This is a genomic window from Gemmatimonadota bacterium, assembly GCA_016719105.1.
Classification (GTDB): Bacteria; Gemmatimonadota; Gemmatimonadetes; order Gemmatimonadales; family Gemmatimonadaceae; genus SCN-70-22.
The window spans coordinates 1-57671 of sequence record JADKAQ010000022.1 but is presented as its reverse complement, the minus strand read 5'-3'; the positions used below and the strand labels follow the sequence as shown (position 1 = coordinate 57671).

Sequence of the window (57671 nt, the reverse complement as noted above, 5' to 3'; positions counted from 1 at the left end):
GTGAGGGGGGTGATCTCCGGAGTACAGTCGCTCGTTTCACAGCTCCCGGTGATCTCGCAGCAGGCGGCGAGCGCAAAGGGGAACAAGAGGAAACGAGCACGACGCACCAGCGCGTGGCACTGCATGACACTGCTCCGCAATGGGTCTCGCGCCGTGTCGGAGGTGCAGCACCGGGCGCGATCAGCGTTGCACCGCGAGCGAAGAGTCGCTGCGAGGCGTTGCGTGAGCGTGGCGAACGGCGGGCGTCAGCGTGTCAGGAGCGTTCCGTTCTCGTTCCGCGGTGGGGACGCGACCGCGGACGGCTATCGCTGTCGCAGGCGCGCAATGAGGGCGCGCGTATCGGCGGCGGGGCTGGCCTGGAAATCGCGCGCGAGTCGACGCTCGAATCGATCGTACAGGCGGAGCGCGCCGGCCGTATCCCCGATGCGCTCGAGCAACTCCATCACGCGACGCAGGCGGCGTTCGTCCTCGGGGGCGAAGTCGGCGGCACGACGTGCCCATCGTCCAGCGTCGGTGAGATCGTCGCCCGACTCCGAGAGTTGCGCCAGGGTCCAGGCGGCGGCGGATGCCATGTCGGCAATCCTCGTGCGGGTGGCGCTTGCCCAGTCTTCCAGTGCGGATGCGCCGGTGACCGCGATCCAGTCCGTCGGTTGGGTCTTGCCGAGCATTTCCAGCGCCTTGGCGAAGCGCTTGGCGTGGTAGTCCTCTTCGAATTCTACCGCGTCGCAGCGCACGCATCCGGGGGTGAGCCGGACCTCTTCATCGCCGCGCGCTTCGATGCTATCGTCGCCAAGCGCGCGGCGAATGACGTGTAGCAGCTTTCGGAGGTTTGTGCGGGCCTGTTCCTGGCCGGATTCTGGCCAGAACAGGGAGACGAGGTGATCGCGTCGGAGGAAGGCGCCGGGGTGTGCGGCGGCGAGGTAGATGAGCAGCGATGCGGGGCGCGGCTGCGCCAGGAGGTCGGACGCAGCCGCGGGGTCCATGTGGGTGAGGGTGGTGGGGCGGAGGATGGAGAGGTGGGGCATGGGACAGCGGTCAGAATCCGACCTCGCAACAACCAACACCACATGTGAGCCACGCGGGTTGGTAGTAAGGGTGACTCTTCCGAGCTCGCACTTGCTGATACGCCTGTGCGTACTGCGCATCACGGTGGCTGCCGCGGAAGGTCGCGAGGACCTCCCTCTGTCCCTCACAGTCGAGGAAATCAGCGTACGAGATGTTGTCGAACGTGTGGGCCTTCCCGAGACAGCGATGGAAGTTGCTGCCGTATGGGCCGCGTTCACTTCGGTAGCTCACGGTGCCGTTCGTCCGCGAAACCTTGGTGATTCGCCACACCTCCCACCTCGACTCCTCCTGCACTTTCGTCCCCCTAACTGTGAGCAAGTGGACATGCCTGAGGGTATCGCCTCGCCCACCCTGCAACACCTCATTGCTGAGGATACCGTACATCTGTTCTTCGAGGCGCGGCACAGGGAATTCATCTGCCATCGCGAGGTCGAGGCGCGCAACAATCACCCGCTGTTCGAGGTGATCTGGCACGATCTTGATGGCGTCCTTCACCGGCCGGATAGTGATCTGCGCCAAGGTTTGGCTTTGGCTGCCTAGTGCTTCACATCGTGCCTTGGTGCGTTCAGCACACCGCGACACTGTGTCCGTTGCGTTCTCGAAGACACCTGCCAAACCGGCAAACTGCCAGAACTGCTTCGCTTCGGACTCGCGCGCGATGTCGTGCCTTCCCACCGAACCCACACACGGCTCGGCGGCGTCGTTGCCCTGCACAATGCTGTCTCGACAAAATCGGGTGGCGAGAGACGGCTCGACGGCGACCTTCGCTCCGCTCAACCGCGCTGTTGTCGAGACGCCAGCACTGTCCGCTCGCGACTGCTCGGGCACCGAACCACCGCAACTCCAAGTGACGGTGAGCACGATGACTGCCAACGGCCCCACATTCCATCGTGATCTCGCGATCTGTTCCATGATCCCCCCTCTCTGTAGGTTTCTAGCCGCTGACGAGCAAAGCGCGCGCAGTCGAGTCGCCTCCTCGCCACCGCTGTCCGTACATGAGCACACCGGAAGGAGAGTTACGCCCTGCCGGAAGCCGAGACTACACCTCAGGTTGCGAGCGCTCTCGTCAGATCCGTGCAAGTCCGGATGACGTCCTCTCCTCCGATAGACCGCGGCATTTCTAGTCGCAACCGACAGGCTCGTACCAGCGCGGCGGCGTGGGTGAACTCGCTCGTCACATATCGTGGGGCGCGTGCCAGTGCGCGGAACGCGTTGTCAAGATGCATGGCAGCCGAGACACCATCGTCCGACCGAAGAAGCAACCACGCCTCCTGAAACACCGCGTCCCAAGAGATGTCGGACGCGCGAGCACCGCGCCTGGTCCCTTGGTTCTCCTGAAACAGACTTCTCACTTGCCGAAAGTCCCGTTTCATATAGGCCGAGTACATCCTCGAGAGGTGATCCCCTCCGTTGAGATTGGTCGACCAAGCGCTCGGAGGCTCGCACACGCGCCTTAGCCACTCAACGCGGTGAGCGATGAGCGCACGCAAGGCCGCGACTCTTCTAGGTTCAACCTGCGCGTCTAGATATTGCTCGATAGTGCGCCTCAGGTTGGCAGCGCTGTCGTCGCACCTTCCTATGGCGAGGGCGCTCCAGTATGCGGCAAGCGCTTTGCGAAGGGGTGCACCCAACTCGGCGCCGAATTCGCGCTGCTCGACCTCCGCATCACCCCAATACGCCTGCAGGTGGCGCGAGAGCCGAGCCTCGTCCCCGCGCAGAGCCGCAACTCCCACGAGCCAACGAGCTTCTCGCGCAGTGGGTGAGATGGCGGAACTGAGCACTGAGTCCGCCAGATGTCGCACCACAGCGAACTCGTGTCGCTTGAGACGAAGTCGCACTTCAGTGGCGGCGAGTTCCGCTGCCATTGCCGGTTCCCTAACCATCAAGCGCGCCGCCTGAATCTCAGTCAGCGCATTGGGGGTGCCGTTCTCGTTCTGTGCACCACCAATGTCGCCGCGCGACTCCAGTGCGGTCGCGAACATCATGCGGGCATCCAGCGAGTGCGGCGCTTGAACCGCCCACGCTCTTGCGAGGTCGAACCGAGTCGCGCGCTGGTGCTGCAGGGCCTCCGCGATGGTCGACGGCATCGTTCCGCGAGATCCTCGCCGATGCTGAGCGAAAGGGTATGGGATGAACAGAACGGTACCGCCGCCCAGCGATGGTAGCGCGAAGAGCGAATCGCGTCGAGCAGCGTCGCTAAATCCCAAGCGCCCCCGCCCTGCGTCCGCCGGTACTATGGCGATCATCCGGCGAAACAGCACTGGCGCAACTGACGCGGGCGCATGCGCGAGCGCATCGCGATACGCATCGATCGCCTGCGTCCAGTCCGTACGAAACCGCCAACCCGAAGTGGTAGATGGATCGGACACCACCACGGAGTCGCGCGAGAGGGCATCGCCTATCCCAACAATCGCTGCCAAGTGGGTCGAATCGATCTGCCGTAACCGCTGGAAGGAAGTCAGGGCCTCGGGATAGCGATTCTTGATCAAGTGAGCGAGTCCCTCGGCGTGGACAGACTCTCGCGAAAGATCGGGGCGGGTCGCCAGGCGCTGCAGGGCGACGTCGCTCCACCTCCTTGCCTCGGGTAGCGCTAACGCGTCGTCGGACCAGATGCTCACTTGCGCCGCCCAGAGGGCGGCTAGTCCGAATAGGGTATCGGTCGACGCCGCACGTGCGAATGCCGCGAGCGCGCCATCGGCATCGCCCCGCTGCAACAGGTGCACGCCGGACTGATAGCGTCGGAGCGCCGCAAGACTCGACGTCGCCAACGGCTCGTCAGGTGCGATTGCCGTTGGATGGCGACGCAGTACTGCAGCAGAGATTCGACGGGCGACTCCCACGACCTCCGACGGTGTTGCGTCGCCAATCGGCTCGATCACCCGCACGACGGACGAGTCGCCCGTCCGATCGAACAGCTCGCCAATGACCTCTCGCCCACTCGGCGTTCGCTTCAGGCGCAATTGAAGAAGAAACCTCGGCGTCGCGACGGCTACCCGCGGCAGAGATCGGAGTCTCTGATCGTTCCGAAGTCCGCAACGAAGGGGACGCTTCGAGCACCTCCACGCCATCCCAAGCTCTGAGTGACATTGCCACTCCATTGGCGAGACGATGCAGGAGCGAGTCGCGCGTCTCTTGCGCATTCTCCGCACGATCTCCGAGCGCGACCACCAGAGACAGTTGTTCGTCCGATTCATGTTCGGCAACGGAACCTGTGACACCCTCAGTTCGTCCGATGACCCGCCCTTGCCAACGGGAGGAGATCGCCAGACCCAACGCGAGAACGAGAACAAAGGCCAGCATCAGCCTCGTCCGGTGGTATGGAAGACTTGTGATCGCGATCGGATGCGCGACGGCTGGCGCCTCCGCTCCCAACGCCCCCCCCATCTCCCCCACACCCTGCCACCGATCTGCCGGCTCCTTCGCCAACGCCTTCATCACCGCCGCCTCCAACCCTGCGGGCACACCGTCACAATGCCGCGACAACGGATCCGGCGCATCCGTCACTCGCCGCATCAGCATCCGTGCTTCGTCAGCACTGTGAAACGGGTTCTGCCCGGCAATCATCTCATACAGCACGCACCCCAAGCTGAAGACGTCGCTCCGGTGATCCAGATCCCGGTCGGCCATCGCCTGCTCGGGACTCATGTACGCCCGCGTTCCGCGCGCGACGCCGGTGGTGCTGTGCAGCTGCCCCGCGATCGGCTCCAGCGCTTTGGCGATCCCGAAGTCCGTCAGGTACACGGCGTCGCCAGCCACCATGACGTTGGCGGGCTTCACGTCCCGATGCACCACCTTGCGTTCGTGTGCATACGCCAAGGCATCGCACAAACGACGACCGATGCGCACCACCTCGTCGAACGGCAGCCGTCGCTCCCGCCTGAGCCGCTCCTGCAGCGACTCCCCCTCCACATACCGCATGACGTAGAACGGGCGACCCTTCCACTCCCCGGAATCGAGCACCGGCAGGATGTTGGGGTGCGAGAACTCCCGTAGCAGGCGGATCTCGAGCGAGAAACGGTCGGCCGCGCGCGATCCCGAGAACTCCTCGTGGAGAACCTTGAGCGCCACCCGCGCATCGTCGCGCACATCACGGGCAAGGTAGACGGTCGCCGAACCGCCGCGCCCGAGCTCGCGCTCGATCGCGTACCGCTCCGCCACAGTCACGTCCCCTGTGCCCTCGTCCAACACGCGTCGCTGCTGCCGTTGAATGTGGACCTAAGCTTGCGCCGAGGCGCTCCCGGCCGCTAGCGGTCCGCGGAGACAATTGATCCCTTGCATCCGGCCTCATTGACCCGCAGAAGGAACGAGGAGCACGCGTGGCTGCCGCGACGGCGCGTGTCGCGCCTGCCGCCGTTGTCGCCTAATCCCGGAACACGCCAATCGCGCCGTTGACGAACTCGGCCGTCCCCTGCCGCTCGCGATTGACCACCAACTGCAGCACGTCCGGCCGTCCATAGTGCCCCACGGCGTCGAAGTTCTGCCGTTCTTCGCGCACGCGCGCGTGGTCGAGCGTCGCCACGATCACGCGCTCCTCCTCCGGCAGCGGCGCAGCGACCCAGCTCCCATCGGGCGCGGCGATGCACGAGCCGCCGTTGGCGATCACGTCGGGCAGCGACTCGCGCAGCAGGTCGACCTGCGGGAGCCCATCCGGGATGTCGCTCCTCCGGAGTACGCCACACACCGAGATCACGTACGACCGGCTCTCGCGGGCGATGAAGCGCGTGATGTCCGGGGTGTTGTGCATCCCGCCGGGCCAGATGGCCACGTGCAGGTCCTCGCCCTGTGCGTAGAGCGCAGTCCGGGCGAGCGGCATCCAGTTCTCCCAGCAGTTGAGCCCTCCGACAGTGAAGGGACCAACCGGATGCGTGCGCAGTCCATGCCCGTCGCCGGGGGACCAGCTCAGCCGCTCCTCGTACGTCGGCATGAGCTTGCGATGCACCGACCGGATGCTGCCGGTCGCGTCGATGTACACGAGCGACGCGTACACGCTGTGCCCGCCGCGGTCACTGGGGCGCTCGATGCAGCCGAGGACGACCGCCGTGCCTAACGCCGCAGCCGCATCGCAGACCGGGCGCAGGTGCCCCGCCTCGACCTGCACCGCCTGGTCGAGGTAGTGCGCGTGAAAGACCTTCTGCACCCGGGACTCGAAGCGCGCACCGTCCGTGCGCTCGATCCAGAACGGATAGCCGGGGATGAGCGCCTCGCCGAAGGTGACGAGCGTCGCGCCAGCGGCCGCCGCGTCATGCAACCGCGCGACCACCTTGGCGATCGTGCGCTCACGGTCGAGCCAGACGGGGGCCATCTGGACCGCAGCGACGGTGAGTGAATCGGCGGGGCGTGTGGTCATCGGTGCCCGTGGTAGGGAAGGTGAGGGGGTGCGGTGACGACGACCGCGTCAGGCGTGCGACTGGCGGCGTGCGTGGCGCGTGCGGCCACCGGCGACGGTCACCCGCGCCCCACGAGGGGGATCACCGCCGTGACGAGGCCGACCGCCAGCATGAGGAGCGAGGTGAGGAGCGACCACTTGATAGTGAAGCGCTGGTGATCGCCGAACTCGACCCCGGCGAGCCCCACGAGCAGGTACGTCGACGGCACCAGGGGGCTCAGCAGGTGCACTGGCTGCCCGATCACCGAGGCGCGCCCCATCTCGGCGGCTGATATCCCGTACGCCTGGGCTGCCTTGGCGAGGATCGGGAGGACGCCGTAGTAGAAGGCGTCGTTCGAGATGAAGAAGGTGAACGGAATGCTGAGGATCCCGGTCACGACGGCCAGGTAGGGCCCTAACGACGGCGGGACGATGGCGATCACGCTGGACGCCATCGCGTCGACCATCTTGGTCCCCGCGAGGATCCCGGTGAAGATGCCGGCAGCGAAGATCAGCCCCGAGACGGCCAGCACGTTGCCGGCGTGCCGTGACAGGAAGGCCTTCTGCTCACCCACCGAGGGATGGTTGATCATGATCGCCACGGCAAAGCCGATCATGAAGAGGATCGGGAGGGGCATGAGGCCGGCGACGAGCGCCGCCATCAAGCTCACCGTGAGCACCGCGTTGATGGTGAATCGCCCCGAACGGCGCTGGGCGTCGTCGGTGCGGAAGTCGGGGTCCGCGGGCGTCTCGTCGAAGGCAACCGCGTCGGGGAGTCCGGGCGCGGGAGTGGCCGCCAGCCGCACGCGCTCGTGCACGCCGAGGCGATACGCCGCATACAGGACCCACAGGGAGCAGACGAGCATGGCCGGGATCATGGGGCGGAAGATCTCCGACGAGTCGATGCTGAGCGCGCTCGCCGCGCGCGCGGTGGGCCCTCCCCACGGGATGACGTTCATGACCCCGCCCGCCATCATCGTCACGCAGGCCAGGATGAGCGGACGGATGCCGAGCTTGCGATAGAGCGGGAGCATCGCCGCGGTGGTGATCATGTAGGTCGTCGAGCCGTCGCCGTCGAGCGAGACGAGCAGGGCCAGAAGCGCGGTCCCCACCACGACCTTCATCGGATCGCCGTGCACGCGGCGCACGATCAGCTGCACGAACGGCTCGAACAGCCCCGCATCGATCATGATCGCGAAGAAGAGGATCGCGAAGGTGAGCATGATCCCCGTGGGCGCGAGCTTCGTGACGCCGTCGAGCATCATCGCCCCCAACTCCCCGGTGTATCCCGCCAACAGCCCGAAGGCGAGCGGGACGAGGATGAGCGCGGTGAGCGGCGCCATCCGCTTGGTCATGATCAGGGTCATGAAGACCACGACCATGCCGTAGGCGAGGAGTGTGAGCATGCAGGCGAGGCAGGGGGTGGCGGGGCGCGGCAAACCTATCGCGCCCCACCGCCCGCGGCCAGCACGCGCGCCTCAGTTGGTGACAGCAGCGCGCGACGACGGCGTGGACGGCCGCAGGTGTTGCACGAACCAGCGCGACGCGAGGGCCTCCACCTCGGCCAGTGCCCCCGGCTCCTCGAAGAGGTGCGTGGCGCCAGCGACGATCGCGATCTCGTGAGGCACGCGTAGCGCACCTGCCGCCACGCGATTCACCTCGAGCACCGGGATGTCGCGACTCCCGACGATCAGCAGCGTCGGTGCCTGGACCATCGGGAGCGCACTCCCGGCAAGATCGGGGCGCCCGCCGCGCGACACGATGGCCTGCACCTGGGCCGGGCGCTCGGCCGCCGCCACGAGCGCGGCCGCCGCCCCCGTGGACGCGCCAAAGACACCGATCGGCAACCCGCGGGACAGCGGCTCATGCTCCGCCCAGTCGATGGCGGCCGCGAGGCGACGCGCAAGCAGCGGGATATCGAAGCGCAGATGCGCCGTTAGGCGATCGACCTGCTCCTCGGCGGGCGTGAGCAGGTCGAGCAGCAGCGTGCCGAAACCCGCCAGTTGCAACGTTGTCGCGACCTGGCGATTGCACGGGCTGTGGCGGCTGCTCCCACTCCCATGCGCGAAGAGTACGAGCCCCTGCGCCCCGACTGGGATCACGAGGTCACCGTGGAGCACGGTGTGGTCGGCAGGGATGCGCACGGGTGTGAGGCGCGCAGGCACGGTGGTCGTCATGTGACCCTCCGGTGCGGCGTGGCGGTGCCGGAACAACAATGCCGTGGGGGCGCGATGACGCGCTCCCCAAACGGGAGAATGCGTGACGGACCACGCGCGCGCAGCCGGGCGAGTGGGCGAGGCACGTCAGCCGCATGCCGACAGCCCGGCATTCCCCGACAGATTCCCCGTCCTCCGCCCCGCACCTTGGACTCGCGGTGCCGCGTGTGGCGACGCCCCAACACGGAGGCGATCCGTGGCCGACAAGACCCGCCGTGACCAGGGTGAGCAGGGCAAGCGCCCATCCCCGACCGGCTTCCCGACCTGGATCATCGTCCTGATGATCCTCTTCCCCCTGCTGTTGATCCCGCTGTGGGGAGCGCAGCAGGGAGAAGCCGTCACCTACAGCGAATTCAAGACGCTGCTCGCCGCGCACAAGGTGGACAGCCTGCTCGTGAGCCCACGTCGCATCACCGGGCGGCTCACCGTCGCCGGGCTCGATTCGCTGTTGGGTCCGGCGCGTGCCGGCGCGCTCGCCAAGGCATCCCGCGGCGAGAAGTCGGTGTCGTTCACCAGCACGCGCGTCGACGACGACACGCTGGTCGAGCAGCTTCAGGCGGCGAAGGTGTCGTATGCCGGCGACGTCGACAGCAGCGTCCTTCCGTCGCTCCTCGGCTGGCTGCTGCCGATCGGGCTCCTGCTCTTCCTCTGGCGCAACCTGATGAGAGGTGGTGGAGGCCCCACCGGGGTGATGGCGATCGGGAAGAGCCAGGCCAAGCTCTTCGTGGAGAAGTCGATCGACGTCACCTTCAACGACGTCGCCGGGATCGATGAGGCGCGCGCCGACCTCATGGAGATCGTCGACTTTCTCAAGAACCCAGAACGCTACCGGCGGCTCGGCGGCAAGATCCCCAAAGGCGTGTTGCTGGTGGGGGCGCCGGGAACCGGAAAGACGCTCCTGGCCAAGGCGCTCGCCGGCGAGGCACAGGTCCCGTTCCTCAGCCTCAGCGGGTCGGACTTCGTGGAGATGTTCGTCGGCGTCGGGGCTGCCCGTGTGCGCGACCTCTTCGTGCAGGCGCAGTCGCAGGCGCCGAGCATCATCTTCATCGACGAGCTCGATGCGCTTGGCCGTGCGCGCTCTGCCGCCTCGACCATCGGCGGGCACGAAGAGCGCGAGCAGACGCTCAATCAGCTGCTGGCCGAGATGGACGGCTTCGACTCGCGCAGCGGGGTGATCATCCTCGCGGCGACCAACCGCCCGGAGATTCTCGACCCTGCCCTCCTGCGCCCGGGGCGCTTCGATCGCAAGGTGGCGCTCGACCGCCCCGACGTGCGAGGACGCGAGCAGATCCTGCGCGTCCACACGCGCAAGGTGAAGCTCGCCCCCGAGGTCGACCTGCCGGGGATCGCGGCCCGCACGCCGGGCTTTGTCGGTGCCGACCTTGCCAACCTGGTGAACGAGGCCGCGCTCGCGGCGGCACGCCTGGACAAGGCCGCGGTGGAGCCGGTGGACTTCGAGAACGCGATCGATCGCGTGATCGCCGGACTGGAGCGTCGGTCGCGCGTGATCTCGGAGAAGGAAAAGACGATCGTGGCCTATCACGAGGCCGGCCACGCGATCGTCGCCGAGCGACGCCCGACGGCCGATCGCGTGTCGCGCATCTCGGTGATTCCGCGAGGGATCGGTGCGCTGGGCTACACGCGGCAGCAACCGACCGAGGATCGTTACCTCCTCACGCACACCGAGCTGCTCGAACGACTCGACGTGTTGCTGGGCGGCCGTGTCGCCGAAGAAGTCGTCTTTGGCGACGTGTCCACCGGGGCGCACGACGACCTCCAGCGCGCCACGGACCTGGCCCGCGAGATGGTGACGCGATACGGGATGAGCGATGCGTTAGGGTTGGCCGCCTTCGAGCGCCCGTCGCGCGCGCTTTACCTCGACGTCCGGACCGCCGGCGCCACGGAGTACTCGGAGGAGACGGCGCGTACGATCGACGCCGAGATCCGGCGCCTGCTCGCCGAATCGCATGACCGCGTGCTCGCGACGCTCGCGGGAGAGCGTGATCCGCTGGAGCGTGTGGCGCGCATCCTCATGTCGCGCGAGGTGATCGACCGACAGGAGTTCGTGGCCGTACTCGCCGGAGATTCGATGCCGCAACCACCGGCGTCGGCCCCGGCCCCGACGTCCACTCCAGCACCGCCTCTCCCTGCCAGGGCTGCACCGGTCACCGCGGGCGTGGGCTAGGCTCTTCCCCTCAATGCAGCGGGCGGCGCGCAGTGACTGCGCGCCGCCCGCTCTTTTCTGCCGCGACCCGGGCACGGCCCGGACCAACGAGAGGCTATGCGCTGCCCGCCGCGACGGCGTAGCGCAGCCGCGCCACCACCCCCTCCGCCCTCTGGTCGATCTCCTCGGCCGCCGCACCATGCACCTCGCGCACGAGGGCACCCTGATGGAACGCGTGGCGTACCATGTCGTCGGTGTCGACCGGGAAGAGCTCGACGAAGCGCTCGCTCAGGATCAGGTCGGCCACCCCCTCACGATCGAGCATCGCCTTGGTTGCCCGGATCCCCGTCACGGCGCGACCGCGCGAGCCGTGTTCGTCGATGATGCCGCGCACCAACTCGGTGTCCATCTGCTCGGCACGCGCCTGGGTGACCTTGGCCACTTCGCGCGCGATCGTGTACGGGGTCGAGTGCATGTCCAGCCCTACGAGCGTAAGCGTGCGCGCGTCCAGGGCGTGCGGAACCGCGGCTCGGGCCGCCGCGACCGCGCGCGCATTTCCGGCCAGGCAGAGCCACCCATCACGCCCCGCCAGCTCGACGGCGCGCACCATCACGTCGGCGTACAACCGGTCGCGGGCCACCATCTGCTGGCGATCGATCTCGTCGGCGGCCGTCCCACCGCGCGTGCCTTGGTGGAATGTCGCGTTCCCCCCGCCCAGGTGATGTTCAACATCGAAGTCGACGTCGGCGGTCATCGACTCGACGCGCTCGACGTGCTGCGGCGGCGTGAACTGATAGAGGTGTGCGTGGCGCGCGTCGAGGACGAGGACCGCCGCCGAGGCACCTAACGAAACAGCCTTGAGCAGCGGGGCCACGTGGATCCCCATCTTCCAGGTGGCCACGTTGGGAACGGCGGTGTCGATCGGCGTGGAGAACAGCACCTCGCCCGGGGCCACGATGACGAGGACGCCGGGGGCGCGCAGCGTCCCCTTCTGGGCGAGCAGCCACTCGCGCAGCGTCGCGACGGCGGCGTCGAGGGCGGCGCGGTCGCTGTGACTCGCCCCGGCCTCCCGTTCACGGAGGGCGTGCAGCGTCTGTGCGAGTTCGGCGTGCCACCGGTTGCGGTCGGCCGGGTTTTCGACGGTCGCGCGCAGGTACACGGTCAGTACGTGGCGGTCCATGTAGGTCGCCGCCAATTGCGTCAAGTCGCGATGGCTGAGCATACGGCACCACGGTGAGTTGCTGGTGAATGCTGCGAACTGCGTGTGGCGCGTGGCAGCGGCGGGTGAGGAAGAGGAGATCGCTGCGGGGGCACGCGCCCGTGCATGTGAATCCGCCGACTCACGGCGGGTGGATCCGGCGCATCGCGATGATCGGGAGGCGTTTGAGGGCGTGGAGCCCACAGGCCTGGCAGTGTCGGGCCAGTTCGGCGAGGCGTTCCGCTCTCGAGCGGTCTCTCATCGCGCGCCGTCCCCTTCTGCCTTCAACTTGTAGGGGTGCACACACCGTGCGCCATCCGAGAACCCCTGTCGGGACGGTTGGAAGTTGCCGATGGCGCGCCGCATTTCCGCGCGTGGTGAGCACCAGCCGCGGTGTCTGGCGCCCACAAGGAGCACCTCCCCGACGCCTTCCCTGCATTCCCCTGCTGGATGCGACGGGGGAAATCCCCCAGCGTATCACCGTCCCGCGGCGCGTTCGCGACACGCATGCCGGCGTGCCACGCTGGAGCAGGCACCGCTGACGGTCTCGGGTGGCGCCCCGCGCCGCAGGAAGGAGGGACCATGTCACGTTATGCCGATCGCGAGCAGGCCGGGCGTCGCCTCGCCCACGCCCTCGGGCACTACGCCGGGCGCCCCGACGTGATCGTCCTTGGGCTGCCACGTGGTGGCGTGCTCGTAGCCGCCGAGGTGGCGACGTCGCTGCAGGCTCCGCTCGACGTCTTCACGGTGCGCAAGCTCGGCGTCCCATGGAACCGCGAGCTCGCCGTTGGGGCGATCGCCAGCGGCGAGGTCGCGGTCTTCGATCGCGACGCCATGCAGCAACTCGGGATCACGATGGCGGACATGGCCGACGTGATCGCTCACGAGGAGCGCGAACTCGCCCGGCGCGACGCGCTCTTTCGTGGCGGACGTGGCCCGCTGGCGCTCAGCGAACGGACGGTGATCGTCGTCGACGACGGCCTGGCGACCGGCGCGACGATGACCGCGGCCGTCGACGCCATTCGCACGCTCGGCGCTACGCGCATCGTCGCCGCCGTCCCCGTCGCCTCAGAGAGCGCGTGCGACGCCATGCGAGCGCGTGCCGATGAGTGCGTGTGCCTCGAGGTCCCGGCGCCGTTCTACGGCGTCGGCTACTGGTACGATGACTTCCATGACGTGAGCGACGCGGAGGTGCTGGCGATACTCGCCGAGCATCCCCCCACGCCGCACCCAGCCTGACGAGCCGCCGGAGCGCATCCGACCCGATGCGCCGGCGAGGAGGTGGACCGATGTCGAGCATCACGGCGATCAGCGACGCGTCCTCCGCGGCGCGCACGGTGGCGAAGGAGGCGCGCCACCTCGAAGGTGGCCCGCGCGACTTCGACCCGATCCTCGAGCTGGCCGCAGGAACGCGCTTCGTTCTCATTGGTGAGGCCTCGCACGGGACGCACGACTTCTATCGCGTGCGAGCCGAGATCACCAAGCGGCTCATCCGCGAGTTCGGTTTCACGGCGCTCGCCGTGGAGGCCGACTGGCCCGACGCCTTTCGCGTCAACCGGTACGTGCGCGCACAATCCGACGACCCGAACGCCGACGAGGCGCTGGGGGGCTTCACCCGCTTCCCGCAGTGGATGTGGCGCAATGCCGACGTCCTGGACTTCGTGGGGTGGCTGCGGGCGCATAACGACACGCGTCCGCAGGGAGCACCGCGCGTCGGATTCTATGGACTCGACCTGTACAGCATGCACGCCTCGATGGCGCACGTGCTGTCGTACCTCGACGTGGTCGACGCCGAGGCCGCCACGCGAGCACGGCACCGGTACGCGTGCTTCGATCATTTTGGCGAAGACCCGCAGGAATACGGCTTCGCCGTCTCGCGCGGAATGTCGGAGTCGTGTGAACACGAAGTGGTCGAGCAACTCGTGGACATGCAGCGTGCCGCGTCGGGGTGGGTGTCGCGCGACGGGCGGCTGGGTGCCGACGCACACTTCTTCGCACAGCAGAACGCTCGCCTGGTACGCAACGCCGAGGCGTACTACCGGGCGATGTTCCGCGGCGGCGCCGCCTCGTGGAACGTGCGCGACCGGCACATGGCCGAGACGTTGCGCACCCTCGCCGATCACCTGCGCGCCACGGAGCACAAGCCGGCGCGATTGGTCGTTTGGGCGCACAACTCCCATCTGGGGAACGCGGCCGCGACAGAGATGTCGCGGCACGGGGAGGTGAACCTGGGCCAGCTCGTGCGTCACGACTACGGCAGCGACGCCTTGCTTGTGGGCTTCTCCACCTATGATGGTACGGTCACCGCCGCCTCGGACTGGGGCGCCCCCGCGCAACGCATGGCCGTACGCCCCGCACTGCCGGGATCGTACGAGGCCGTGCTGCACGACGCCGGGGCGCAGCTGCTGCTCGACTTGCGTCGGTCGGCCGAACTGCGGCGCGTCCTCGATGCGCCGCGCCTGCAGCGGGCCATTGGGGTGATCTACCGCCCGCAGACGGAACGCATCAGCCACTACTTCGAGACGCGCCTCCCCGAACAGTTCGACGTGCTGCTGCACTACGATTCCACGCGCGCCCTCGAGCCACTCGAGCGAACCGGGCTGTGGGAGCATGGTGAACTGCCCGCCACCTATCCTACAGCGCTGTAGCCGCGCAGCGCTCCCGGCCGTGGTGATCCTGCGAGGATGCTGGTCGCACGCCTCGGGTCGTGTGCCATCGCCGACCTGAGCGGCGACGCCGTGGTGCGCACGATCGTGGGCACAATCGATGGACCGGTCGCAGGTCCTGTCAAACGACCTGCTGCGGCTGTCATCCCCCGTGCACGCTCCGGGGATTCCCGGATTGCGCCCCACAGCGGGACGTGACACTGTGTGTGCCCCGCTCGGCGCGGCTGCCCCCGTCGCGTGCCCCAGCCGTGCCGCAGTTGTTTCCCCGTTAGGGCAGGACGGAGGAGTGGACCATGTCAGGCATTCGCATCCAGCGCGCGAACGATGACGAGCGCGCCCTCCCGGTCTTCAGCGAACTCGCCCAACGCCTGGACGCCGTGCGACAGCGCGCCTTCGAGCTGTTCGCCACGCGTGGCGGAACCGCGGGACACGAGCTGGACGACTGGATCGCGGCCGAGCACGAGGTGCTGGGGCGGCCCGCCGCAGAGCTCACGGAGGCCAACGGCGATTTCCGTGTGGACGTCACGCTTCCCGGCTTTGCCGCCAACGACATCGAGGTCACCGCGACACCGACCGAGCTGATCGTGCACGCCACCTCCACGCGCGAAAAGCAGGGCGAGGACGAGAGCATCGTGTGGAGCGAGTTCCGATCGAGCGATGTGTACCGTCGCTTCGGCTTCCCCAAGACGGTCGACGCCGAGAAGATCACCGCGGCGCTCGCAGACGGGATCCTCACGGTGCGCGCGCCCAAGATGGAACCGGTCATTGCGGCGCCGGCCCCGACGTCTGCGCCGGCCATCGTGAAACCGGCAACGGAGATCCCGGTCGACCAGTTGTGACTTGCCGTAGGGTGCAGTGATGCGACAGACGGTGCGGCGTAGGGGATGACTCGCTTGCGGTGCCTGTGCAATACGTCCAGCTTGCCCCGCATCCGTTAGGCACCCCGCCGCCGCACCCCGAGGGTCACTTGGCGTTTCAGATTGCCCGTCACTCCGAGCAACATCGCGCCGGCCGCATCGGTTGGCTGCGCGCCGCGGTGCTGGGCGCAAACGACGGATTGGTCTCGACCGCCTCGCTCGTCGTCGGCGTCGCAGCGGCCGAGGGTTCGGCGCGCGCCATCCTGGTGGCGGGTGTCGCCGGGCTCGTGGCCGGGGCGATGTCGATGGCAGCGGGAGAGTACGTGTCGGTCTCGTCGCAGGCCGACACGGAATCTGCCGACCTCGCGCGCGAACGGCGCGAGCTGGCGACGGAGCCCGAAGCCGAACTCGAGGAACTCACCGGCATCTACGTGAAGCGCGGCGTCTCCCCCGCGCTCGCCAGGCAGATCGCGGTGGAACTCACGGCCAAGGACGCACTCGCGGCACACGCACACGACGAGTTGGGCTTCACCGAGACATCGGCGGCGCGCCCGCTGCAGGCGGCGCTCGCATCGGCGGGGACCTTCGCCGTGGGAGCGATCGTCCCGCTGGTCATTACCGTCGTCGCACCAGAGGCTGCCGTTACCTACTGGGTGGCCGGCGGCTCGATCCTGGGACTCATGCTGCTCGGCGGGCTCGCCGCGCAGACGGGTGGCGCCCCACTCATGAAGGGCATCGTGCGCGTCACCTTCTGGGGGGCGCTGGCCATGGCCGCCACCGCGGGGGCCGGACTGCTCTTCGGCGCGACGGGCTAGGAGCCGTCGTCCTCGCGCAACGTCCCGGCCAGCACCGCGGTCAGCAGGCAGGCCATCCCCACGGCGGCCATCCCCCCTCGCAGGTTCGTCATCTGCGCCACGAAGCCGATGAGCGGAGGCCCCGCGAGCAGCCCTGTGTAGCCTAACGTGGCGACCGCGGCGATCCCCGCCCCGGCCTTCATTCCAGGCACCCGGCTCGCCGCCGTGAGCACCGACGGGAAGGCGGTCGCGAGCCCGGCCCCTACCGCGCCAAAGCCGATGGCGATGGCGCGCGTGCTGGGATCGAAGAGGGCGAGGGCGATCCCGGCGGTGGCGAGGAAGGCGCCGAACCCCACCATGCGCGTCGCCCCCAAGCGCGCGGTGAGGTGGTCCCCGACCACACGCCCCAGCGCCATGGCGATGGAGAAGGCCGCGTACCCCGACGCCGCGAGCCCGGGCCCCGCCCCGGCCACGTCGCGCAGGTAGACCGCGCTCCAGTCGCCCATCGCCCCCTCGGCAAAGAGGACGCTGAAGGCGAGCACCCCCAGCAGGATCACCCGGCGACCGGGACGTACCGCTTCGTCTCCCGCCTCCGCCTCCGCCTCCGGCGGATGCCACTCGGCCGACGCTGGCAGCATGGCGCGCGCGGCGAGGACGACGAGGGCGATCATCACCCCGCCGACTGCCGCCAGATGCAACTGCGCCGAGGCGCCGCCAGCCGCAATCATCCCGCCGCCGGCCGCCCCGGCCAGCCCCCCTCCGCTGAAGAGCGCGTGGAATGAGGCCATGATCGGGCGCCCGTGCACACGTTCGACCGTCGATGCCTGGGCGTTCATCGCCACGTTGAGCGACCCGTTCGCCGCCCCGTTGATGAAGAGCGCGGCGATGAGCAGGATGAGCGACGGGGCCACCGCGGGGAGTGCGAGGGTGGCGGCATAGGCCAGCGCCGCCCCGACCGTCACGGCGCGGCTCCCGTGGCGCGACACCAGGCGCCCCGCGAACGGCATCGCCACCAGTGCTCCGCCAGCGGCGCCGAGCAGCGCGAGCCCGAGCGTCCCCGCCGACAGCGCCAGGGCCCGCTGCGCGTCGGGGATGCGCACGACCCAGCTGGCCACCGACACGCCGTTGAGGAAGAAGATCGCCGCCACCGCGATGCGCGCGCGCATCACCGACGACACCGATGCAGACGCAATCGCGCGCACCGCCCCCACCGCGTCGCTCATCGCATCCTCGCGGCGGCGCGAGGCGTGATCACGATCTCATCGGCAAAGAGCCACGACGCCTCGCCTGCCCCCGGATGGCCGGGCGGCAGTCGCCCGGCGTTGCGCGCCGTGAGCCGGACGAATCGCGCCGAGGTCCCGGCAGGGAGTGCCAGGGCGAATGGGTGCACGATGGCCCCGTCGCGCGCGATCGGGACATCGTGCCCCTGCAGCCGCGGCTCGCTCCACCGCTCACCGTCGTTGGACCACGACACCCCGACCTGCGCCGGCAGCACGATCCACGACCGCACGTTCTGCAGGAAGTTCGCCGAGACGTGCGCGACCGGTTGCAGCTGACCGAGGTCGACGACGATCTCGACGTCGGGCCCCCACCATCCCGTCCAGAGCCCGTCGCCATGCGCCGGGCTGCCGATCAACCCGTCGGTGAGCGTGAACGGTCCGGTCCCGGGATACGACGTGCTCGGCGCCGGCGTGATGCGCGCGCGCGCCCCGACCCCCGCGTGCTGGCGAATCGTGAGGTGCCGCTCCTCCAGCACACGTTCCCCGGCCACGAACGCTTGCAGCCGCACCATCCCGCCCTTCCCGAGCCCTGCGCCCGGGGCGAGGGCGCGCGAGGTGGGGCGCGGGGGGCTGCCATCGAAGGTCGCGTGCACGCCAAGCCCGGCGAGTGTGTCCGTCAGCTGCCAACGCGCCTGGCGCGTGACGCTGTCGAAGGTGATGACGATGCGCGGGAGGGCTCGGGCGCCGGGTCCCATGACGAATTCCATCCCACCGAGGCGCGCGCGGTGATCGCCGTCGATGCGCAGCTGCAACGCCGTCAGGTCACGCGGCGCCGCCCCCCACACCACATCGGCAAAGTCCAGCAGTCGCGGAAGCGCCATCAGCGCCAGGTTGGTCCCCGAGGTGATGTGCTCGCTCCAGAACGTCACCTCGCTCCCCAGCACCCGGTGCTGCTCGCCCGCGGCGAGCCCCTTGGGGACGGGATCGAAGGCGTACACCTGCTCCAGCGTCAGCTCTCCTGCCTGCCGGTTGAGGTACACCCACTCGTTGGGCGAGGCAATCACGCGGTGCCCGCGCTCGGCGGCCTTGCGCGTGAAGGAGGAGTCGCGCCACGACTGCACGATCGCCCCCGGGGCGAAGCGCCCCTCGAGCACCTCGTCCCAGCCGATGATCGTGCGCCCGCGCGACGACACGTGCGCCGCGATGCGACGCAGGAACCACCCCTGCAGCTCTTCCTCGTTGGCCAGCCCCTCGCGCCGCATCACCGCCTGGCAGGCGGCACAGGCCCTCCAGCGATCCTTCGGGACTTCGTCGCCGCCGATGTGCACGTACGGCGAGGGGAAGATGTCCATCACCTCGTCGAGCACACCGAACAGGGTCGTGAACACCTCGTCCTTGCCGGCGCAGAAGATGTCGGCGAAGACCCCCCACGAGTTGGGGACGGCGATCGTCTCTCCCGTACACCCCAACTGCGGATAGGCGGCGAGGGCGGCCGACGAATGCCCCGGCATCTCGATCTCCGGGACGACCGTGACCCCGCGTTGGCGCGCGTACTCCACCACCTCTCGCGCCTCGGCCTGCGTGTAGAAGCCGGCGTAGCGGTCGCCGGTCGCCTCCGTGCGGCGCCCTCCCACGCGCGCGAGCGCCGGGAAGCGCCGGATCTCGAGGCGCCACCCCTGGTCGTCCGTCAGGTGCCAGTGGAAGATGTTGAGCTTGTAGCGCGACAGCAGGTCGATGTGCCGCTTGATGTCGCGCACGGGGAAAAGTGGCGTCCGACGTCGACCATGCTGCCACGCCACGAGAAGCGCGGCGCATCGTCGACCCGCACCGGCGCGACCCTCCAGGCGGCGCGCCGGGCGCCACCTCGACGCTCGAAGTCGGGCGGAAGCAGCTGACGGAAGCTCTGCACCCCCCACAGCACCGCAGCGGACGTCGCCCCGCGAATCGCGACGCTGCGCCGGGACACGTCGAGCGTGTAGGCCTCGGCGCCACCGCCAGCGGGCGGCGCAAGTCGAGGGGCGAAGCGCACCGTGTCGAGCGTGATCGCCCCCTCGGGTGCCTGCGACACATCCCCTGCCGACACGCGCACGACGAAGCCCGTGCGCTCGCGGATCACCGTGCCGAGCAACTCCCCGATCTCGCGGAGCCGCACGCCTCCGGAAGCCACGACGATGTGTACCGGGCTTCTCAGCTCGAAGGGGGCGCCGGTCGAGTCGGCGAGCGCCCGCGCCGGGCGAGGGACGATCGACTCCCCACTGGTCTGGGCCGGCGCGCCGGCGATCGGCAATCCGAGGGCGGCCACGACGGCCGCCCCCGCGGCGGTGGCGCGCCGAGTTCGTGCCAGTATCCGGACGGGGGCGGTGCGGGTCGCAGGGATCATCGAGAGGTCATTAATGTACTGTCTTCATGCCTCCGCGACGCCGACCACCCGGCCGGCGCCGGAGCGTCACCCCTCGCGTCATGCCGAAGCACCCGCACGTCCTCGTCGCCCTGGCCGTGAGCGTCCTTGGCGCCTGTGCCACGCCGAGCACACGCCCCGTGGCCCCCGCCCCCGCGCCCGCTCCCTCGGCACGGCCCTCCGCGGCGACCGCTCCGGGCAACACCGCCGCTGCAGCCCCACTCGCCGAGGCCCCCGCCGACTGGCAGCTCCTCGACCCAGCGACCGATCGGGTCCCAGGGACGGCGGCACGTCGCGCCGCGCAGGAGCTGCTGCGCGGTCGCAAGCCCGAGCGCACGGTCGTTGTCGCTGTCATCGACGGTGGCGTCGACACCGCGCACGTCGACCTGCGCGCCAACCTCTGGACCAACCCGCGCGAAGTAGCCGGCAACGGCAAGGACGACGACGGCAACGGCTATGTGGACGACATCCATGGCTGGAACTTCCTGGGTGGCGCCAACGGCCAGAACGTGAACTGGGACCAGCTCGAACTCACGCGCGAACACGTGCGGTGCACGAAGATGCGCGCCCAGACGCCGGCTCCCGACAGCACGGCGCGCGCACGCTGCGACGGCATCGCCAAGGCGTTCACCGCCAAGCGCACCGAATTGCAGCAGATGTCCGCGCAGATCCTCATGGTCGATGGCATGTACTCGCGCGCCGTGCGCGTCCTGTCGACGGCGATCCCGCGCGACTCGATCAGCGTGGCACGCGTGACGGCGCTCGCCCCATCGGCCGATAGCGTGCGCCAGGCGCGTGACCTGTTCCTGCGCATGGCAGCGAGCGGGATCACCGGCGAGGAGCTGCACGATGCCAAGGAAGACGTGCAGGGGCGTCTCGAGTACGGGCTCAACCCCGACTTCAATCCGCGCACCATCGTCGGCGACGATGCGAGCAACCCCAACGAGCGCCGCTACGGCAACCGCGACGTGACCGGCCCAGAAGCGAAGCATGGCTCGCACGTGGCGGGGATCATCGGCGCGCTGCGCGACAACGGCACCGGGATCGAGGGCATTGCCGGCGCCCCCGGCGCGGTGAAGCTGATGGTGGTGCGCGCCGTGCCTAACGGCGACGAGCACGACAAGGACATCGCCGCAGCCATCCGCTACGCGGTCGACAACGGGGCGCAGGTCATCAACATGTCGTTCGGGAAGGACTTTTCTCCCGACAAGCCGCTGGTCGACGCCGCGGTCAAGTACGCCGACTCCAAGGGGGTGCTCCTGGTCCATGCCGCCGGCAACGACGGCGAGAACCTGGCCGAGACGCCGAGCTTCCCAGTCGCGCGTTATGCGGGCGAAGGGAGCGCCGCCAACTGGATCGAGGTCGGGGCGGCCTCGTGGAAGGGAGGGAGCGCGCTCGCCGCACCGTTCTCCAACTACGGCAGGGAGCAGGTGGATGTCTTTGCCCCTGGCGTCGACATCCTGTCGACGATCCCGGGAGGGGGCTACGCTCGCGAGAGCGGGACGAGCATGGCGGCGCCGGTGGTCTCGGGGGTCGCGGCGCTCCTCATGAGCTACTTCCCCAAGCTCACCGCCGCCGACGTCAAGAAGCTCGTCCTCGACACGTCGACTCGTTATGCCGAGCTGATGGTCGTGCGCCCGGGGGCGCAGAACGGCGAGAAGGTCGCCTTCGGTGCGCTCTCTCGGACCGGCGGCGTGGTGAACGCTTATGCCGCGGTGAAGGCGGCGATGGCGCTGAGCGGGGCGGTGGTGCAGTAGCCACCGGCCGGTCGCGGGGGGAGCCTCAGGACTCCCCTCGCATCTCGCGCACGAGCGCGTGGCGCGCTTCGGCGATCACCGCGCGCGTTCGGTCGCGCAGCTCCGCGACATCGGCGATGGTCATCCCCGTCACTTCGATGGGGGGGAGGACCTTCACGCGGGCTCGCGCCTTCTGGAAGCGGAACGTCCCCTTCTGCATGCAGTCGCGCGTCCCCGCGACGACGATGGGGAGGATCGGGGCCCCGGCCTCGAGCGCCAGGCGAAAGGCGCCGTCCTTGAAGGGGAGCAGTTCTCCGTCGCGCGAGCGCGTCCCTTCGGGGAAGATCATCACGCTCACGCGCTTGCTCAGGCGGTCGCGCGCCTCCTTCATCGCCCGCACGATGCTCGTACGCTCCCCGCGTCGGACCTCGATGTCGCCGGCCATGCGCATCATCCAGCCGAAGCACGGGATCTTGAACATCGTCTCCTTGGACAGCCACTTCATCTCCCACGGCAGGTGGGAGATGAGGAAGATGTCGGCGTACGACTCGTGGTTCGAAACCGCCACGTAGGGGCGACGGGGGTCACGGATGAAGTCGCCCCCCATCTCGAACTTCCAGAGCGGGTTGAGCTTGACGGTCAGGACGCCGAGCAAGCGAAAGAAGCGCCCGGCAGCATACCGCCCCTTGTCGAAGGGGGCGGTGAGGCAGAAGAGGATGAAGGCGAAGGGGGTGGCGATGATGACGAGCAGGACCGTCTCGAACCACACCCAGGCGTTGAGCAATTGTGCCATGTTGGAGCGAACGCAGCGAATGATGCGCCGGACGGTTGGCCGCGAGGGGGCGGAAGCCGCACCCGGCGTGTGGCGAAATCTAGCCTCTCGCGGGTGATCGAGGCATGCGCGCGGCGACAGGCTCGGCGAGGCGGGAACCTCCACAGGAGCGGCGATGGGAACAGGACGTCCGGACTTTCGTAGCGCCAGCGAGCTCCCGGCGCTCGTGAGCTACGTGCGCGAGCGTCGCTGCGTGCTCTTCGTGGGCGCCGGCCTCTCACGTCCCGCCGGGTACCCGGGGTGGGGTGACCTGATGCGGCACGTGGTGGAGGGCACGCATGCCCAACTCGGCGATGCGGCGCGCAAGGACGAGCTCGAGAGCCTGCTGGCGCAGTACAAGTTCGCCGAGGTCGCCGACCAGTGCCGCACGCTGCTGGGGCGCACCTTCTTCGGGCGCATGCTTCGCGACCAGCTCGCGCGCCCCGCCAGTCCCCCCGAGGCCACGCACCGCGCCATCGTGCAGACGCCGTACGCCTGCATCGTCACCACCAACTTCGACACGCTGCTCGAAGACGCCTTCGCCCGGTGGAGCGACTTCGGCATCCCCAAGGCGCCGACCGGAATGGAGCTGGCGCAGCACGGGACGCTCCTGCTCGATGGCGCGTTCTTCATCCTCAAGGCGCACGGGACCATCCATGACGACGACTCGATGGTCTTCACCAGCGAGGACTATCGACGCATCACGCACGCCAATCCCGCCTTCCAGGCGGTGATGTCATCGCTGCTGCTCACGCACGCGGTCCTGTTCGTCGGTTATTCGCTCAGCGATCCTAACTTCCGCCTGCTGCTGGACTCGCAGCTCACCACGTTCGGGAGCGAGGCGCCGCCGCGGTACGCGCTCATGGAAAACGTGAGCGCGTCGGAGCGGGCGATCCTGCGACGCACAGCCGGCATCGAGGTGATCTCGTTCGCGAAGGGGGCGTTCGGGGAGGTGGCCGGCCTGCTGCGCTATCTGGCCAAGGCCAGCGCGCCAGAGCAATCACCTGCGCAGGCAGCAGCACCAGTGCAGCCGCCGGTGCAGGCGTCCGTGCAGTCACCGCGCCGGGTCCTGCGTACGCGCACGGCCGACCCGGCCATGGTCGTTCGCCTTCGTGCGCGCGACGTGATGGTCGATTGCACCTGGTTCCAGACCACGCTGCGCGACCTGGACGGCGTCGCCCTCCCGCTCGAGCGGATCACCACCGCGACCAACCTTTCGCCAGCATGGGCCGAGCTGTCGCAGTACCTCTCGAACGCGACCGACATTCCGATCGGAGACGTCGCCCAGGGGGCGCGGTGGCACGTCGGCGACCTCCTCGCGCGCGTGCTAGAGGGCGTGGACGAGGCGCTGCTGGCGACGCCGCCGTCGACCACGATCATCCTCGACATCCCTCCCGAGCTTTGGGCGCTCCCGTGGGAGTGGACGACCGTGGGTGAATGGTCCCTCGCGCTCGCGCGCCCCACGTGCCGTCGCATGCCAGGGATTCCCGACGCGTCGCGAGGTCGCCCCTTCGTGCGCTCGCCGCTGCGCGTGCTGCTCATTGGTGACCCCCTGGCCGACAGCTCGCAGACGTTCCCCCTCCCCGGGGCACGCGCCGAAGTGGAGGGATTGGCGTTGCAGCTGTCGAACGCCGCCCCGGAAACCGTGGTGACCACGCTGATCGGCCGGGAGGCCTCGTACGCCACCGTCCTGCGCGAGCTGCGCCACGGGCGCTACGACGTCGTCCACTTCTCCGGCGTCTCCCACGACGACGGCGACGGCTCCTACCTCATGCTGCACGACGGCAAGGTGGGGACGTCGGAGCTCGTGACGCTCCTCATCAAGCGTCCGCCGGCCCTGCTCTTCCTCAACACGATCTACTCCGGCTTCGTCCCCGTCTTCTCTCAGGCGTTTCCGCTCGCGCTGCGCGAAGGCACGTCGTTCGACGATCACTACCGCGAGCTCCGTCGTCGTCGCGTGGGATTCGAGCGCGCGGCGGCACGCTCGGGGGTCGGGACCTTCGTTGGCGTCATGGGACTCACCGACGACGAGGTCGCGGGACAGGTGGCGCGTGCCTTCTACGACATCCTGCTCTCCGGCAAGGGGGCGGCGCACGCACTGCACGCCGCCCGCAACCGCGTGCGGGCCACGTTGGGGAAGGCCAGTTGGGGGCGCGCCGATACCACGTCGCTGCAGATCGCGATGGCCGGTTATCCCGACCTTCGGCTCGTGCCCGCCCGCGGGGTGCGCGCTACCGCCCGTCGCGCCTGACCACGTACGCGCGCCCGAGCTGCCGCAGCGACGTTGCCCCCACCTGCCGCATCGAGAGCAGGAGTTCGCGCCGCATCAAGGTGAGCACCGCCTCCACGCCGGCCTGGCCAAACGAGGCGAGCCCCCACAGGTAGGGGCGTCCGATGCCGACGGCCGTCGCGCCTAACGCCAGTGCCTTCACCATGTCGCTTCCTCGCCGGATCCCGCCGTCGATGAGCACGGGGATGCGCCCGCGCACGGCCGCCACCACCTCGGGCAGCGACTCGATGGTCGAGCGCCCGCTGTCCTCGGCGCGCCCGCCATGGTTGGAGACGACGATCGCGTCGGCCCCGTTGGACACCGCCAGCGCCGCGTCCTCGCGCGTCACGATCCCCTTGAGGACGAGCTTCATGCGCGGCGCCACGGCGCGGCAACGCTTCACCCACGCCCAGTCCATCGTCGGCTGCTCCAGCCCCTTGGCCGCGCTGAGGTCGAGACCGTCGAACATCGGCTTGCGCTTGAGCATTCCCGCCAGCCCGGGGGTGTGGCATTCCGCGCAGTTGCGGCTGTCGAGACGCGCCGCACGGGCCTGGGTCTCCAGGTTGCGCCCGCCGTTGAGGTCGACCGTAAGGATGAGCGCCGGGCACCCCGCCCTCGCCGCGCGCCGCACGATGGCGTGCGCCACCGCGTCGACGTCGGTCGGGTAACACTGGAACCAGACCGGCGTCCCGCGCGCCGCGTTCACCTCCTCCACGCTCGACGTCGTGACGCCGCTCAACATCATCAGGTGCCCCTTGGCCTTCGCCGCGCGCGCCGTCGCTACGTCGCCCTCGGGGTCGTAGATCTTCTGGCTCCCCGTGGGGCAGACGAAGATCGGCGTCTCCCACCGCTCGCCGAAGATCGTGACCGACATGTCCACCTCGCGCACGTTCACCAGGCGGCGCGCCCGCAGCTGGAACTGCGCAAAGCCCTCGCGATTGGCGCGCAGCGTCCCGTCGTCGTCGACGCCGCTGGCCATGTAGCCGTAGTGGCCCACGGGGAGCTTGGCCTTGGCGACCGGCTCGAAGTCGAAGACGCTCAGCGCGTCGCCCGGGTCGCGAATGAGCGGCGGCTGCTGCGCCGCCTGCTGCAACGACCGCGGGGCCTCCGTGGCGCGCGTCACCTCATCCAGCAGGCGCCAGCCATCGTCAGGATTCCCGGCACTCGTCAGGCGCTCCAGGGCGCCCAGGTCCACGCCACCGGCCGCGAGCAGGGGGCTGGCGGCGAGGAATCGCAGGAATCGGCGGCGGTCGTCGCCATCGGGATGATGCGGAGCGCTCATGGCAACCCCGGGGTCGTCGTAGCAGACAGCGGCGCGCAGGGTCGTTGCATCGGGAGCTCCAGTGGGGGAGGATCAGCGACGACAAGCTCGCCCCTCCGCTGGCACCTCGCCAGACGGCTCCGCCCGTGGCGCGCGTAGCGCGACTCGGCGCATCGCGACTCCGCGCGTCGCGACTCGGCGCGTCGCTACTCCGCGCGCATCGCCGTCACCGGGTCGACCAGCGCGGCACGCCGTGCCGGAAGCCAGCTGGCCACGAGCGCCACCACCAGGAACAGGAGCGAGACGGCCAGGAAGGTGAACGCGTCGGTGGGCGCCACCCCGAAGAGGAGCGAACGCAGCAGCTGCGTAGCGCCCAGGGCGAGCACGATCCCCACGGCCCCTCCCACCATCGTCAGGCGCACCCCGCGCCGGATGAAGATCCCCACCACTGCGCGCCGCGTCGCCCCCAGCGCCATGCGAATGCCGATCTCGCGCGTGCGCTGGCGCACCGTGAACAGCATCACGCCATGCAGCCCGACCGCAGCGAGGACGAGCGCCAGCGCGCCGAAGATTGCCAGCACCGTCGCCCCGCCGCGCTGCTCGCGCGTGGCCGCCTCGCGCACCCGGGCCATCGTCTCCAGGCGGTGCACCGGTAGCGCCGGGTCCATCGCCCGGATGGCATCGCGCAGCGCCGGCGCTAACGCACTCGCATTGCCGGACTTGGTCCGCACCAGCATCGTCAGCCCCGACGACGGTCGCTGGCGCAGTGGGACATACACCCCGCTCGGGGCCGGTGCATTCAAGGCCTGCACCGCGTCGCGCACCACCCCGACCACCGTGAGCCACGGTCCGTTGGCGCCGTTGGTACTCAGCCGTGCGCCTAACGCCTTGCCGCCGAGCTGCTCGCGGGCAAAGCGTTCGGTGACAATCGCCACCGGCAGCGACGTCGCGACGTCACCCTCGCCGAAGTCACGCCCCGCCACCAATCCCTGCGAGACGGTGCGGAAGAACGAGGGGGCAACGACCGACAGCGACGCCAACACCTCCGCCGATGGCTCCGCCCCCTCGGCACGCTGCGTGTGAACGCTCGCCGTCGACCACTCCGACAGCGGCAGGAGCGACGTGAGCGTCACCGTCTCGACCCCAGGCATCGCCTTGGCTTGCGCCACCAATTGGTCGCTGAACATCCTGGCGCGCGCTGAATCGTAGCGCTGCAACCCGAGGTCAAACGCGACTGCCAGCACTCGCTCCGACGCATCGAAGCCCAGGTCGAGTCGCTGCGCCTTGTCCAGCGACCGCAGGAACAACCCCGACATGGTCAGCAACAGCAGCGAGAGCGCGACCTGCGCCACCACCAGACCGCCCTGCAACCGTGAACGCCGTCCATCGCCACCCGTCGCCGATTGCCGCAACACCTCGGCCGTCCCTCCGCGCGTGGCGTGCAGCGCCGGCGCCAGTCCGAACAACACGCCCACCGAAAGCGCGAGCGCCGCACTCACCCCAAAGACGCGCCAGTCGAGCGAGAGATCGAGCGGCAGTGGAAGCGCCGTGGCCAGCACCAGGTCGGACCCCCATGTCGCCAGGAGCAGCCCGACCGCGCTGGCCACCAGCGACAGTACCACCGACTCGGTGAGCAACTGCCGCACGATACGCCAGCGCGACGCCCCGATCGACAGGCGGGATGCGATTTCGCGCTGGCGTGACAGCGCACGCGCCAGCATCAAGTTGCTCACATTGGCGCAGCAGATGAGGAGAATGAGCCCCGTCACCGCCAGCGACAGCGCCGCCAGCGGGACGATCTGCCGCACGGCGCCCGCCGGAAGTCCCGCCGACGCGTCGTACGTGCGCAACGTCCACCCCTTGGGCTGCGCCGTGTCGGCCGCCGCAATCGTGGAGGACAGCCGCTGCAGCGCCGCGTTGGCTTGCTCGCGATCGTTGATCGAACGGAGCCGCGCAATCGCCCGAATGTTGCTGCTGGACGCATCGGTGAGCATCCACTTCCAGTCGGGGATGAGCGTGGTGATCATCGCCGATGGGATCCACAACGCCTGGATCTGGTCGTCGATGTCAGCGCCGTTGAACTGCGGCGCCGTCACCCCGATCACGGTGAGCGGCATCCCGTTCACCGTGATCGCCTTCCCCACCACCGCCGGATCGGCGCCCATCCAGGTGCGCCACGCGTAGTCGCTGAGCACCGCAACCGGGTGCGCGCCGCTCCCCGAATCCTCCTGCGCGGTGAAGCCGCGCCCTAACGAGAACGGGGTTCGCAGGGTGGTGAAGTAGTCGCTCGACACCGCCTCGCCCTGCACCTTCACCGCGTCGCCGCGCGTGCCCAGCGACAGCGGCACCCCGCGAATCGTCGCCACACGCTCGAACAGCGGCACCTCGTCCCGCACGCGCGCCGCCACCTGATACGACAGCCCCATCGGCCGCGAACGCTCCTCCGACGTCGCGGCGATCCACACCAGCGACGACGACTCGCCCACCCCTGGCCTGGGCCGGCGGATCAGCGCATCGGCCACGGAGTAGAGCGCCGAGTTGGCGCCGATGCCGAGGGCGAGCGTCAGGACCGCGACGAAGGTGAAGCCCGGGGCGCGGACAATCTGTCTCGCGGCGAAGCGAATGTCGGTGAGCAGCTGGTCCATGACGGTCACACACCGGAGCGGGGGAACCCGATCGAAAAGCAAGTCATGTGCCCATCGACGACGATGGCGCAAGTCGATGCGGGGGCGATACTTGAAGGTACAAACAGGCTCCCGGCTCGTCTCGGCAGCGTTCGATCTTGGGACGAGGTGTGCGCTTTCGGACGGGTGCCGGGTCGACGCAGGCACCGTGAGCGGCGCCTGTCGGCCGCGGCCGATCGGGCGCGGCGCGCATCGAGCGCGCAGCAATCCGACACGGCCACGGCTGACGTAGACACCGCACACGCTCGCGCGTCGTGCGGTTCCGGGGGCGGCAAGAACCCGGCATGGGCGACGCACTGGCCAAGGCAGCATCACACTGGCTTGCCGCCCACGCTGCAGCGCCCTGGAGCCACTCGTGCGCCTAACGCCCATATCGCTGTTGCTCGTCCTGGCCCTCGCATCGCGCGGTGCCCGCGTCGACGCGCAGACGTCGCGCGATTCCAGCACACATCTCGACTCGACGCGCGTCCCATCCCTGCGCCCCATCCGAGTGCTGGGACGCGTCGACGAACTCCGGGGATTCGCGTCCACCGCCTCACAGGGACACGTGGGCGCGGCCGACCTGCGCCTGCGCCCCCTCATGCGCGAGGGCGAGCTGCTGGAAAGCGTCCCCGGGTTGATCGTCACGCAGCACTCCGGCGACGGCAAGTCGAACCAGCTCTTCGTCCGCGGCTTCAACCTCGACCACGGCACCGACTTCTCGACCAAGGTGGAAGGGATGCCCGTCAACATGGCCTCCCACGCGCACGGGCAAGGCTACACCGACTTGAACTTCATCATCCCCGAACTGGTCGAATTCATCGATTACCGGTTAGGCAACTACCACGCCGCCATCGGTGACTTCGGGAGTGCGGGAGGGGCCGAGTTCCAGCTCCGGCGCTCACTCGACCGCCCGTTCCTCTCCGTGGGAGCCGGTGAGTTCGGCTACACGCGTGCGGCTGGCGGCGCCTCGATTGACCTTGGGCGCGGTTCCCTGCTGCTCGGCGGCGAGGCGAAGCGCTACGACGGTCCCTGGCGATTCGAACAGCAGCTGCGGAAGTTCAGCGCCCTCGCGCGCTACGCCGTCGCGCGCGGCCGGTCGCGAGTCTCGGTGCTGGGGATGGCGTATCGCAACGACTGGGACGCCTCCGACCAGATCCCCATGCGCACCGTGACCGACGGAACCCTCGACCGCTTCGGGCAAGTCGATCCATCGCTCGGCGGCGCGTCATCGCGGTACTCACTCTCCGCGCAATGGGATCGTGCCGGCGCCCGTTCGGTGCAGCAGGTGCAACTCTTCGGTATCGCGTCGACGCTGGATCTCTACTCCAACTTCACCTACTTCCTCGAGAACGAGTACGCGGGTGATCAGTTCAACCAGCGCGAAGGGCGCACCACGATCGGGCTGAACGCAACACACAAACAGCCGCTCTCCGCCGGGGGCGTGGAACACCTCTTCACGCTCGGGTTGCAGCACCGCTCCGATCTCGTCGATGACATCGGGTTGCACCGCACGCGCGATCGCGTGCGCACCGGCACGATCCGCCAGGACGACGTGGCCGAGCGGGCAACGGGTCTCTATCTGGAGATGGAATCGCGATGGCGGCCACGCCTGCGCACGGTGCTGGGCGTGCGAGGCGACGCTTATTCGTTTGACGTGCGAAGTGTGCTTGCCGCCAACTCCGGCACGCGCAGCGCCGGAATCGCCAGCCCCAAGGCGTCGCTCATCATCGCGCCCACCAGCAACTCCGAGTTGTACCTGAGCGGAGGCTTGGGCTTTCACAGCAACGATGCCCGCGGCACGGTCATCTCCGTCGATCCCACCACTGGCGAATCGGCCCAACGCGTGAACCCGCTGGTTCGTTCGAAGGGCGCCGAGCTCGGGCTGCGTGTTTCGCCCAACAGCCAGTGGCGTAGCACCGTGGCGCTGTGGGCGCTCGCTCTCGACAGCGAACTGCTCTTTGTCGGTGACGGCGGCACGACCGAACCGACCGATGGAAGCAGGCGAAGCGGGATCACCTTCGCCAACTACTATCGCCCCATCGCCCAGCTCAGCCTCGACGCCGACGTGTCGTTCGCCCGCGCACGGCTGCGCGATGTCGCGCCCGACGCCGACCACATCCCGGGCGCGCTGGAGCGCGTCGTGGCGGCGGGGATCACCTGGAGCAGCGCGGGGGGCGGTCCCTTTGCCAGCCTCCGCGTTCGTCACTTCGGTGCGTATCCCCTCATCGAAACCAACGCCGTGCGCGCAGCCGCAACAACGCTCGTGAATGCCGCATCCGGCCTGACGGTTGGCGGCGTGCGCATTCAGCTGAGCATCCTCAACCTGCTTGGCACCAAGGCGAGCGACATCCAGTACTACTACGCGTCGCGGCTTCGGGGCGAACCCGCGGGTGGTGTCCAGGACATCCACTTCCACCCGGTGGAACCGCGCCAGCTGCGCCTGGCCCTTGTGCGCGGGCTATGATCGCGCATCATGTCGTCTGGTCGTCAGCTCGTCAGCACGTCTCCTCGTCTCCCGCGCCCTCCATGCGAACGCTCGCACGCGCCACCGGCCTCTCCGCCCTCGCCATCATCGTCGCGGCCGGCGTCCTTGCTGCCCATGACATGTTCCTGCGCCCGGCCACGCACTTCGCCGCCGAGCGATCGACCGTGCTCGTGCGCCTGCTCAACGGGACGTTCAGCAAGAGCGAGAACTCGATCACGCGCGACCGGTTGGTCGACGTAGCGATCGTCTCACCGAGTGGGCGCGCGGCGCTCGACACCGCGCAGTGGAGCATCGCCGGCGACACCAGCACCTTCACGCTCACGACCGGCGCCGCTGGCACCTACGTCCTCGGCACCTCCACGCGCCCGCGCATCCTCGGCCTCCCGCCCAAGGACTTCAACCAATACCTCGCCGACGACGGCATGCCTGACGAGTTGGCGGCGCGCAAGAAGGACGGCACGATCAGCCAACCGTCGAAAGAGCGCTACCACAAGCACGTGAAGGCGCTCGTGCAGGTGGGAGCGCGCCCCGACTCCGGCTACAAGACGGTCCTGGGGTACCCCGCCGAGATCGTCCCACTGCAGAATCCATACGTGCTGAAGGTCGGCGCCTCGCTCGAGGTGCGCGTCCTGGTGGACGGCAAGACAGTGGCCAACCAGTTCATCCAGTACGGCGGCCGCACGCCGACCGAGGAGCGCGTGGCGCAGCGCACCACGCGCTCCAACGCGCAGGGCATCGCCCGCATCCCGCTCGACCGCGTTGGGACCTACTACGTCAAGTTCATCGACATGCAGCGCCTGAAGGGAGACGCCGATGCCAACTACGAATCGAAGTGGGCGACACTGACGTTCGCAGTGCGTTAGGCCCTACTGCACCACCGCCTTCTTCCGCAGCTTCTCGATCTCGTCGATCTCCCGTGGCGCCAGCGAGATGCGGATCAGCTTCCCCCCCTTGAGCACGTAGTCGTCCTCGACGCGTACGCCCGTGTTGCGGTACTGTACCGCCGGCCCCTTCGCGAGTGCGATCATCGCCCGGTTGCGCGGCGTGTCCGGAAGGTCCTTGAAGACGTTCTCCCGCACGTACAGCCCCGGCTCGATGGTGAAGGCGTCACCGTCCTGGAACTGGTTTGGCGCCACGTGCGAGAACTGCCCCGGGTCGTGCACGTCGAGCCCGATCCCGTGGATGAAGCCGTGGTACACGTACAGATACCACTGCGGACACGTCCCGTCGGAGTTGGCCCAGTTCCCCGGGCACAGCCCCGGCGGCGGATCGAACGACGCGGTCGTCGACTCGATCAACTTCAGCTTCGCCAGCCCCGCCTTGAGCACGGCGTACGCCGAGTCGGTCGGCACGTTGCGCGCCACCCCGGGCTTGATCTGCCGCTCGGCCGCCTTCTGCGCGTCGAGTACGATCTGGTAGACCACGCGCGCTTCCGGCGTGTAGGTCCCGTCGACCGGGAGCGTGCGCGTGACGTCGGCCGAGTAGCCGTCGTAGTACGCGGCGACGTCCATGAGTACCACTTCTCCTGCCTTGGCTTCGCGGAACGAGGCCGGCCAGTGGAGAATCGTCGAGTTGCCGCCAGCCCCAACGATCGACGTGTACCCCGGCCCGTCGGCGCCCAGCTTGCGATACGTCGCCTCCATGATCGCCTGGATCTCGCTCTCCTTCATCCCCGGGCGAATGGTGCGCATCACCTCTTCGTGCGCCTTGGCCGAGATCTCCGCAGCCTTGGTGATGATCGCCAGTTCGGCCTCGCTCTTCTTCGCGCGCAGCTGCTCCACCTGCTTGCTCGCGTCGACCACCTTCACCGTGGGGTGACGCTGCATGAAATCGACGACGAAGTTGCGCCCGAACGAAAGCGAGTCGCGCGAATCGAACTCCGCGCTCTGCGCGTCGGAGATGGCGTAGAACGGGAGGCCGGTCGTGGCGAGCGAATCGGCGACCTTGGTCAGTTCGTCGGTGAAGCGTGCGCCGAGCCCGAGGCTCGCGGCCACTTCCTGTGGCGTCTTGCGGTCGCCCAGGTACAGCGCGGTGCGCGCGTTCGGCTTCTCGAGGAAGAGCGTCGACGTCACCGCTCCCCCGCGCTTGACCATCACGAAGGCCGCGTTGGACTCGAGGAAGCCGGTGAGGTAGCGGAAGTGCGGGTTTTGGTAGAACGGCGGCCAGTGGTTCACCGGTTCACGCCGGCCAAAGGCGAGCACCACGCCGCTGTCGATGCGCGCGGCGAGTGCGGCCCGGCGTGCCGCGTACTCGGCCACCGGGATCTGGGCGCGCAGCGGTGACACGACCACCGCCCCCCCCCCCCCCCCCCCCCCCCCCCCCCCCCCCCCCCCCCCCCCCCCCCCCCCCCCCCCCCCCCCCCCCCCCCCCCCCCCCCCCCCCCCCCCCCCCCCCCCCCCCCCCCCCCCCCCCCCCCCCCCCCCCCCCCCCCCCCCCCCCCCCCCCCCCCCCCCCCCCCCCCCCCCCCCCCCCCCCCCCCCCCCCCCCCCCCCCCCGGTGCGGAGGCGCCGCGTGGGCCACCAAGAGCCCGACATGGGACCAGCCCCCCCCCCCCCCCCCCCAGCCGAGGTGCTTGAGCACTTCCGGCGGCGGCCCGTCGAACGACGCGAGCGCCACGTTCCCCACGTAGCCGATGTCCTTCATCCCTTCATCGGTCGTGTAGAATCCCTCCGCCGTGAGGTCACGCACCCGATCGAAGAACTGCGCCGCCTGCTTGAACTCCGGCTTGGCCTTGGCGGCGTAGCAGATGTCGTCGCAGATCGCGGTGCGCTGCGCGGGCGTCACGTCGGCGAACGCCTTCCCGAAGCGCTTGTTGCTCTCGACGTTGATCCAGATCAACCCGCCCCGCACCTGCACCAGCGCCTTCTGATACCAGTCGGCGGGCGCGCTCACGTACTCGTTGATGTAGGCCGGCACTCCCACCGCCGACGCCGCCGGCGACTTGTCGTCGGCGGGGATGATCATGTCGCACAACGCCGTGAGCGTGACCATCTCGCTCGCCGTGAGCAGCATGGGCCAGGTGATCTTGGGATTGAGCAGGTCCGGATCGCTCTTGGTGCCTCGTGGCCCCGCGACGGGAACCCCGCTGGCTTCAACACCCCCGGAAGCCGCCTTGGACGCGTCGACGACCGGCAGCGACCGACTCTCCGGCGAACACGCCGCCAGCGACCCCGCCAGCGGCAGCGCCACCGCCGTCGTCGCCAACGCCTTGAGCGCCGCCCGCCGCCCGATGCCACCAATCGCCCCCTGCTCTCCTCCGCGCCCTCTCCCTCTGCGTCCTCTGCGGTAGCCCCCACGCACCAGCCACGTCGCTCGCCTCCCCCCCCCCCCCCCCCCCCCCAACCCCGCCGCGGTCGCTCATCCGACACTCCGCGTCTTGAGTTGCTCGATGATGTGATCGCACGTCCGCCACGCCAACGCCAGAATCGACAACGTCGGATTCTTGTCGGCATTGGACACGAATGGTGCCCCATCCGTGACGAAGAGGTTCTTCACATCCCACGACTGGCACCACTCGTTGAGCACCGACGTCTTCGCGCTGGTCCCCATGCGGCACGTGCCGACCTCGTGGATGATCTGCCCGCCACGTGCAATCACCTTCGACCCATCCGTCTCGACCTTGCCGTTGACCTTGCCGCCCATCTGCTCGATGATGCCGGCGAACGTCTTCACCATGTGCGCCGCCTGGCGCGTCTCGTGCTCGCTCCACTTCCAGTGGAAGCGCAGCACCGGAATCCCCCACTGGTCCACCTGGTCGGGATCGAGCTCGCAGTAACAATCCTCGTTAGGAATCATCTCGCCGCGCCCGTCGAACCACATCCATGAGCCGTAGTAGCGGCGCGCCGCTTCCTTGAAGCGCGTGCCGTAGGCTCCTTCGGTGAGCGACTCCAATCCGCCCATCGCCCCGGAGCCCGGCATGCTGCGCCCGCCGCCGAACTCCACGTGGTACCCGCGCGCAAAGCCCAGCTTCCCCGCCAGCTGCGGCTTGTACAGCCACCACGGCATGTACATGTGCATCCCGCTGGCGCCGTCCTGGTTGTGCGGCGGCGTGTTCTCCAGCGCCGGAATCTGCCCACCGATCCCAGCCCCCACCGTGTCCATCAAGTACTTGCCGACAAGCCCGCTGCTGTTGGAGAGCCCGTTGGGGAACTGGTTGGAGCGCGAGTTGAGCAGGATGCGCGCCGTCTCGGCGGCGCTGGCGGCGAGCACCACGACGCGCGCCTTCACCTTCACGTCGGCGCGCGTCCGCTTGTCGATGTACGACACGCCGGTCGCCTTGCCCGACGCATCCACCGTCACCTCGCGCACCATCGCGTCGGGGACGATGTCGACGTTCCCCGTGGCCAACGCCGGCGGGATGAGCACCGTCGTCGACTGGAAGTTGGCGCGGATCGAGCAGCCGTTGCCGCACGGCGTCGCCCAAAAGCAGGCTTGCCGCGCCTTCATCGACTCGGCCAGCACGCGCTGCGCCAGCGGGTTGTCGGGATGGATCTTCTTGGGCAGCGTCTCGTGATCCTGCCGCTGCGTCATGATCGCCAGGTGCGCCGGAATCACCGGGATCCCCATCGGATCGCACGCCTTCTTGGCCAGCAGCTCCGTCGCGCGCGGCTTGGGGGCCGGCATCAGGACGCCGGACGACGAGCGCGGCGTGTTCTCCAGGTCATCGTCGCCACCGTACACGCCAATCAGCATCTCCGTACGATCGTAGTACGGCTCCAGGTCGGCGTACGAGATCGGCCAATCGGCGCCGAGTCCGTCGCGCGTCTTCGGCTTGAAGTCGTATTCGCCCATGCGGAGCGAGATGCGCCCCCAGTGGTTCGTGCGCCCGCCGAGCATGCGGGCGCGCCACCACTTGAACTCGCTCCCCGGCGCCGTGGTGTACGGCTCGCCCGGCACTTCCCACCCGCCGTCGACCGTGGCGTCGTAGAAGCCGAACGGCTTCTCCTTGGACCCCGCGCCCCGCAGCGGTGCCTGACGCGGAAGGTTGAACATCGGCGTCTCGGTCTGCGGGTCGTAGCGGCGCCCGGCTTCGAGGACGAGGACCTTGAGCCCTGCGACGCCGAGCTGGTAGGCGGCCATCCCGCCCCCGGCGCCGGAGCCCACTACGATGACGTCGTACTCGGTTTGCGACTTGGGATTCTGCAGGAACACCCGGCTTGCGCTCCGGTGAAGGTCGGGAGCCAATCTACGCGCGGGGGCGGGGTTGGCGAGTCCGCGCGAGGGCGAACGCCGCGCACCAGCGCGTCTTGGCACATCCAACGCGCGGGTGCGAAGTTGTGTCCGCCGCCGTGTCGAGACGGACGCTGTTCGGCACGGATGCCGGGAAGGAAGGGGGCGGTGGCCGAGCACATCGCCTGTGGCGAGTATCGGTCCATCGAATTGAGCCCGCCGGGCTGGGGGCGCCTTCGGACCTCGACGCGTTCGATCGACACCATCGCGCGCTGAGCGCACCGAGTCTACGCAGAGGAGCATCACATGAGGCTTGCAGGGAAGGTCGCCGTCGTCACCGGCGCGGCGCGCGGCATTGGGCGGGCGACGGCTGAACGCCTGCTGGCCGAGGGCGCACAGGTGGTGCTCGCCGACATCGACGTGGAACAGCTCGACAAGACCGTGGCCGAGCTGGCGGCGCCGGACCGCGTGCTGGCGATGCGCGTGGATGTCGCGAATCAGCGCGAGGTCGTGCAGCTCGTGGACGCGGCGGTCCAGCGCTTCGGGTGCATCGATATCATGGTGAACAACGCCGGCATCGCGCCGGTCATCCCCTTCCTCGACGTCACCGAGGAGATCCTGAGTCGTGTGCTCGACGTCAACCTCAAGGGCGCCTTTTACGGAACGCAGGCGGCCGGCCGTCAGATGATCAGCCAAGGCAAGGGGGGCGTGATCATCAACATGTCGTCGATCAACTCGGGGCTGGCCAATCCCAACGTGGCGCCGTACGCGATATCGAAGGGCGGGATGAACCAGGTGACCTCCACCGCGGCGGTGGCCTTTGCGCCGCACGGCATTCGGGTCGTCGGCGTTGGTCCCGGGACGATCCTGACCGAGATGACCGCCGGCGCGTTCGTGAATACCGCCGGGCATCACGCGATCCTGTCGCGCACGCCGCTGGGACGCTACGGCGACGTCTCGGAGATCGCGTCGGTCGTGGCCTTCCTGGCCAGCGACGACGCATCGTACATCACCGGCGAAACCGTCTACGTCGACGGGGGGCGTCGTGTGCTCAACTACCTGGTTCCGGTCAAGGAGTAGGGGATGACATCCCTCTTCGGCAAGCTCCACCACATCTGCATCGTGGTGCACGACATCGACAAGGCGCAGGCCTTCTACGAATCCATCGGCATCGGACCGTGGACGCCGTATCCGCCGCTCACCGAGTACGAGGAGCTGGACGTGCCGAGCCGGGAGGGCTTCCACTCGCTCAAGTACCGGATCTGCAACCTGCCTAACGTGCAATTCCAGCTCTGCGAGCCTGACGATGCGCCGTCGCCGCAACGCCAGCACCTCGACCAGAAGGGCGAAGGGGTCTTCCACATCGGCTTCGAGGTTCCCGATGCCGACGCCGCGGAGGACGAGGCACGCGCGCAGGGACTCCCGGTGCTGATGCGCGGGCGCCGGGCCAATCGCACCGGCTTCACCTACTACGATTCGGCGGACCTGGCAGGGGTGACGCTCCTCACCCGCGCCACCAACCGCCCCGGCCAGTGAGCGGCACCATGCGCATCGACCTCAACTCCGACCTCGGCGAAGGCTACGGTCCATGGATCATGGGCCACGACGCCGAGATCCTGGATTGCGTGACCAGCGCCAACATCGCCTGCGGGGGCCATGCCTCCGATCCGGAGACGATGTTCAAGACGTTGCGCCTGGCGGCCGACCGTGGGGTGATCGTCGGGGCGCATCCCGGCTACGCCGACCGCGAAGGGTTCGGGCGCCGGGTGATACCGATGCAGCCGGCCGAAATCGGCCGCATGGTCGTGGCGCAGACGGGAGCACTCGTCGCCGTCGCTCGGCTGGCCGGCACGCAGGTGCGATACGTCAAGCCGCACGGCGCGCTGGGCAACTTGGCGGCGGCCGACGCGACGGTCGCCACCGCCATCGTGTCGGCGGTGCAGGCCATGGACCCAACGCTCGCCATCCTGGCCATCTCGGGGACGGCACTCGAACACGCCGCTCGCGCGGGCGGCGTGACGGTCTTCTCCGAGATCTTTGCCGATCGCGCCTACCTGCCTAACGGGCAGCTCGTGCCGCGCAGCGTCGCCGGCGCGGTGCTCCACGACGCCAAGGACGCCACCGATCGCCTCATCGGCTACCTCAAGAGCGGACGGATGCCGGTGATGGGCGCCGACCCCATCGCCTTGGCGGCCGACTCGATCTGCGTCCACGGCGACAGCCCCGATGCCACCGAGATGGCGCGCCAGATCCGGGCTCGGCTCGAAGCGGAAGGTGTCACCGTCTCGGCGTTCCTGAGCGCGGTCTGATGAACGAGCGCTCGACGGCCGGCGACGCGTGGCCCCGCTTCACGCCGGTGGCAGACCACGCACTGCTGGTATCGTTTGGCGACGCGATCGCCGACGACACGAGCGCCGCCGTGTTGGGCCTCGACCGGGCCCTGGCCGATTCACCCCCGCCCGGGATGGCCGAGTGCGTCCCGGCATTGGTCAATTTGTTGATCGACTTCGATCCCGTAGTCACCGACCATGAGCAGGTGCGGGCGCATGTGGAGCGCCTGCTGCGCACCTCATCGCGTGGCCAGGCGCCGGGACAGCTCCGCGAGGTCGAGGTCTGCTACGACGAGGACTTCGCCCCCGATCTTGCCGCGGTGGCACGAGCGGTCGGCCTGTCCATCGACGACGTGGTCAACAACCACCGGCAGGCGCAGTACGTGGTGCGCATGTACGGCTTTGCGCCGGGATACGCGTACCTGTCAGGGGTGCCGCGGGCGATTCAGGTGCCTCGGAAGCCCGCGGCGGTGCGCGGCATTGCAGCTGGCAGCGTGCTCATTGCCGGGCCGCAGTGCCTGGTCAGCACGCTCACCATGCCCACCGGGTGGTCCATCATCGGCCGCTCGCCGACCCGGATCCTCACCCCGAATGAGCGCGTCCCCTTCCTCTTCGCGGTGGGCGACACGGTGCGCTTTGTACGGATCGACCGGGCACTGTACGAGGCACGCAAGGCGACCGAGCGCGAGCAAGCCGAGCGCGAGCGCGATCTCACGGAGCGCGAACAGACGGAGCGCCATGCGTGAGGCGCGCCTGACGGTGCGGTCGTGCGGACCGCTCGTGTCGTATCAGGACGGCGGCCGATTCGGCATGATGCGGTTCGGGGTCCCGGCCTCGGGCCCCATGGACCGGCTCGCCCATGCGGCGGCCCACGCGGCCCTCGGGCGGCCGCAGGGCGCGACGGCAATCGAGATCTCCATGGGGGGGCTCGAACTCGCCTGCGAGTCGGGCGAGGTGACGTGCTGCATCGCGGGGGGCGACTTTCACGTTCTGCATTCCGGCGTTGTGGCCGCCCCCTGGGGCGTTCGAACCCTTCGTGCGGGAGACGTGCTCTCCGTACATCCCGGCCGGTGGGGGAGTTGGGCCTACCTCGCGTTTGCGGGCGAGCTGCACTGCAATCACTGGGCAGGGCACACCGCGACGCACTCGACGTCGGGCCTCGGCGGCGGCATGCTGGCCAGTGGCGCGGAGGTCGTGGTGCGCGACGCCACCGTATATGAAGAGAAGCAGGGCGATCTCCCGGTACCGGACTTCGCGCGCGCGCGGTCGACCATTCGCGTCGTACTCGGGCCGCAGTCGGCGCAGTTCGGGCCCGAGGCGTCTGCTGCGCTCCTGCAGGAGAGCTTTGCCGTGACGTCAGCCTACGATCGCATGGGGATGCGGCTGGCGGGGCCGGCGCTGGTGCTGAAGGATGCCTTGTCCATCCCGTCCGAACCTGTCGTGCGGGGCTCGATCCAGGTCGGGGGAGATGGCGTCGCCTCCATCCTGTTGGCCGACCACCAGACCATGGGGGGCTACCCCAAGATCGCGACGATCATTTCGTCGGACATCGACGGCGTGTCGCAGCTCCAGCCGTTGGACCGACTGCGCTTTCAGGCCGTGAGTGTCGACGACGGCGTTCGACTGGCGCGATCCCACGCGATGGCCACGCGTCGATTCCTGGAGGAGGTTGCCCTCCGTCGTGTCACCCTCCACGATCGACTGATGCAGGAGAACCTGATCAGCGGTGTCGTGGCCAGCAGCGACGCTCCCACCCACTGACGCTCGCGACGAGTCAGCGGCCTGGCCGTGAGGCATTCAGGTCGCGACACGTCACACCGTATGATTCCCGGGCCATTTCAATCCGATTGAATCCGAGAGACCGTCGATGAACCAGACACCCGCACCGGTCCCCGCCTGGCAGGACGCCGTCTTCAAGGTCCTCAAGCAGGGGGGCGTTCGGCAGATCGCCTACGTCCCTGACGTCGGGCATTCGCACGCGATCCGCAGCGCCATCGCCGACCCCGACATCGAGGACATCGTGCTGACCACCGAGGAAGAGGGGGTCGCCCTGGTGAGCGGTGCCTGGCTCGGAGGCCAGCGCGCGGTGCTGCTGATGCAGAGCAGCGGCGTGGGCAACTGCGTCAACATGTTCTCGCTGCTCTCATCGGCCGACTTCCCCTTCTTCACGCTGGTCACCATGCGCGGCGAGTTCGCCGAGTTCAATCCGTGGCAGGGCCCCATGGGCAAGGCCACGCAGGGGGCGCTGGAACTCATGGGCATCCGTGTGCTGCGCGTCGACGACCCTGACAAGGCCGAAGAGATCGTGAGCGCAGGCTTCGATGCCGCCTTTCAGGCCGGCGAACGGGTTGCCGTCCTCCTGGGCCAGCGCCTGATCGGGCGAAAGAAGTGGGAGCACAACTGATGGACACGACCGCATTGAGCCCGCGCGCCAGCCGCCGCGCCTTCGTCTCCCGACTGCTCGCCGCCACACCAGACGCGCTGGTCATCACCGGGCTTGGATCCGCAGCCTACGACGTCTTTGCAGCCGGCGATCGCGATCGCAACTACTACCTGTGGGGCGCCATGGGAGGCGCCGCCTCGATGGGACTGGGGCTCGCGCTGGCCCAGCCCGACCAGTCGGTGGTGGTGATCACCGGCGACGGCGAGCAACTCATGGGGATCGGCAGCCTCGGCACCATCGCCGTCAAGCAGCCACAGAACCTGACGATCGTGGTGCTCGACAACGGGCACTACGGCGAAACGGGGATGCAACGCAGCCACTCCAGCCTGGGGACCGACCTGGTCGCGGTGGCCAAGGGCTTCGGCATCGCGGATGCATTCGCGACCGGCACCCTCGAGGGAAGCGACGACATTGCCCGACGCGTCATGGCGAGGGCGGGGACGGTCTTCGCGCAGGTATTCGTCGAAGTCGAAGAGCTGCCTCGCGCACTGCCGCCGCGAGACGGTCCCTACATCAAGAACCGCTTTCGCGCCGCCCTCGGCCTGAAGCCGTTCTGAGCCCGGAGCCTCGCATGAAGCGTTACCAGTTGCGCATTGGCGGCCAGGCGGTGGACCCGCAGGGGTCGACCTGGTTCGAGACCCAGAATCCCTACACCGGGACAACATGGGCCGAGATTCCACGAGGTGATGCCCGCGACGTCGATGCCGCGGTACAGGCGGCGAATCGCGCGCTGACGTCGGGGCCATGGGCCGAGATGACCGCCACCCAGCGCGGGGCGCTCATGCGCAAGCTCGGCGACCTGATAACGCGGGAGGCGGCCAGGCTCGCCGCCACCGAGGTGCGCGACAACGGCAAGCTGCTCGCCGAGATGCAGGGGCAGCTCAACTACATCCCGCAGTGGTACCACTACTACGGCGGGCTGGCCGACAAGATCGAGGGGAGCACGCTCCCGCTGGACAAGAAGGGCTACTTCGCCTTCACGCGTCACGAGCCCATCGGCGTGGTGGCGGCGATCACGCCGTGGAACTCCCCTTTGCTGCTGGCGGCATGGAAGGTCGCGCCGGCGCTCGCCGCCGGCTGCACCGTCGTCATCAAGCCGTCGGAGTTCACCTCGGCCTCGACCCTCGAGTTCGCCGAGCTGTTCGACGAGGCCGGCTTTCCGCCAGGGGTCTTCAACGTGGTCACCGGCTTCGGCGCCGAGGTGGGGACACCGTTGGTCGAACACCCGCTGGTGAGCAAGATCAGCTTCACCGGATCGGACGCGACCGGGCGCGTCATCGCCGAAAAGGCGGCGCGCCTGCTCAAGCACACCTCGCTGGAGCTTGGCGGCAAGTCGCCTAACGTCGTCTTCGACGATGCCGACCTGGAGCAGGCCGTCTTCGGCGCCATCTCGGGGATCTTTGCCGCCACCGGACAGACCTGCATCGCCGGCTCTCGGCTGCTGGTGCAGGACAGCATCCACGACGCCTTCGTCGAGCGGTTGCTCGAGGTCGCGCGCACGGCGCGCATGGGCGACCCGATGGACACGGCCACCCAGGTGGGGCCGGTGACCACACCGCCGCAGTTCAAGAAGGTGCTCGACTACATCGACATTGCGCGTGCCGAAGGCGCCCGCGTCGTGCTCGGGGGCGAACGGGGGACCGCACCCGAATGCGGACAGGGGTGGTTCGTGCAGCCGACCATCTTCACTGACGTGCGCAACGACATGCGCATCGCGCAGGAGGAAGTGTTCGGGCCGGTGCTGTCGGTGATCAGGTTCAAGGACGAGGCCGACGCCCTTCGCATCGCTAACGACGTACGCTTCGGACTCGCCGCCGCCGTCTGGACGCGCGACATCGGCCGCGCCATCCGCATGGCCGAGCGGCTGCAGGCCGGCACGGTGTGGGTCAACACCTACCGTGCCGTCAGCTTCATGGCGCCGTTCGGCGGCTACAAGGACTCCGGCCTGGGGCGCGAGAACGGCATCGATGCCGTGCGTGCGTACCTGCAGACCAAGTCGGTCTGGATCAACAGCGGCGCCGTGGCTGGCAACCCGTTCGTGCTGCGCTGACGCCAGCCGAATGGCGCCGGGTCTCGTTGTACTGCGTCTCGTGTCGGGAGAAAGAAGGTCAACATCGTCCGAGCATGACCTGGCGCTCTGCGAAGACGTTGGGCCGCTGTGCGAGCAGTGCCCGAACGAGTCCTACCGTTTGCGACTTGGGATTCTGCAAGAACGCCCGGCTTTGACTCCTTGGACTGCCTGAGGTCGAATCGCCTTCACCTCCTCGTACTTCCTCCATGCCTCCCTCACAACGCGACCGCATGCTCGCCGGCGAGCCATACAACTCCCGCGACCCGGAGCTGCTCGCCCTCGCGCATCGCGCCCGTGCCCTCCTGGCCACCTTCGCCGCCCTGCCATCGACCGACACCGCAGGACGACACCGCGTGATCGCCGACCTGTTAGGCGAGGTGGGCGACGGCGTCTGGATCGAGCCGCCCTTCTTCTGCGACTACGGCGCGCATGTCGCGATCGGGCCCGGCACTTTCGTGAACGTGAACTGCGTCTTCCTCGACTCTGCTGCCATCCGGATTGGCGCCGACGTCCTCATCGCACCGGGGGTGCAGCTGCTCACGGTGACACATCCGCTTGCCGCCGCCGAACGCATCGTCGCGCCATCGGAACGCAGCGCGGGAACGGCACCCTACCGGACATACGCCCGCCCCATCACAGTCGGCGACGGCGCATGGCTCGGCGCCGGCGCCATCGTGCTGCCGGGGGTGACGATCGGCGCGAACGCCGTGATCGGGGCGGGGAGTGTCGTCACGAGCGATATTCCACCAGACTGCCTGGCGCTCGGACAGCCATGTCGGGTGCAACGTTCGCTCTAGCTCAGCCCGCGAGACATGCAAGGTTCGCACGCACTCCTGCGCTACCTCTCCCACGCCGGCGGAATCTTCGCCACGGTCGTGATGGTCGCCTGCGCACGTACCTCCACAACCACCGTGCATCTGCGCAACGACTCGGCCGAGGATATCCGGAACATCGTGCTCTCGGGGCACGGCTTCCGGGTGACGACTCCCAGGCTTGGCGCTGGCGAGCGCACGGACGTCTCGGTCGCGTTCGAGGGAGAATCCGACGTGGCGGTCTCGTTCGTGGTGAAGGGACGGACCGTGTCGACGCCGAGGCAGGGCTACTTCGAGGGAAACGGCGCATACACGGGCGATGTCGTCATCAAGTCCGACCTCTCGGTCGCCGCGACCTTCCGACTGCTCGACTACTAGTGCTGACGTCGATGGGCGTGCATTGTGTCCGGCTTGCGCGAGTGTACAGCCGCGCGGATGCGTGCGACCGTACGTCTGGACGCACTCGTCTGGCGCCTGCCCAACGCCTGACACCGAGCCGCTCGTGAACGCTCTCGAACGCAGCATCCGCGCGCACATCATGCGCTCCCTGCGCGATACCTCCGCGCCGCCGTCGCTCGATGAACTCGCGACGGCGCACGACACCACCACCGACGCCGTGCGCGAGGCGCTGCACTCCCTCGCCGCCCAGCATCGCCTGGCGTTGCGACCGGACACCGGCGCGATCTGGATGGCGCACCCGTTCTCGGCGGTGCCGACCGACTTCGTCGTGACGTCGGGCAATCGCTCGTGGTGGGCCAATTGCGTGTGGGATGGCTTCGCCATCCTCGGGCTGGTGGGCGACGGGTGGCTCGATACGCGCTCGCCACAAACCGGCGACAGCATTCGGCTGACCGTCGAGCGCGGACGCGTGACGGGCGACGCGATCGTGCACTTCCTTGTCCCGGCTCGACACTTCTGGGACGACATCGGCTTCACCTGAACGCACATCGCGGCCTTCCGGTCGGAAGGCGAGCTGGATGCATGGCTCGGCGCACGCGAATACACGCGCGGCGCGGTCGTGGCGCCACAGGTACTCTACGATCTTGGCCGCGCGTGGTATGCGACGCGGCTCGACCCCGACTACGAACCCGCCACCGCGGCGGAAGCACAGGCGATCTTCGCGGCACACGGACTCACGAGCGCGTTCTGGTCGCTGACGGGGTGACGCGCCGGGTGCTGCACCCGCGAAGCTTCAGAGCGTCGGCAACACCTGACGCACGTGCTGCGCAAAGGCGTTCACCACCGCCGACGGCTGCTTGCTGTCGACCATCACGCCGATCCCGACGCTCGGCAGCGGCGGCAACCCGCTTTCTGCCGAGAGCACGCGCAAGTCGTCGGGCACCGCAGTGCGCGTGAGGACAGCGATCGCCTGACCGGAGCGCACGACGGCGGTGAGACCGGCGAGGCTCGCGCTGGCGTAGGCGACGCGATAGGCGCGTCCCGCGACGTCGAGGCTGCGGCGCGCGGCGCGATGATCGAGCGTGTCGGGGTCGGTCAGGGCGAGGCGGAGCGGTTTGAGATGCGCGGCGTTCGAGCCGTCGGCCCCCACCCACACCAGCGGCTCGCGTCGGATGATGGTGCGCCCCTTCTCGGTCTCGGCAAACGAGGTGAGCGCGAGATCGAGCGCGTGCTGGTCCAGACGCTCGAGGAGGCGCGGCGTGTGGGCGCAGTGCACCTCGACATGCACCTTGGGATGCACGCGCGCAAAGCCGCGCAGCAAGTGCGGCAGGAAGCGCACGGCGTAGTCATCCGGACAGCCAAACCGGATGGTGCCGACTAGCCCCCGCCCAGACAGCTCGGCCAGCGCCTCGTCATGGTACTGCAGGATGCGCTGCGCATGGGCGAGCAACCGCGTCCCCTGCGGCGTGAGCAAGACGCCGCGCCCGGTGCGCTCGAGCAGCAGATGGCCGACCAGACGCTCCAGACGTTGCACCTGCAGGCTGATCGCCGCCTGGCTGCGCCCGATGCGCGTCGCCGCCCGGCTCAGCGTCCCCACCTCGGCGATGACGGCAAAGGTCCGCAACAAATCGATGTCGAGTGTCTCACCCATGCCATATCGCTCGTTAATAGCTCCGATAAGAACTATTAGCCCGGCTTGAGAATCGCCACCCCCGCCTTAGTGTGCTGCGCACGACTAGCACGAGGTGACGAGGTGACGGTGTCTCGAAATGCAGATCCTGGCTTCTGGAGCGACGCGCGCGCGCACCTGATTCGCTACGGCGGGCGTTTCGAGCCGCTCATCATCGAGCGGGCCGAGGGGAGTTTCGTGTACGACGCCGACGGGGGAGCGATCCTCGACTTCACCTCGGGGCAGATGAGTTCACTGCTCGGTCATGGGCACCCCGAGGTGGCCGCGGTCGTCGCCGACTACGCCTACCGACTCGACCACCTGTTCAGCGGGATGCTCTCGCGTCCGGTGGTCGCGCTGGCGCGAGGGCTGGCCGACTGCACCCCTCCCGGTCTCGACCGAACGCTGCTGCTCAGCACCGGGGGCGAGTCGAACGAAGCGGCCATCAAGATGGCCAAGCTCTACACCGGGGGGCACGAGATCGTCGGCTTTGCCCAGTCGTGGCACGGAATGACCGGCGGCGCGTCGGCGGCGACGTACTCCGCGGGACGAAGGGGATACGGACCAGCGGCCGTCGGGTCGTTGGCGATCCCTGCGCCTAACGCCTATCGCCCTGCCTTCGAGCGCGGCGGTGTGGCCGATTGGCGGGGCGAACTCGACTACGGCTTCGACCTCATCGATCGCCAGTCCAGCGGCAACCTGGCCGCCTTCATCGCGGAGCCGATCCTGAGCTCGGGGGGGCTGCTCGAACTTCCCGAAGGCTATCTCGTCGCACTCAAGCAGAAGTGCGAGGAGCGCGGCATGCTCCTCATCCTCGACGAGGCGCAGACGGGGATGGGACGCACCGGTCACCTGTTCGCCTTCCAGCGCGACGGCGTCACCCCCGACATCCTCACGCTCTCCAAGACGCTTGGCGCCGGGCTTCCGCTGTCGGCGGTGATGTGTTCGGCCGAGGTCGAGGAGCGCTGCCACGAACGTGGTTTTCTCTTCTACACGACGCACGTCTCCGATCCGCTCCCGGCAGCGGTCGGCCTCAAGGTGCTCGAGGTGGTCCAGCGCGACGGCCTCGCTGCGCGCGCCCGCGTCATGGGAGCGCGGCTGGAGAGCGGGCTGCGCGCCCTGCAGGCGCGCTTCGAGTGCATCGGCGATGTGCGCGGCCGCGGCCTGCTGCGCGGTGTCGAGATCGTCGCCGATCGCGCCACCAAGGCTCCGGCCTCCGAGCTGGGCGCCGCGATCACGCGCGCCTGCATGTCGCTCGGGTTGAGCATGAACATCGTGCAGCTGCCGGGGATGGGCGGAGTCTTCCGCATCGCGCCCCCGCTCACCGTCAGCGAAGGGGAGATTGACCTCGGAGTAGAACTGCTCGGCCGCGCGATCGCTTCCGTGACCAGCTGATCACCGCCAACCGTGGCCACACCCTGATGCCACCGCCGTGACACCCCGTGTTCTCTGTGGTGAAAACACCTGCGCACCTTCGCCAGCCGCGCAGGAAGATCTTCACCACAGGGAACACAAATCAGAGATCTCAGAGAACACGGAGGACGCGGGGGCGCACGGAAGTCGCCGCGTTGACGCCGACCTCTCACCACTCACTTTCGCCAGGGTTCGCCGTGCAACTCGTCGTCGAGAACCTCCGCAAGACCTACCCCAACGGCGTGCGCGCCCTCGATGGGATCACGCTGACCGTGGGCGCCGGCATGTTCGGCCTGCTCGGCCCCAACGGCGCCGGGAAGTCGACGTTCATGCGCACCTTGGCCACGTTGCAACTGCCGGATAGCGGCTCGATCCGCTTTGGCGACTTCGGCTCGGGGGCCAGCGCGGGCGGTGGGATCGACGTGCTCGCACAACCCGATGAACTGCGACGCATCCTGGGCTACCTCCCGCAGGAATTCGGACTGTATCCCAGCCTCTCGGTCGAAGTGACGCTCGATCACTTCGCCGCCTTGAAGGGGGTGCTCAACGGGCGCCAGCGCAAAGGGCTGGTCACCGACCTGTTGCAGCAGACCAACCTTCACGACGCCCGCCGGAAGTCGGTCGGGTCGCTGTCAGGCGGGATGAAGCAGCGGCTCGGGATCGCGATCGCGCTCGCCGGCTCGCCCAAGCTGCTGATTGTCGACGAGCCGACCGCCGGGCTCGATCCCACCGAGCGACATCGCTTCCTCAACCTGCTCGCGGAGATCGGGCAGGAGATCGTCGTTCTGCTCTCGACGCACATCGTGGAGGACGTCCGCGAGCTGTGTCAGGCCATCGCCATCGTCAACAAGGGGACCGTGATCCTCTCTGGCGACCCGCGCGAGATCGTCGCGACTCTACGCGGCAAGCTCTGGCGCCGGCAGGTGGACAAGCGTGAACTGCCCGCGTTGCAGGCAAGCCATCGCGTGATCTCGACGCAGCTCCTGGCGGGCGTCCCCGTGGCGCACGTGTACGCCGAATCGGCGCCCCCCGGGTTCGAAGCGCTCGAGCCCGACCTGGAAGACGTGTACTTCTTCCACATCAACACCAGCGAACGACGCGTCGCCGCATGAGCATGTTCGGCGCCGTTTACCGATTCGAGCTGCGCTATCACTTCACGCGCCCGATCACCTGGCTGTACTTCACGCTCTTCGTCGCAGGGGCCTTCGCCTTCGTGACGACCGACACCATCGGCATCGCCGGCGGCTCCGGCATGGTGATGCGGAATGCGCCGTCGGTCATCGTGCGCACGATGCTCCTCATCGTGGTACTCGGGCAGATCGTCGTCTCCGGGTTGGTGGGGAGCTCGGTGTTGCGCGACTACCAGTTCCGCACGCACGAACTGGTCTTCACGACGCCGATCACGCGCTTCGCGTACCTCGGTGGGCGCTTCCTCGGTGCGTTCACCGTCATGGTCTTCGTGCATGCGGGGATGATCGTCGGGATGGTGGTCGGGAGCGCGATGCCATGGCTCGACAAGGCGCGCCTCCTCCCGCTCGACCTCTCGAGCTACGTCATCCCGTTCCTCACGCTGGTCGTTCCGGCGATCCTCGTGATCTCGGCGATCTTCCTGGCGGTGGGGGCGCTGACACGCAGCGCGTTCGCGATCCACACGCAGGGGATCGTCCTGCTGATCGGCTTCAGCATCGCCCAGTCGCTGATCGGGAAGCTCGACAACAGGACCATCGCAGCGCTTCTCGATCCCATCGGATTGACGGCCTTCGAGCTGGTGATGCGCTACTGGTCGGTGGCCGAGCGGAACACGCGCGCCATCACGTTAGGCGGCGTGTTGCTCGCCAACCGCCTGCTCTGGACGGCGGCGGCGCTCGGTGTCGCCGGGCTCACGGTGGCGCTCTTTCGCTTCCGGAGCGCGCCGCCTGCACTGCGGCGCCGGCGGCGTCCGGTTGAGGAGGCCGCGCCGAGCGTGGCGGCGTCACTCTCGCCAACGCTCGCGATCGACACACAGACCGTCGGCTGGCGCCCGTGGTGGGTGCAGCTGGTCTCGACGGCGCAGATGTCGTTCCGCAGCATCGTGCGGCAGCTGCCGTTCGCCGTCATCGTCGTCGTGGGACTGATCAACCTCGGGATCGCGGTGACCTACGCCGAGGTCGTCTTCGGCCAGACGGCGTGGCCCGTGACCTACACGGTCGTCGAGGTGACCAGTTCGCAGTTCACCCTGTTCTTCATGGTGCTGATCGCACTCTTCGCCGGGGAGCTGGTCTGGCGCGAGCGCGAGTTGGGCGCCGACCAGATCGTCGATGCGCTCCCCGGCCAGACGAGCGCGACGATGGTCGGGAAGTTCCTCGGGCTGGTGCTCGTGGAGGGAGCGCTTTTGGCGTTCCTGATGGGGGCGGGGATGCTGTACCAGCTCGCGAGCGGATACTCCCGCTTCGAGCCGTTCCTGTACATCACCTTCCTCTTCGGGACCGTCCTCCCGTCGCTGGTGCAGCTGACGGCTCTCGCGGTGCTGATCCACGTCGTCGCCAACCAGAAGTACCTGGGGCACGCACTGGTGATCTTCGCCCTCATCCTGCGGATGCTGGCGCCGACGATGGGGCTCGAACACCCGCTCACGCGATTCGCCGTGGTGGCGCCCTTTCGCTACTCGGACATGAACGGGTACGGGCCGTACGTCCCGGGGCTCGTCTGGACCACGCTGTACTGGTCGGCGGTAGCGGTGCTCCTTGGCGTGGTGGCGTACCTCACCTGGGTCCGTGGCAGCGAGCCGTCGTGGCAGGTGCGTCGTCGCGCGGCCGCGCAGCGCTGGCGCGGCGCCACGCGTGGCGTGGCGTTCGGGGCGCTCGGTGTCGGGGCCGTCGCGTTCGGCGTCCTCTTCCACAACACCAATCGTGTCAATCGCTGGAAGAGCTCGACGACCGTCCGCCACGAGAAGGCGAACTACGAGAAGGCGTACAAGGCGCTCTCACGCCTGCCGCAGCCACGCCTCATCGCCGCCGACGTGCGCGCCGACCTCGTCCCGGAGCGCCTCTCGTTCGGCGTGAGCGGGACCTTCACCTACGTGAACAATCATGCCGCGCCGATCGACTCGCTCCTCGTCGTGATGATGAATCGCGATGTGCTGGTCGACTCGCTGGCGTGGGGGCGAACGACGACGTCGCTGGTGGAGGACTCGCTGCAGGACGTGCGCCTGTACCGCCTCGACGTCCCGCTCGCGCCTAACGACACGATCACCCTGCGCTATCGCGGGCACTACGACTGGCGCGGCTTCCCCTCCGCCGGCCCCGACACGTCGACGGCGACGCTCACGGTGCGCAACGCGATCGCCGCCAACGGCACGTTCCTCAACTTCGAGTACTTCCCCTTCCTCGGCTACCTCAAGTGGCGCGAGCTCGAGTCGGACAATGCGCGGCACAAGGAGCAGCTGGCGCCGCAGGTGCGCGCCGCGCCGCTCGAGAACGAGCAGGCGAGGGACAAGACCTACCTCGGGATCAACGCCGACTGGATCCGATTCCGCGCGACGGTCAGCACGGCCCCGGACCAGATCGCGATCGCGCCGGGAGAGCTGGTGCGCGAGTACCGGGAAAACGGGCGTCGCGTCTTCGAGTACCAGGCGACCGACAAGATGCTCGCCTTCTTCTCGTTCCTCTCGGCGCGCTACGAGGTGAAGCGCGACCAGTGGAACGGGATCCCGCTCGACATCTACTACCACAAGGGGCACGAGTTCAACCTCGACCGCATGGTCGCGTCGATGCGCGCGTCGCTGCAGGACTTTTCGACGCGCTACTCGCCGTTCCAGTTCAAGCAGTTCCGCATCGTGGAGTTCCCGCGCTATTCGCAGTTCGCGCAGGCCTTTCCGGCCACGATCCCCTTCTCGGAGAACATCGGCTTCATCCTGCGCGCGGGGACGACCGCCGACGACATCGACACGCCGTTCTACGTGACGTCGCACGAAATCGCACACCAGTGGTGGTTCCACCAGGTCGTCGGCGCGGACGTCCAGGGGGCGACGATGCTCTCCGAATCGCTGGCGAACTACTCGGCGATCCTCGTCATGGAGCAAACGTTCGGCAGTGGGAACATCCGGAAGTTCCTGCGCCAGCAGCTCGACGGCTATCTCGTCGGTCGCGGACGCGAGGCCAAGGCCGAGCGCCCGCTCATGCGCGTGGAGAACCAGATGTACATCCACTACAACAAGGGATCGCTGGCGCTGTACGCGTTGCGCGACCTCATCGGCGACGCGGCGATGAACCGCGCGTTGCGGCGCTTCGTCGCCGACAAGGCGTTCCAGAAGCCCCCCTTCACCACCAGTCGCGAGCTGCTCGGCTACCTGGAGTCCGAGACGCCGGACTCGCTGCGCTACGCGATCGACGACTTGTTCCGTACGATCACACTGTGGGACAACTCGGTGGAGGAGGGAGAGGTCTCAAAGCGACCCGACGGGAAGTATGACGTCGCGATTCACGTGCGGACGTCGAAGCTGCGCGCCGACAGTCTCGGGAACGAGCGCCCGATCGCGATGTCCGACTTCATCGACGTCGGCGTCTTCGGCGACAACGACCCAAGCTCGTCACTGGGCAAGCCGCTCTTCCTGTCGAAGCGCCGGATCTCGGCGGGCGACACGACGCTGCACGTCGTCGTTGACTCGCCACCGCGGCGTGTGGGGATCGATCCGTACAACAAGCTCATCGACCGCAATCCCGGGGACAACGTGCTGACGGTCAAGTCACCGTAGCACGCGTCGTGGAATGGCCGCTCGTGTGCCGCGATTGGTGACCCGACGCCTTGTCGAGCGTACCGAACACGGCGAGCTTCGCCCCTATATGTCGCGTTCAACGACCCTCGATGCGAGCCGAGCCGTATGGCGTGCAGGCGCCGCCATCCTGTGCGCGCTACAGCTGGCGCTCACCACCGGGTGCGGTGGCGCCAGCTCGGAGCCATCGCAGCCCACGACGCTGTCGCTCTCGCTCCTCCCGGTGAAGGCGACGTACTTCGTGCGCGACACGGTGCGTGTCCGTGCGACGCTCGGCTCCACCGGCACGGCGCCGACGGCGTCCGTGACCTGGCAGTCACTGACGCCGAGTGTCGCGACGATCGATGCGAGTGGGCTCGTGACGGGTGTCGCAGTGGGGAACGCCACGATCCGGGCGACGGCAGGGGGAGCGACCGGGGAGATCGGCGTCGCGATACGCGGGACAGAGCACCGGACGAGGCTCGACACGAGTGAAGTGTGGCGCGCATCCGAGTCGCCACACGTCGTGTACGGAGAGCTGCGCGTGGGGGGGCCGCGGCATCCGGTGCTCACGATCGAGCCGGGGGCGGAAGTGCGGTTCCGCCCGGGGAGCCTGCTGGCGGTGTCGGACACGCTCGACGCGAGCGGCAAACGCAGCGCGCTGGTGATTCCGGCGGGAGGGGCCCCGGTGCGCTTCGTGGGCGATTCCCCGGGAACCGGGACATGGATCGGGGTGATCCTCGAGGGGGCGGCGCGCGCCGAGCTTCGCCAGCTGCAAGTCGAGGGGTGCGGTGGGAGCAGCTCCCTCAACGAGGGACCGCGCGACTGCATTGTCGCGGTCCCCAACTCCTTCAACGAGGGGCCTGAGCTCCTGGTCGACGGGCTCACGATCACCGGAGCGCGCGGCGTCGGTCTCGTGCTCGGCCGCTACGTCACCTTCGCCCCCGGCTCTCGCAACCTGACAATCGAGAACGGGGGGTCCTTCCCGCTCAGCGCTCCGCCCGATGTGGTGGGTCGGCTGCCAACCGGGGTGACGTATCGCGGGAACGCGGTGCAGGAGCTGCGCATCGTGAGTGGCATCGTCGCGGACTCGGCCACGTGGGGCGATGCGGGATTGCCGTGGCGCTTGACCGCGCCGGTGTTCGTGCACGGCGCGCGCGCCCCCGCACTGACGATCGCCCCTGGCGTGCGCCTTCGCATGGATTCGGTCGCCGCCCTGATCGTCGGCAGCAACGGGCGCGGACAACTGCACGTGGGGAGCACGAGCGGGGCGCCGGTGGTCATCGAGCCGTCATCGGGCAGTGCGCGATGGCTCGGCATCGCGGTGAACGGCGGGGGCGATTCGAGTACGTTCGGCAACGTCACGCTCGATGGTTGCATCACCTGCCTGCTTGTCGAGGCGTCGGGCGTCCTACCGACGCGCGTCTTCCTTGATAGCGTCACGATTCGCCGGGCGGCGGACGTGGCCGTGCAGCTGGTGGCGCGCGGACGCATCGGCGCGGGCTCGCGACGGGTGACCATCACGCAATCGGGGCGCCTCCCGTGGCGCGTCGCGCCCGACGCCGCGGCCACGATCCCCGCCGGCACCTACACAGGCAATGCGACCGACGTGGTCGAGCTGTCGCAACGCGAGCTCTACGAGACGGCAAGCTGGCGCGACGTGGGGATCCCCTTTCGCGCGCGCCTGGGGCTGGCGCTGGGCGACCTCGCACATGCGCCCGTGCTCACGCTCGCCCAGGGCGTAAGACTGTATGTCGGGGCAGACGAGCGCGTGGTGGTGAACAACGGCGCCTTGCGCGCGCTGGGGACCGCGTCGAACCCGGTGCGTCTCACAGCCATCCCAGGGGCGAGTGGCAGGACCTGGATCGGCGTGGAGTTCTCGGCATCAGCCACGCTCCCGACGCGGCTCGAGTACGTGGAGATTGACGATGCAGGGCTGGCCGATAGCGGAGTCGGGGGGGCCGTTCGCCTGCACGATGACCTCGGCGGAGCGCTGCGGCACGTCACGATCCGCCGCTCGCCCACCTGCGGGATCCTCCTCTTCTCGACGCTGCCGTGGGGAGAAGACTACACGGATCCTGCGTTCGGCAACGTGTTCGTCGACGTGGCGGGGGGCTCGCGCTGTCGGTTTCCGTAGCGCGGGCAGTTCTTGTTGCCGCGAAGTCATCGGTCCCCCCATGTTGCACCTGCTTACTTGCGCCGCACTCCCGCCCCTCCCTCTCCGACGCTGTGTCCAACCGCTCGCAGACCCGTTCCGCGACTCGTGGCGTCCTCGTCCTGGCCGCCTGCCTCGTCGCATCGACCCTTTGCGCGCACCCCGCGTCGGCCCAGCTCCCGGCCGACAGCCTACGACTCGTCGACCAGCTTTTCGCTCCGTACGCGCACACCACCACCCCCGGCTGCGTCGTCGGCGCCGATCGCCATGGCCAACCGCTCTTTCGCCGCGCCTACGGCATGGCCAACCTCGAACTCGGCGTCCCGCTCTCCACGTCGAGCGTCCTCGAGACCGGCTCGGTCGCCAAGCAGTTCACCGCGGCCGCCATCGTCAGGCTCGCCCTCGACGGAAAGCTCGCCCTCGACGCTCCCGTCAGCCGCTATCTCCCCGAACTCCCCGAACGCTCCCCGGCGGTCACCGTCCGGATGCTGCTCACCCACTCGGCGGGTATTCGCGACCAGTGGCCGCTGGTGGCACTCGCGGGGTTGGCGAACGGTCAGGTGCTCTTCACGATGGAGCAGGTGGTGGCGCTGCTCGTACGGCAGCGCGGCACTGAGTTTCCGCCTAACGCGCTCTTCGCCTACAGCAACGGCGGCTACGTGCTGCTGGCCGAGATCGTCAGGCGGGTGAGCGGCCGCCCGATGGCCGACTACGCGCGCGACACCTTCTTCACCCCATTCGGCCTCGCGCAGACGCAGTGGCGCGACGATTGGAACCGCATCGTGCCCGGGCGGGCCACCGCGTACCGCCCCACCGCGACCGGCTTTCGCACCGACATGCCCCTCTCCAACGTGTACGGACAGGGAGGCATCCTCACCACCGTCGACGACCTGCTGCGTTGGAATGCGGTGCTCGACACGCAGCGTGCCTTACGCGACAGCCTCGAGCGACGCGGCCGCCTGACGAGCGGGCGTGACTTGGAGTACGCCCTGGGACTCCGCGTCTTCGAGTATCGCGGGCTCCGCGAAGTCTCCCACATCGGCAACACCGCCTCGTACTGGAGCTATCTGGGGCGCCTCCCCTCCGCGGGATTGTCGGTGGCGGTGCTCTGCAACCACGGCCGCGCCGACGCCCCGGGGCTCGCGCGCCAGGTGATCGACCTGCTGCTCCCCGCCGGAACGCCCGCAGCACCAACGCCCGTCGCCCCCGTGGCGCCGCCAGTCGACTCGGCCTTCCTGGGGCGCTTCGAGAATCCGCGATCGGCCGACCTGATCGAGATCGGCGCGCGCGATGGACGCATGGTACAGCTACGATTCGGCCAGGCGCTCCCGCTCTCGGCAGCAGGCCCCGGGCACTACAGCTGGGATGCCGCCATCTACGGAGAGACGAGCCGGACCATGACGCTGGCGTTTGCCCCTCCGGTCCGCGGGCAATCGCCTGGCTTCGTGCTGGCCGGCGTCGACGGGGATTCGGTGCGGTACGTGCGAGTCACCCGCCCTGAAACGACGCGCGCCGCCGATTTCGCGGCTTTCGCCGGCGTGTACCACAGCGACGAGTTGGGCGTCGACTACCGCATTCGCAGCACCGGCTCCGCCCTGACGCTCGAAGTGAGCGGGATCGGGCGTCTCCCCACGGACCTCGGCGGACCCGTTCTCTCCCTCACCCCGAACAGCGCCGACCTGTTCGGCGACCCGGGGCTCATCACGATCCGCTTTTCACGCGTGCGCGAGCGAGTCACGGGATTTCAGCTCGACTTCGGTCCCTACCTCGCCGGCCTTCGTTTCACTCGCCGTTAGGCGGTCGGGTGGTGCATCGCTGCGGCTGGCGTTAGGTGTGGTCCCCGTCAGCGCCGGCTGACCGTCGGAAGCGACACACCGGACGGATGGGCCGCGTCGCGAAGGATGGTGATGGTCGCGCGCCCCTGGACGGGGGGTGGCTCGGTGTTGTCAGCGTCGGCCCCGGTCACGGCGATGCGGAGCCGATGCCCACGATTGAACAGCGTGGCCGTCGGCTGCAGCACGACGCTGAGCTTCGCCGGCTGTCCGGGGACGAGCGGCCGTACGTCAGACTGTCGGCTCGGATGCCACGGGAGCCCCAGGTTGTTCCACCGGGGTGTGGCGGTGGCGCGATGCGAGGCGCGGAGTTGGCCTTCGGTCACGTACCGGGCTGCTCCGTGCTCATCCACTTCCGAGAGGGTGACGTGAACATCGGCGTCGGGCTGGTCGCTCGTCAGGTACAACGTCACCACCGGATAGCCCACGACCTCGACGTCGGCCTCGAACGGCGCCGTGGTATAGGTAAGCCCCCGCGCCTCTGCTGCCTCGAACTTCGGGTAGCGCATCGGTCCCTGCCCCACCGTATGATCCCATCGAGTCGACGTCCCGGTGGTGGTGGTCGGGTCGACGACGTACGCATCGCGCCCGGGGGCACCGGCGGCCGCAGCGAGACGCCCGTCGTTCGGTGAGTTGATACTCCCGGACCGCCCGGGGGCGAAGCGCCAGACCACGTTGCGCACCCCCGGCACCGGCCACCCGGACGCAGACTTCCATTCCCAACGGGCGCTATCGTCGATGACCGCATAATGCAGCGGTGGCTCGTGGTCGATCCCGTTTGGGATCCCCTTGAGCCACCGGTCGAACCAGCGATGCTGTTCGGCGGCGGTGATCCGGTTGCGCTCGGGAGAGAAGGCCGCGTGCGACCAGAAGCCAACGAGCGCACGTCCGGGGCCCCGATAGTTCGCGAGCCACAGCAGTGGATCTTTGGACCACGCGTCGTACCATCCCCCGGCCGAGTAGATCGCGACACCGGAGCGATTGATCTGGTCGAGGACGGCGGTTGGCTCGTGGCGCCGCCAGGCAAAGCTGGGACGGTCGACATCGCGCCAGCGTGCACGCGACATCTCCTCGACGATGTTCCAGTTGCCGCGATGCACGGCGAGCGCCGAATCGCGCAACGCGCCGCTCGCATCGGCGTCGACCGGTGGTTCGGGATAGACGATGTCGAGGTTGCGGGTCGCGATCGCCCAGTGCTTCACCAGGTTGTCGCGCAAGATCCCGCCCTCGTACAGCATGTCATAGAGCGAGAAGCCCGCCACCTCGGGGAAGATCGCCCGCAGGGCCGGGTGCCGCGTGCTGGCCGCCGCATACTGCGTGTTGCCGGGGTACGAGCCGCCGAACATGCCGAGCTTCCCGTCGCACCACGACTGCCTGACCATCCACTCCATCAGGTCGTAGGCGTCGCGCGTCTCGTCCGGCGAGTAGAAGCCGCGATACTGCCCGAACGAGGCCCCCCCACCCCGGACCTGCGCCAC

46 protein-coding genes (1 of these 46 running past the window's edge) are annotated in these 57671 nt (G+C 68.6%); 26 read left to right on the top strand and 20 right to left on the bottom strand.

Going from position 1 to position 57671, the window contains the following annotated elements:
• From IPN47_20020 to IPN47_19985, 8 genes are all read right to left on the bottom strand, one after another.
• Positions 1-107, bottom strand: the beginning of a protein-coding gene (locus IPN47_20020; protein MBK9410287.1) for a hypothetical protein. The gene continues 328 nt to the left of window position 1, outside the view; 107 of the gene's 435 nt are visible here — the first part of the coding sequence; the start codon lies at positions 105-107; its stop codon lies off the left edge, out of view.
• A gap of 195 nt (positions 108-302) precedes the next feature.
• Positions 303-1025 (bottom strand): hypothetical protein, encoded by a 723-nt coding sequence (locus IPN47_20015; protein ID MBK9410286.1) that lies wholly within the window; start codon positions 1023-1025, stop codon positions 303-305.
• 10 nt (positions 1026-1035) lie between these two features.
• Positions 1036-1977 (bottom strand): hypothetical protein, encoded by a 942-nt coding sequence (locus IPN47_20010; GenBank protein MBK9410285.1) that lies wholly within the window; start codon positions 1975-1977, stop codon positions 1036-1038.
• Positions 1978-2111: 134 nt separating this feature from the next.
• The gene (locus IPN47_20005; GenBank protein ID MBK9410284.1) at positions 2112-3833 is read right to left on the bottom strand and encodes a hypothetical protein; all 1722 of its coding nucleotides are present in this window, start codon (positions 3831-3833) and stop codon (positions 2112-2114) included.
• A 7-nt stretch (positions 3834-3840) separates the two neighbouring features.
• On the bottom strand, positions 3841-5253 hold the full coding sequence (locus IPN47_20000; protein ID MBK9410283.1) for a serine/threonine protein kinase: 1413 nt from the start codon (positions 5251-5253) through the stop codon (positions 3841-3843).
• A 172-nt stretch (positions 5254-5425) separates the two neighbouring features.
• Positions 5426-6412 carry a carbon-nitrogen hydrolase family protein gene (locus IPN47_19995; protein MBK9410282.1) on the bottom strand — a complete coding sequence of 329 codons (987 nt, stop codon included), beginning with the start codon at positions 6410-6412 and terminating at the stop codon, positions 5426-5428.
• A gap of 98 nt (positions 6413-6510) precedes the next feature.
• Positions 6511-7836: a CitMHS family transporter gene (locus IPN47_19990; GenBank protein ID MBK9410281.1), complete on the bottom strand. Its 1326-nt coding sequence runs from the start codon at positions 7834-7836 to the stop codon at positions 6511-6513.
• A gap of 72 nt (positions 7837-7908) precedes the next feature.
• Positions 7909-8607: a dienelactone hydrolase family protein gene (locus IPN47_19985; protein MBK9410280.1), complete on the bottom strand. Its 699-nt coding sequence runs from the start codon at positions 8605-8607 to the stop codon at positions 7909-7911.
• Positions 8608-8926: 319 nt separating this feature from the next.
• On the opposite strand from IPN47_19985, the gene ftsH reads away from it, so the two are divergent.
• Complete coding sequence (gene ftsH, locus IPN47_19980) at positions 8927-10831, top strand: ATP-dependent zinc metalloprotease FtsH (protein MBK9410279.1); 1905 nt, start codon at positions 8927-8929, stop codon at positions 10829-10831.
• Between the two features lie 94 nt (positions 10832-10925).
• Here ftsH and IPN47_19975 read toward each other — a convergent pair whose 3' ends face one another.
• On the bottom strand, positions 10926-11990 hold the full coding sequence (locus IPN47_19975) for a hypothetical protein (GenBank protein MBK9410278.1): 1065 nt from the start codon (positions 11988-11990) through the stop codon (positions 10926-10928).
• 600 nt (positions 11991-12590) lie between these two features.
• On the opposite strand from IPN47_19975, the gene IPN47_19970 reads away from it, so the two are divergent.
• From IPN47_19970 to IPN47_19955, 4 genes are all read left to right on the top strand, one after another.
• Positions 12591-13247 (top strand): phosphoribosyltransferase, encoded by a 657-nt coding sequence (locus tag IPN47_19970; protein ID MBK9410277.1) that lies wholly within the window; start codon positions 12591-12593, stop codon positions 13245-13247.
• Between the two features lie 50 nt (positions 13248-13297).
• Positions 13298-14656 (top strand): erythromycin esterase family protein, encoded by a 1359-nt coding sequence (locus tag IPN47_19965; GenBank protein MBK9410276.1) that lies wholly within the window; start codon positions 13298-13300, stop codon positions 14654-14656.
• Positions 14657-14967: 311 nt separating this feature from the next.
• Positions 14968-15513 (top strand): Hsp20 family protein, encoded by a 546-nt coding sequence (locus IPN47_19960; GenBank protein MBK9410275.1) that lies wholly within the window; start codon positions 14968-14970, stop codon positions 15511-15513.
• Positions 15514-15653: 140 nt separating this feature from the next.
• A complete protein-coding gene (locus IPN47_19955) occupies positions 15654-16346 on the top strand; it encodes a VIT family protein (protein MBK9410274.1) in 693 nt (230 codons plus the stop codon).
• Here IPN47_19955 and IPN47_19950 read toward each other — a convergent pair.
• From IPN47_19950 to IPN47_19940, 3 genes are read right to left on the bottom strand one after another with little or no spacing between them, the layout of a single operon-like run.
• The gene (locus IPN47_19950; GenBank protein MBK9410273.1) at positions 16343-17548 is read right to left on the bottom strand and encodes an MFS transporter; all 1206 of its coding nucleotides are present in this window, start codon (positions 17546-17548) and stop codon (positions 16343-16345) included. The two genes, IPN47_19955 and IPN47_19950, sit on opposite strands and share 4 nt — an antisense overlap.
• Positions 17545-19302: a family 20 glycosylhydrolase gene (locus IPN47_19945; protein MBK9410272.1), complete on the bottom strand. Its 1758-nt coding sequence runs from the start codon at positions 19300-19302 to the stop codon at positions 17545-17547. The genes IPN47_19950 and IPN47_19945 overlap by 4 nt, the downstream gene beginning before the upstream one ends.
• Positions 19233-19925: a hypothetical protein gene (locus IPN47_19940; GenBank protein MBK9410271.1), complete on the bottom strand. Its 693-nt coding sequence runs from the start codon at positions 19923-19925 to the stop codon at positions 19233-19235. The genes IPN47_19945 and IPN47_19940 overlap by 70 nt, the downstream gene beginning before the upstream one ends.
• 80 nt (positions 19926-20005) lie before the next feature.
• Here IPN47_19940 and IPN47_19935 point away from each other — a divergent pair, with 80 nt between their 5' ends.
• On the top strand, positions 20006-21700 hold the full coding sequence (locus IPN47_19935) for a S8 family peptidase (GenBank protein ID MBK9410270.1): 1695 nt from the start codon (positions 20006-20008) through the stop codon (positions 21698-21700).
• A 25-nt stretch (positions 21701-21725) separates the two neighbouring features.
• Here the strand turns inward: IPN47_19935 and IPN47_19930 are convergent, their stop codons facing one another.
• Positions 21726-22472, bottom strand: a complete 747-nt coding sequence (locus IPN47_19930) for a 1-acyl-sn-glycerol-3-phosphate acyltransferase (GenBank protein MBK9410269.1) — start codon at positions 22470-22472, stop codon at positions 21726-21728.
• 154 nt (positions 22473-22626) lie between these two features.
• Here IPN47_19930 and IPN47_19925 point away from each other — a divergent pair, with 154 nt between their 5' ends.
• The gene (locus IPN47_19925; protein ID MBK9410268.1) at positions 22627-24741 is read left to right on the top strand and encodes an SIR2 family protein; all 2115 of its coding nucleotides are present in this window, start codon (positions 22627-22629) and stop codon (positions 24739-24741) included.
• Here IPN47_19925 and IPN47_19920 read toward each other — a convergent pair.
• Both IPN47_19920 and IPN47_19915 read right to left on the bottom strand, forming a co-directional pair.
• A complete protein-coding gene (locus tag IPN47_19920) occupies positions 24722-26041 on the bottom strand; it encodes an alpha-hydroxy-acid oxidizing protein (protein MBK9410267.1) in 1320 nt (439 codons plus the stop codon). The genes IPN47_19925 and IPN47_19920 overlap by 20 nt on opposite strands.
• Positions 26042-26226: 185 nt before the next feature.
• The gene (locus tag IPN47_19915) at positions 26227-28665 is read right to left on the bottom strand and encodes an ABC transporter permease (protein ID MBK9410266.1); all 2439 of its coding nucleotides are present in this window, start codon (positions 28663-28665) and stop codon (positions 26227-26229) included.
• Between the two features lie 394 nt (positions 28666-29059).
• Between IPN47_19915 and IPN47_19910 the strand changes: the two genes are divergently transcribed.
• Both IPN47_19910 and IPN47_19905 read left to right on the top strand, forming a co-directional pair.
• Positions 29060-31150 (top strand): TonB-dependent receptor, encoded by a 2091-nt coding sequence (locus IPN47_19910; protein MBK9410265.1) that lies wholly within the window; start codon positions 29060-29062, stop codon positions 31148-31150.
• Positions 31151-31212: 62 nt separating this feature from the next.
• The gene (locus IPN47_19905) at positions 31213-32034 is read left to right on the top strand and encodes a DUF4198 domain-containing protein (GenBank protein ID MBK9410264.1); all 822 of its coding nucleotides are present in this window, start codon (positions 31213-31215) and stop codon (positions 32032-32034) included.
• Between the two features lie 3 nt (positions 32035-32037).
• Here the strand turns inward: IPN47_19905 and IPN47_19900 are convergent, their stop codons facing one another.
• The 3 genes from IPN47_19900 to IPN47_19890 form a co-directional block, all read right to left on the bottom strand.
• A complete protein-coding gene (locus IPN47_19900; protein ID MBK9410263.1) occupies positions 32038-33456 on the bottom strand; it encodes an aminopeptidase P N-terminal domain-containing protein in 1419 nt (472 codons plus the stop codon).
• Entirely contained in the window at positions 33350-34375 is a 1026-nt protein-coding gene (locus IPN47_19895; GenBank protein ID MBK9410262.1) for a gluconate 2-dehydrogenase subunit 3 family protein, read from the bottom strand. The genes IPN47_19900 and IPN47_19895 overlap by 107 nt, the downstream gene beginning before the upstream one ends.
• Positions 34376-34528: 153 nt before the next feature.
• Positions 34529-36643: a GMC family oxidoreductase gene (locus IPN47_19890; GenBank protein MBK9410261.1), complete on the bottom strand. Its 2115-nt coding sequence runs from the start codon at positions 36641-36643 to the stop codon at positions 34529-34531.
• Positions 36644-36646: 3 nt separating this feature from the next.
• On the opposite strand from IPN47_19890, the gene IPN47_19885 reads away from it, so the two are divergent.
• The 12 genes from IPN47_19885 to IPN47_19830 all read left to right on the top strand — a co-directional run bounded on the left by IPN47_19885 (position 36647) and on the right by IPN47_19830 (position 45161).
• Positions 36647-37420, top strand: a complete 774-nt coding sequence (locus IPN47_19885; protein ID MBK9410260.1) for an SDR family oxidoreductase — start codon at positions 36647-36649, stop codon at positions 37418-37420.
• Between the two features lie 3 nt (positions 37421-37423).
• Positions 37424-37876, top strand: a complete 453-nt coding sequence (locus IPN47_19880) for a VOC family protein (GenBank protein MBK9410259.1) — start codon at positions 37424-37426, stop codon at positions 37874-37876.
• An 8-nt stretch (positions 37877-37884) separates the two neighbouring features.
• Positions 37885-38649 carry a LamB/YcsF family protein gene (locus tag IPN47_19875; GenBank protein ID MBK9410258.1) on the top strand — a complete coding sequence of 255 codons (765 nt, stop codon included), beginning with the start codon at positions 37885-37887 and terminating at the stop codon, positions 38647-38649.
• A complete protein-coding gene (locus IPN47_19870; protein ID MBK9410257.1) occupies positions 38649-39416 on the top strand; it encodes an allophanate hydrolase subunit 1 in 768 nt (255 codons plus the stop codon). The genes IPN47_19875 and IPN47_19870 overlap by 1 nt, the downstream gene beginning before the upstream one ends.
• Positions 39409-40431: an allophanate hydrolase gene (locus IPN47_19865; GenBank protein MBK9410256.1), complete on the top strand. Its 1023-nt coding sequence runs from the start codon at positions 39409-39411 to the stop codon at positions 40429-40431. Before IPN47_19870 ends, IPN47_19865 begins: the two co-directional genes overlap by 8 nt.
• A gap of 106 nt (positions 40432-40537) precedes the next feature.
• Positions 40538-41074, top strand: coding sequence for a phosphonopyruvate decarboxylase (locus IPN47_19860; protein MBK9410255.1), 537 nt, complete (start codon positions 40538-40540; stop codon positions 41072-41074).
• A complete protein-coding gene (locus tag IPN47_19855; protein MBK9410254.1) occupies positions 41074-41670 on the top strand; it encodes an aldehyde dehydrogenase in 597 nt (198 codons plus the stop codon). The genes IPN47_19860 and IPN47_19855 overlap by 1 nt, the downstream gene beginning before the upstream one ends.
• A gap of 14 nt (positions 41671-41684) precedes the next feature.
• Entirely contained in the window at positions 41685-43163 is a 1479-nt protein-coding gene (locus tag IPN47_19850) for an aldehyde dehydrogenase (GenBank protein MBK9410253.1), read from the top strand.
• 227 nt (positions 43164-43390) lie between these two features.
• Positions 43391-43981 (top strand): sugar O-acetyltransferase, encoded by a 591-nt coding sequence (locus tag IPN47_19845; GenBank protein ID MBK9410252.1) that lies wholly within the window; start codon positions 43391-43393, stop codon positions 43979-43981.
• A 15-nt stretch (positions 43982-43996) separates the two neighbouring features.
• Positions 43997-44374: a hypothetical protein gene (locus IPN47_19840; GenBank protein MBK9410251.1), complete on the top strand. Its 378-nt coding sequence runs from the start codon at positions 43997-43999 to the stop codon at positions 44372-44374.
• 124 nt (positions 44375-44498) lie between these two features.
• Positions 44499-44936: a hypothetical protein gene (locus tag IPN47_19835; GenBank protein MBK9410250.1), complete on the top strand. Its 438-nt coding sequence runs from the start codon at positions 44499-44501 to the stop codon at positions 44934-44936.
• A 78-nt stretch (positions 44937-45014) separates the two neighbouring features.
• On the top strand, positions 45015-45161 hold the full coding sequence (locus tag IPN47_19830) for a hypothetical protein (GenBank protein MBK9410249.1): 147 nt from the start codon (positions 45015-45017) through the stop codon (positions 45159-45161).
• A 27-nt stretch (positions 45162-45188) separates the two neighbouring features.
• On the opposite strand, the gene IPN47_19825 is transcribed toward IPN47_19830, so the two are convergent.
• Positions 45189-46046 carry a LysR family transcriptional regulator gene (locus tag IPN47_19825; GenBank protein ID MBK9410248.1) on the bottom strand — a complete coding sequence of 286 codons (858 nt, stop codon included), beginning with the start codon at positions 46044-46046 and terminating at the stop codon, positions 45189-45191.
• A 108-nt stretch (positions 46047-46154) separates the two neighbouring features.
• Between IPN47_19825 and IPN47_19820 the strand changes: the two genes are divergently transcribed.
• The 5 genes from IPN47_19820 to IPN47_19800 all read left to right on the top strand — a co-directional run bounded on the left by IPN47_19820 (position 46155) and on the right by IPN47_19800 (position 56157).
• Positions 46155-47459, top strand: a complete 1305-nt coding sequence (locus tag IPN47_19820) for an aspartate aminotransferase family protein (GenBank protein ID MBK9410247.1) — start codon at positions 46155-46157, stop codon at positions 47457-47459.
• A gap of 215 nt (positions 47460-47674) precedes the next feature.
• Positions 47675-48589 (top strand): ATP-binding cassette domain-containing protein, encoded by a 915-nt coding sequence (locus IPN47_19815; protein MBK9410246.1) that lies wholly within the window; start codon positions 47675-47677, stop codon positions 48587-48589.
• Positions 48586-52209, top strand: a complete 3624-nt coding sequence (locus tag IPN47_19810; protein MBK9410245.1) for a hypothetical protein — start codon at positions 48586-48588, stop codon at positions 52207-52209. Before IPN47_19815 ends, IPN47_19810 begins: the two co-directional genes overlap by 4 nt.
• A 13-nt stretch (positions 52210-52222) precedes the next feature.
• The gene (locus tag IPN47_19805; GenBank protein MBK9410244.1) at positions 52223-54343 is read left to right on the top strand and encodes an Ig-like domain-containing protein; all 2121 of its coding nucleotides are present in this window, start codon (positions 52223-52225) and stop codon (positions 54341-54343) included.
• Between the two features lie 92 nt (positions 54344-54435).
• Complete coding sequence (locus IPN47_19800; GenBank protein MBK9410243.1) at positions 54436-56157, top strand: serine hydrolase; 1722 nt, start codon at positions 54436-54438, stop codon at positions 56155-56157.
• Between the two features lie 47 nt (positions 56158-56204).
• On the opposite strand, the gene IPN47_19795 is transcribed toward IPN47_19800, so the two are convergent.
• Positions 56205-57671, bottom strand: a 1467-nt coding sequence (locus tag IPN47_19795) for a CocE/NonD family hydrolase (protein ID MBK9410242.1), incomplete at its 5' end; no start/stop codon positions are given.

Coding starts and splice junctions, on each gene's coding strand:
- IPN47_20015 (MBK9410286.1), bottom strand. CDS start 1,025: ATGCCCCACCTCTCCATCCTCCGCCCCACCACCCTCACCCACATGGAC.
- IPN47_20010 (MBK9410285.1), bottom strand. CDS start 1,977: ATGGAACAGATCGCGAGATCACGATGGAATGTGGGGCCGTTGGCAGTC.
- IPN47_19995 (MBK9410282.1), bottom strand. CDS start 6,412: ATGACCACACGCCCCGCCGATTCACTCACCGTCGCTGCGGTCCAGATG.
- IPN47_19990 (MBK9410281.1), bottom strand. CDS start 7,836: ATGCTCACACTCCTCGCCTACGGCATGGTCGTGGTCTTCATGACCCTG.
- IPN47_19985 (MBK9410280.1), bottom strand. CDS start 8,607: ATGACGACCACCGTGCCTGCGCGCCTCACACCCGTGCGCATCCCTGCC.
- ftsH (MBK9410279.1), top strand. CDS start 8,927: ATGATCCTCTTCCCCCTGCTGTTGATCCCGCTGTGGGGAGCGCAGCAG.
- IPN47_19975 (MBK9410278.1), bottom strand. CDS start 11,990: ATGGACCGCCACGTACTGACCGTGTACCTGCGCGCGACCGTCGAAAAC.
- IPN47_19970 (MBK9410277.1), top strand. CDS start 12,591: ATGTCACGTTATGCCGATCGCGAGCAGGCCGGGCGTCGCCTCGCCCAC.
- IPN47_19965 (MBK9410276.1), top strand. CDS start 13,298: ATGTCGAGCATCACGGCGATCAGCGACGCGTCCTCCGCGGCGCGCACG.
- IPN47_19960 (MBK9410275.1), top strand. CDS start 14,968: ATGTCAGGCATTCGCATCCAGCGCGCGAACGATGACGAGCGCGCCCTC.
- IPN47_19950 (MBK9410273.1), bottom strand. CDS start 17,548: ATGAGCGACGCGGTGGGGGCGGTGCGCGCGATTGCGTCTGCATCGGTG.
- IPN47_19940 (MBK9410271.1), bottom strand. CDS start 19,925: ATGATCCCTGCGACCCGCACCGCCCCCGTCCGGATACTGGCACGAACT.
- IPN47_19935 (MBK9410270.1), top strand. CDS start 20,006: ATGCCGAAGCACCCGCACGTCCTCGTCGCCCTGGCCGTGAGCGTCCTT.
- IPN47_19930 (MBK9410269.1), bottom strand. CDS start 22,472: ATGGCACAATTGCTCAACGCCTGGGTGTGGTTCGAGACGGTCCTGCTC.
- IPN47_19925 (MBK9410268.1), top strand. CDS start 22,627: ATGGGAACAGGACGTCCGGACTTTCGTAGCGCCAGCGAGCTCCCGGCG.
- IPN47_19920 (MBK9410267.1), bottom strand. CDS start 26,041: ATGAGCGCTCCGCATCATCCCGATGGCGACGACCGCCGCCGATTCCTG.
- IPN47_19915 (MBK9410266.1), bottom strand. CDS start 28,665: ATGGACCAGCTGCTCACCGACATTCGCTTCGCCGCGAGACAGATTGTC.
- IPN47_19905 (MBK9410264.1), top strand. CDS start 31,213: ATGCGAACGCTCGCACGCGCCACCGGCCTCTCCGCCCTCGCCATCATC.
- IPN47_19890 (MBK9410261.1), bottom strand. CDS start 36,643: ATGCTCCTCTGCGTAGACTCGGTGCGCTCAGCGCGCGATGGTGTCGAT.
- IPN47_19885 (MBK9410260.1), top strand. CDS start 36,647: ATGAGGCTTGCAGGGAAGGTCGCCGTCGTCACCGGCGCGGCGCGCGGC.
- IPN47_19880 (MBK9410259.1), top strand. CDS start 37,424: ATGACATCCCTCTTCGGCAAGCTCCACCACATCTGCATCGTGGTGCAC.
- IPN47_19875 (MBK9410258.1), top strand. CDS start 37,885: ATGCGCATCGACCTCAACTCCGACCTCGGCGAAGGCTACGGTCCATGG.
- IPN47_19870 (MBK9410257.1), top strand. CDS start 38,649: ATGAACGAGCGCTCGACGGCCGGCGACGCGTGGCCCCGCTTCACGCCG.
- IPN47_19865 (MBK9410256.1), top strand. CDS start 39,409: ATGCGTGAGGCGCGCCTGACGGTGCGGTCGTGCGGACCGCTCGTGTCG.
- IPN47_19860 (MBK9410255.1), top strand. CDS start 40,538: ATGAACCAGACACCCGCACCGGTCCCCGCCTGGCAGGACGCCGTCTTC.
- IPN47_19855 (MBK9410254.1), top strand. CDS start 41,074: ATGGACACGACCGCATTGAGCCCGCGCGCCAGCCGCCGCGCCTTCGTC.
- IPN47_19850 (MBK9410253.1), top strand. CDS start 41,685: ATGAAGCGTTACCAGTTGCGCATTGGCGGCCAGGCGGTGGACCCGCAG.
- IPN47_19845 (MBK9410252.1), top strand. CDS start 43,391: ATGCCTCCCTCACAACGCGACCGCATGCTCGCCGGCGAGCCATACAAC.
- IPN47_19840 (MBK9410251.1), top strand. CDS start 43,997: ATGCAAGGTTCGCACGCACTCCTGCGCTACCTCTCCCACGCCGGCGGA.
- IPN47_19825 (MBK9410248.1), bottom strand. CDS start 46,046: ATGGGTGAGACACTCGACATCGATTTGTTGCGGACCTTTGCCGTCATC.
- IPN47_19810 (MBK9410245.1), top strand. CDS start 48,586: ATGAGCATGTTCGGCGCCGTTTACCGATTCGAGCTGCGCTATCACTTC.
- IPN47_19805 (MBK9410244.1), top strand. CDS start 52,223: ATGGCCGCTCGTGTGCCGCGATTGGTGACCCGACGCCTTGTCGAGCGT.